Source organism: Microcoleus sp. ARI1-B5 (genome assembly GCF_036705795.1).
Taxonomy (GTDB): domain Bacteria; phylum Cyanobacteriota; class Cyanobacteriia; order Cyanobacteriales; family Microcoleaceae; genus Microcoleus.
The window spans coordinates 57672-115342 of record NZ_JAUBVK010000016.1; the positions used below are offsets into that span (position 1 = coordinate 57672).

At 46.6% G+C, this 57671-nt stretch carries 49 protein-coding genes (1 of these 49 only partly in view); 12 read left to right on the plus strand and 37 right to left on the minus strand.

Annotated elements, in window-relative coordinates; translation table 11 throughout:
- Positions 1 to 59 precede the first annotated feature (59 nt).
- From QUB63_RS21730 to QUB63_RS21750, 5 genes are all read right to left on the minus strand, one after another.
- On the minus strand, positions 60 to 518 hold the full coding sequence (locus tag QUB63_RS21730) for a DUF29 domain-containing protein (RefSeq protein WP_332947384.1): 459 nt from the start codon (positions 516 to 518) through the stop codon (positions 60 to 62).
- 210 nt (positions 519 to 728) lie between these two features.
- A complete protein-coding gene (locus tag QUB63_RS21735; RefSeq protein ID WP_332947385.1) occupies positions 729 to 1433 on the minus strand; it encodes a helix-hairpin-helix domain-containing protein in 705 nt (234 codons plus the stop codon).
- 322 nt (positions 1434 to 1755) lie between these two features.
- Positions 1756 to 2103 (minus strand): NINE protein, encoded by a 348-nt coding sequence (locus QUB63_RS21740; RefSeq protein WP_332947386.1) that lies wholly within the window; start codon positions 2101 to 2103, stop codon positions 1756 to 1758.
- 84 nt (positions 2104 to 2187) lie between these two features.
- On the minus strand, positions 2188 to 2400 hold the full coding sequence (locus QUB63_RS21745) for a hypothetical protein (RefSeq protein ID WP_332947387.1): 213 nt from the start codon (positions 2398 to 2400) through the stop codon (positions 2188 to 2190).
- 243 nt (positions 2401 to 2643) lie between these two features.
- Positions 2644 to 4236 (minus strand): CPBP family intramembrane glutamic endopeptidase, encoded by a 1593-nt coding sequence (locus QUB63_RS21750; RefSeq protein ID WP_332947388.1) that lies wholly within the window; start codon positions 4234 to 4236, stop codon positions 2644 to 2646.
- A gap of 523 nt (positions 4237 to 4759) precedes the next feature.
- Between QUB63_RS21750 and QUB63_RS21755 the strand changes: the two genes are divergently transcribed.
- Positions 4760 to 6121 carry a histidine phosphatase family protein gene (locus tag QUB63_RS21755; RefSeq protein ID WP_332947389.1) on the plus strand — a complete coding sequence of 454 codons (1362 nt, stop codon included), beginning with the start codon at positions 4760 to 4762 and terminating at the stop codon, positions 6119 to 6121.
- Positions 6122 to 6552: 431 nt separating this feature from the next.
- Positions 6553 to 7863 (plus strand): dihydroorotase, encoded by a 1311-nt coding sequence (locus QUB63_RS21760; RefSeq protein ID WP_332947390.1) that lies wholly within the window; start codon positions 6553 to 6555, stop codon positions 7861 to 7863.
- Positions 7864 to 7941: 78 nt separating this feature from the next.
- Here QUB63_RS21760 and QUB63_RS21765 read toward each other — a convergent pair whose 3' ends face one another.
- The 3 genes from QUB63_RS21765 to QUB63_RS21775 form a co-directional block, all read right to left on the minus strand.
- The gene (locus tag QUB63_RS21765) at positions 7942 to 9279 is read right to left on the minus strand and encodes an adenylate/guanylate cyclase domain-containing protein (RefSeq protein WP_332947391.1); all 1338 of its coding nucleotides are present in this window, start codon (positions 9277 to 9279) and stop codon (positions 7942 to 7944) included.
- Between the two features lie 5 nt (positions 9280 to 9284).
- The gene (locus tag QUB63_RS21770; RefSeq protein WP_332947392.1) at positions 9285 to 9668 is read right to left on the minus strand and encodes a response regulator; all 384 of its coding nucleotides are present in this window, start codon (positions 9666 to 9668) and stop codon (positions 9285 to 9287) included.
- A 129-nt stretch (positions 9669 to 9797) separates the two neighbouring features.
- Positions 9798 to 12575, minus strand: coding sequence for a HAMP domain-containing sensor histidine kinase (locus QUB63_RS21775; protein WP_332947393.1), 2778 nt, complete (start codon positions 12573 to 12575; stop codon positions 9798 to 9800).
- Positions 12576 to 13846: 1271 nt separating this feature from the next.
- On the opposite strand from QUB63_RS21775, the gene QUB63_RS21780 reads away from it, so the two are divergent.
- The gene (locus QUB63_RS21780) at positions 13847 to 14635 is read left to right on the plus strand and encodes a 4'-phosphopantetheinyl transferase family protein (RefSeq protein WP_332947394.1); all 789 of its coding nucleotides are present in this window, start codon (positions 13847 to 13849) and stop codon (positions 14633 to 14635) included.
- Positions 14636 to 15156: 521 nt separating this feature from the next.
- On the opposite strand, the gene QUB63_RS21785 is transcribed toward QUB63_RS21780, so the two are convergent.
- The 5 genes from QUB63_RS21785 to QUB63_RS21805 all read right to left on the minus strand — a co-directional run bounded on the left by QUB63_RS21785 (position 15157) and on the right by QUB63_RS21805 (position 23600).
- A complete protein-coding gene (locus QUB63_RS21785; protein WP_332947395.1) occupies positions 15157 to 16488 on the minus strand; it encodes an adenylate/guanylate cyclase domain-containing protein in 1332 nt (443 codons plus the stop codon).
- Positions 16485 to 16877 (minus strand): response regulator, encoded by a 393-nt coding sequence (locus QUB63_RS21790; RefSeq protein ID WP_332947396.1) that lies wholly within the window; start codon positions 16875 to 16877, stop codon positions 16485 to 16487. The genes QUB63_RS21785 and QUB63_RS21790 overlap by 4 nt, the downstream gene beginning before the upstream one ends.
- A 22-nt stretch (positions 16878 to 16899) precedes the next feature.
- A complete protein-coding gene (locus QUB63_RS21795; protein WP_332947397.1) occupies positions 16900 to 19653 on the minus strand; it encodes an ATP-binding protein in 2754 nt (917 codons plus the stop codon).
- A gap of 585 nt (positions 19654 to 20238) precedes the next feature.
- On the minus strand, positions 20239 to 22497 hold the full coding sequence (locus QUB63_RS21800; RefSeq protein ID WP_332947398.1) for a PhoX family protein: 2259 nt from the start codon (positions 22495 to 22497) through the stop codon (positions 20239 to 20241).
- A 362-nt stretch (positions 22498 to 22859) separates the two neighbouring features.
- A complete protein-coding gene (locus QUB63_RS21805; protein WP_332947399.1) occupies positions 22860 to 23600 on the minus strand; it encodes a response regulator transcription factor in 741 nt (246 codons plus the stop codon).
- Positions 23601 to 24238: 638 nt separating this feature from the next.
- Here QUB63_RS21805 and QUB63_RS21810 point away from each other — a divergent pair.
- Positions 24239 to 24985 carry a creatininase family protein gene (locus QUB63_RS21810; RefSeq protein WP_332947400.1) on the plus strand — a complete coding sequence of 249 codons (747 nt, stop codon included), beginning with the start codon at positions 24239 to 24241 and terminating at the stop codon, positions 24983 to 24985.
- A 237-nt stretch (positions 24986 to 25222) separates the two neighbouring features.
- On the opposite strand, the gene rpsF is transcribed toward QUB63_RS21810, so the two are convergent.
- On the minus strand, positions 25223 to 25558 hold the full coding sequence (rpsF, locus tag QUB63_RS21815; protein WP_293261825.1) for a 30S ribosomal protein S6: 336 nt from the start codon (positions 25556 to 25558) through the stop codon (positions 25223 to 25225).
- Between the two features lie 66 nt (positions 25559 to 25624).
- Here rpsF and QUB63_RS21820 point away from each other — a divergent pair, with 66 nt between their 5' ends.
- Together QUB63_RS21820 and QUB63_RS21825 are read left to right on the plus strand one after the other, a co-directional pair.
- Positions 25625 to 26491, plus strand: coding sequence for a carbohydrate ABC transporter permease (locus tag QUB63_RS21820; protein ID WP_332947403.1), 867 nt, complete (start codon positions 25625 to 25627; stop codon positions 26489 to 26491).
- 114 nt (positions 26492 to 26605) lie between these two features.
- On the plus strand, positions 26606 to 27082 hold the full coding sequence (locus QUB63_RS21825; RefSeq protein ID WP_332947405.1) for a nuclear transport factor 2 family protein: 477 nt from the start codon (positions 26606 to 26608) through the stop codon (positions 27080 to 27082).
- A 174-nt stretch (positions 27083 to 27256) separates the two neighbouring features.
- Here the strand turns inward: QUB63_RS21825 and QUB63_RS21830 are convergent, their stop codons facing one another.
- From QUB63_RS21830 to glyA, 7 genes are all read right to left on the minus strand, one after another.
- Positions 27257 to 29809 (minus strand): HD family phosphohydrolase, encoded by a 2553-nt coding sequence (locus tag QUB63_RS21830; protein WP_332947407.1) that lies wholly within the window; start codon positions 29807 to 29809, stop codon positions 27257 to 27259.
- A 507-nt stretch (positions 29810 to 30316) separates the two neighbouring features.
- On the minus strand, positions 30317 to 31462 hold the full coding sequence (locus QUB63_RS21835) for an ADP-ribosylglycohydrolase family protein (RefSeq protein WP_332947409.1): 1146 nt from the start codon (positions 31460 to 31462) through the stop codon (positions 30317 to 30319).
- Between the two features lie 296 nt (positions 31463 to 31758).
- Positions 31759 to 32199, minus strand: a complete 441-nt coding sequence (aroQ, locus tag QUB63_RS21840; protein WP_332947411.1) for a type II 3-dehydroquinate dehydratase — start codon at positions 32197 to 32199, stop codon at positions 31759 to 31761.
- A 105-nt stretch (positions 32200 to 32304) separates the two neighbouring features.
- Positions 32305 to 32442, minus strand: a complete 138-nt coding sequence (locus QUB63_RS21845) for a hypothetical protein (protein WP_293178014.1) — start codon at positions 32440 to 32442, stop codon at positions 32305 to 32307.
- Positions 32443 to 32752: 310 nt separating this feature from the next.
- The gene (locus tag QUB63_RS21850; protein WP_332947414.1) at positions 32753 to 34009 is read right to left on the minus strand and encodes a competence/damage-inducible protein A; all 1257 of its coding nucleotides are present in this window, start codon (positions 34007 to 34009) and stop codon (positions 32753 to 32755) included.
- 174 nt (positions 34010 to 34183) lie between these two features.
- On the minus strand, positions 34184 to 35239 hold the full coding sequence (locus tag QUB63_RS21855) for a glycosyltransferase family 4 protein (RefSeq protein WP_332947415.1): 1056 nt from the start codon (positions 35237 to 35239) through the stop codon (positions 34184 to 34186).
- Between the two features lie 600 nt (positions 35240 to 35839).
- Entirely contained in the window at positions 35840 to 37123 is a 1284-nt protein-coding gene (gene glyA / locus QUB63_RS21860) for a serine hydroxymethyltransferase (RefSeq protein WP_332947416.1), read from the minus strand.
- A gap of 168 nt (positions 37124 to 37291) precedes the next feature.
- Between glyA and QUB63_RS21865 the strand changes: the two genes are divergently transcribed.
- Together QUB63_RS21865 and QUB63_RS21870 are read left to right on the plus strand one after the other, a co-directional pair.
- On the plus strand, positions 37292 to 37489 hold the full coding sequence (locus QUB63_RS21865) for a hypothetical protein (protein WP_006631916.1): 198 nt from the start codon (positions 37292 to 37294) through the stop codon (positions 37487 to 37489).
- Between the two features lie 143 nt (positions 37490 to 37632).
- Positions 37633 to 38106: a Tic20 family protein gene (locus tag QUB63_RS21870; RefSeq protein WP_332947417.1), complete on the plus strand. Its 474-nt coding sequence runs from the start codon at positions 37633 to 37635 to the stop codon at positions 38104 to 38106.
- A gap of 113 nt (positions 38107 to 38219) precedes the next feature.
- Here the strand turns inward: QUB63_RS21870 and QUB63_RS21875 are convergent, their stop codons facing one another.
- From QUB63_RS21875 to QUB63_RS21885, 3 genes are all read right to left on the minus strand, one after another.
- Positions 38220 to 38993, minus strand: a complete 774-nt coding sequence (locus QUB63_RS21875) for a fumarylacetoacetate hydrolase family protein (protein ID WP_332947418.1) — start codon at positions 38991 to 38993, stop codon at positions 38220 to 38222.
- A gap of 92 nt (positions 38994 to 39085) precedes the next feature.
- A complete protein-coding gene (locus QUB63_RS21880; protein WP_332947419.1) occupies positions 39086 to 39685 on the minus strand; it encodes a 5-formyltetrahydrofolate cyclo-ligase in 600 nt (199 codons plus the stop codon).
- A gap of 308 nt (positions 39686 to 39993) precedes the next feature.
- A complete protein-coding gene (locus tag QUB63_RS21885; RefSeq protein ID WP_332947420.1) occupies positions 39994 to 41391 on the minus strand; it encodes an NB-ARC domain-containing protein in 1398 nt (465 codons plus the stop codon).
- 247 nt (positions 41392 to 41638) lie between these two features.
- Here QUB63_RS21885 and QUB63_RS21890 point away from each other — a divergent pair, with 247 nt between their 5' ends.
- Positions 41639 to 42124: a hypothetical protein gene (locus tag QUB63_RS21890; RefSeq protein WP_332947421.1), complete on the plus strand. Its 486-nt coding sequence runs from the start codon at positions 41639 to 41641 to the stop codon at positions 42122 to 42124.
- Positions 42125 to 42278: 154 nt separating this feature from the next.
- The gene (locus QUB63_RS21895) at positions 42279 to 42737 is read left to right on the plus strand and encodes a hypothetical protein (RefSeq protein WP_332947422.1); all 459 of its coding nucleotides are present in this window, start codon (positions 42279 to 42281) and stop codon (positions 42735 to 42737) included.
- A gap of 78 nt (positions 42738 to 42815) precedes the next feature.
- On the opposite strand, the gene QUB63_RS21900 is transcribed toward QUB63_RS21895, so the two are convergent.
- The gene (locus QUB63_RS21900) at positions 42816 to 42953 is read right to left on the minus strand and encodes a hypothetical protein (RefSeq protein ID WP_332947423.1); all 138 of its coding nucleotides are present in this window, start codon (positions 42951 to 42953) and stop codon (positions 42816 to 42818) included.
- 81 nt (positions 42954 to 43034) lie between these two features.
- Between QUB63_RS21900 and QUB63_RS21905 the strand changes: the two genes are divergently transcribed.
- Positions 43035 to 43373, plus strand: a complete 339-nt coding sequence (locus tag QUB63_RS21905; protein WP_332947424.1) for a XisI protein — start codon at positions 43035 to 43037, stop codon at positions 43371 to 43373.
- Positions 43374 to 43430: 57 nt separating this feature from the next.
- Here QUB63_RS21905 and QUB63_RS21910 read toward each other — a convergent pair whose 3' ends face one another.
- The 10 genes from QUB63_RS21910 to QUB63_RS21955 all read right to left on the minus strand — a co-directional run bounded on the left by QUB63_RS21910 (position 43431) and on the right by QUB63_RS21955 (position 51322).
- Complete coding sequence (locus tag QUB63_RS21910) at positions 43431 to 43688, minus strand: hypothetical protein (RefSeq protein WP_332947425.1); 258 nt, start codon at positions 43686 to 43688, stop codon at positions 43431 to 43433.
- The gene (locus tag QUB63_RS21915) at positions 43648 to 44010 is read right to left on the minus strand and encodes a DUF6972 family protein (RefSeq protein ID WP_332947427.1); all 363 of its coding nucleotides are present in this window, start codon (positions 44008 to 44010) and stop codon (positions 43648 to 43650) included. The genes QUB63_RS21910 and QUB63_RS21915 overlap by 41 nt, the downstream gene beginning before the upstream one ends.
- A 110-nt stretch (positions 44011 to 44120) precedes the next feature.
- Positions 44121 to 44945 carry a peptidoglycan-binding protein gene (locus tag QUB63_RS21920; RefSeq protein ID WP_332947428.1) on the minus strand — a complete coding sequence of 275 codons (825 nt, stop codon included), beginning with the start codon at positions 44943 to 44945 and terminating at the stop codon, positions 44121 to 44123.
- Positions 44946 to 45021: 76 nt separating this feature from the next.
- The gene (locus tag QUB63_RS21925) at positions 45022 to 45564 is read right to left on the minus strand and encodes a hypothetical protein (RefSeq protein WP_332947429.1); all 543 of its coding nucleotides are present in this window, start codon (positions 45562 to 45564) and stop codon (positions 45022 to 45024) included.
- Complete coding sequence (locus QUB63_RS21930) at positions 45561 to 46055, minus strand: DUF4365 domain-containing protein (protein WP_332947430.1); 495 nt, start codon at positions 46053 to 46055, stop codon at positions 45561 to 45563. The genes QUB63_RS21925 and QUB63_RS21930 overlap by 4 nt, the downstream gene beginning before the upstream one ends.
- Before the next feature lie 272 nt (positions 46056 to 46327).
- Entirely contained in the window at positions 46328 to 47272 is a 945-nt protein-coding gene (locus QUB63_RS21935; RefSeq protein ID WP_332947431.1) for a GDP-L-fucose synthase family protein, read from the minus strand.
- Positions 47273 to 47291: 19 nt separating this feature from the next.
- A complete protein-coding gene (locus tag QUB63_RS21940; protein WP_332947432.1) occupies positions 47292 to 47462 on the minus strand; it encodes a hypothetical protein in 171 nt (56 codons plus the stop codon).
- 449 nt (positions 47463 to 47911) lie between these two features.
- On the minus strand, positions 47912 to 48943 hold the full coding sequence (gmd, locus tag QUB63_RS21945; RefSeq protein ID WP_332947433.1) for a GDP-mannose 4,6-dehydratase: 1032 nt from the start codon (positions 48941 to 48943) through the stop codon (positions 47912 to 47914).
- A 227-nt stretch (positions 48944 to 49170) separates the two neighbouring features.
- Entirely contained in the window at positions 49171 to 49902 is a 732-nt protein-coding gene (locus QUB63_RS21950; protein WP_332947434.1) for a sugar transferase, read from the minus strand.
- Between the two features lie 253 nt (positions 49903 to 50155).
- A complete protein-coding gene (locus tag QUB63_RS21955) occupies positions 50156 to 51322 on the minus strand; it encodes a glycosyltransferase (RefSeq protein ID WP_332947491.1) in 1167 nt (388 codons plus the stop codon).
- A 426-nt stretch (positions 51323 to 51748) separates the two neighbouring features.
- Between QUB63_RS21955 and QUB63_RS21960 the strand changes: the two genes are divergently transcribed.
- Positions 51749 to 53818, plus strand: a complete 2070-nt coding sequence (locus QUB63_RS21960; RefSeq protein WP_332947435.1) for an iron uptake porin — start codon at positions 51749 to 51751, stop codon at positions 53816 to 53818.
- 753 nt (positions 53819 to 54571) lie between these two features.
- Here the strand turns inward: QUB63_RS21960 and QUB63_RS21965 are convergent.
- Together QUB63_RS21965 and QUB63_RS21970 are read right to left on the minus strand one after the other, a co-directional pair.
- Positions 54572 to 56485, minus strand: coding sequence for a response regulator (locus QUB63_RS21965; protein WP_332947436.1), 1914 nt, complete (start codon positions 56483 to 56485; stop codon positions 54572 to 54574).
- An 801-nt stretch (positions 56486 to 57286) separates the two neighbouring features.
- Positions 57287 to 57671, minus strand: partial view of an Rqc2 family fibronectin-binding protein gene (locus QUB63_RS21970; RefSeq protein WP_332947437.1) — the final stretch only. Its footprint extends 1403 nt past the window's final position; 385 of the gene's 1788 nt are visible here — the last part of the coding sequence; its start codon lies off the right edge, out of view — the gene reads right to left on this strand; the stop codon is at positions 57287 to 57289.

The following is a 57671-nucleotide window of genomic DNA, read 5'->3' on the forward strand; positions in this document are numbered from 1 at the left end:
CTAGGTGCGTCGCTATTAGATTGTCGGTTTTTCTTAAAGATGGTGGATAGCGACACACCCTACGACTCTGGCCAAAAGTCAGAATCTAGAACCTCGACAGCAGAGTAGATACATGATTGCGGAAACGTTTCTACAGACAACCCAGTTTCAGCACTTGCTTGTTCTACGGCATCCACATAACATTCAGCCAAAATTTCTTCCAGATATGGTTTGAGACTGGGGCAATCTTTTAGGGTTTTGCGAATGCGTCTGCGATGTTCAACAATGCTGCCTTTCCAACTACCGCTTCTTCGAGCCGGTTGAAATTGCCACTTCAGCAAGTGCAGGATAATTACCACAAGATTACTTTCTAAACTCCTGCGTTCACTTCGCCCCATGTCTTCTATTTCTGCAATCAAGTTTTCCCAATCGATATTTGAGTAGTCGCGAGCCCGCAACTTTTCCACAGTGGTTTCAATCCATCTGAGGTAATCAGTATCATACAATTTTTGTCGGTCAACTTCTAATTTTGTTGTCATAAGCTGTTCCTAATTCAACAATTCGGACAGTTTTAGCACTTACGCACAGGGGCGAGAAACCCGGTTTCTACGAGTTTTGCTCTCCCGTCACGAGAAATCTAGTCAGAAACCGGGTTTCTGAGGTCTGCACGGGTCAAACTATTGTGGGGTGGGCGCGCGATCCCGCCCTCAAAATAAAAATTAAATCCACAACAGCTTAACAACTACCAATTAACAAATATGGCGGTATGAATCAAAAGGTAATCCCGTCCGCCGCTTGACATCAACAACTGATTTGTATGCGCCTTTTATCTGCCTTTCTCTAACTATTGTTTCAGCAACCACCCGATCTAAACCGCTTTGGATCAACTCTTCCGGCGAAAGAATATTTAACCTTTTCCAAGTAAACTGGGATTCTTTTTGATAATTGTAGCTGAAGCAAATCATCGGGGCGATGCGTCTGACGTGACTTTCGGGAACTCCGGCGATTTCCGATAACTCTTCGGCGTGGGTAAAAATGTAGCCTTCGTTTTGCAAAGATTCAATATCGTTAGCGTAGACGATCGGCAAACCCAAGATTCTCACCATATCATCTTTGGTGCACTCGTTAATATCTATTTTGCCGCGCACCTTGGCTAATTCTTGGGCATTTGTCGCAGTTGCAGGAACCAGCAAGCCTCTGGGTGCGGTTTTGATGAGATAGCGCTTTTTCAAAGCAAAAGCAGTGACAATTTGAGCGAGCCAAACAAGCGTCCCCAAATTAGCTGAAGAAGATAGCGCTAGTGCTGCTAAAGTAATGCCAACACCCCATCCCATCCAACTGCGAATATTTGTTTTTTGGCCTGCATAGGCGATCGCCAATCCGCCGAAATACGGAATAAAAGAATACCACACCCAGTTGGGAGTTTGACGCAGCCAGTATAAATCTTGAGACACTTTAGTTACATCCTCGCTCGACTTTAGATTTCAATACGGTTCACTTAAAAATGTTTATTCCCCGGAGATCCCTTGCAGCATACCCCCTACTCCCCCGAATCGTTGCGGGGACGAAAGAGAATATCTTGTCCCCCCCTTACAAAGGGGGGTTAGGGGGGATCTCCGGGCTTAACTGAAGCGTATTGGTTTATATTTGACTCTTATTTAAATCCCACCCTTTTCATAGTGGCTTCCTTTATTCCCTTTTCCTTCCACCCCTTAAATCCGTTAAATCCGTTAAATCCGTTACATCCGTTACAGAATCCGTTGCCGAACTTCTTAATTACAATTCTCGCAGCAGTTTTTGGCGTTTTTCTTCATATTCTTCGGCGGTAATGGCGCCCATATCGTAAAGTCCTTTCAATTCGGCGATCGCCCCAGTGACATCTTTTGCCCCTCTGAGCACGTACCCAGACTGCAACATTCCGGGATTGTACTGCGCATTAAAAGTTTGTTCCGACATCAGCAGCAGGCCGAGAAAATCGAAAAATGCGATCAGTGACGGAATTAATGTCCACGAAAAGATCAAATACAATACTCCTGCTACATTGTTCCCCAAATAAAATTTGTGACCTCCGAAACCTCCGATAAAGAAAGCTAACACAACTGCTACGGTTCTATCTTTTACCATTTTTCCCTTTCCCCAGTTTTTTTACTTTAACGAACGCGATCGACAACGAATGCGATCGAGGCAAGCAATATTACTAATTTTTACTCATTTATTTTGGTTTTTGCGAAACTTAGACATCGCAAAATAGAGCAGAACTATACCGGCTTGAGCCTGTAGAATGACCGAGTAGCCTCTCAAGAAATAATTGAGTTCGCTACCGGAATTGAGAGAAAATATTAAAATGCCTAAGGCTGCGTAGGGTGCGAAACGCATCCAACTCGGCGTTCCCTCTAACTTGCGGCTGTTGAAATTGCTCATGGGGTTGAAACCTCATCCTCACTTAAAATTAACATAAAAATTAGCCGGATTGTCAAGTTCGGTTGGGTGCGAGCTCCCGGGCCACTCTTGCATTCATCAGCGGACAAGATATTACTTCCATGTTAAAGCAAGTTTTTCCGTTAAAGTAAGCGGCCGGGATCTCGCCCAATTCAACCTCAGCAGGCAGTGCCGGTAGATGTCACAAAAACCCGGTTAATTCACAATTATTAACAACAGCCCGCATTAACTGGCGCCGCCGCCCAAAAGAAACAGACTCAAGAGAGTTCCGCTATTCCAAAGACTGTGCAGAAGCATGGGGGCGAGGAGATTGCGCGATCGCGTGTACACAAACCCCAACACCGCCCCCAAAGTCGCCAAAGGCAGAATCTCAGAGACACTCAAGTGAGCCACCGCAAACAAAAAAGCCGAAGCTGCGATCGCCCCCCAAACAGGCAAATAGCGAGTCAGAGAAGGCAACAGAAAGCCCCGAAACACGATTTCCTCAAAAACCGGAGCGGCGATCGCAGCAGTGCCGAAAAACACCGCCAGAGCCACGTTATCCCTACCTTCAAGGACGATCGGCAAAATCGGATTGCTGCCGCCTTGTCCCTGCCAAAATTGCTGATTGATCAGCGAAACCACAACCACCAAAGGCAAAGCCACAAAATAGCCGCCAAACCCCCACAAAAACCAATTCCCCCGCCAATTAATCCGAAACCAACCATCAGGCAAAGGCAAAAAAGACTTGACCGAAAAGTACAGTACCGAAAGCCCGCCAGCCGACAGCAACAAATAAGTAGCAAAGATATAAAAAGCCTTGTCGCGCGGGTCAAAAGTAGCAGGATTCAGTTTTAGAACAGCCAGAGAAACAGGCAGCAACAAATAGGGAATCAAGATTTGCCCGACAAAGAAAAACCCAACCACAAGCACCTGCCAAACAATCTCGCCATCCCAAGGCACATCCCAAGTCAAGCTAGAATTTCGCGCCAACACCGGCCCAGAACCTGCTTTATCTAACTGCTGCCGCTGCAACAGCCACTGCACAGTCAAACCAACCAGCAAAACCGTACCGATACAAAGTGCGATCGCCGGAACACCAACAACAACAGCCAACTTTTCTACAGCTTGCTCGGCCGTTACTTGCTCTGCAGCTTGCAGCGCCACCAGCTCCTTAGAACGTTCTTGCAGCTTGTAAAGTTGAGCGAGAGCGCGATAGCGAAACCAGCCGTCCAAAGACTTTTGAATGCGCGGCTCCGCATCCGGCAAAAGTTGAGGCGGATTGCTCCAAATTCCCGTTAAAACTTGAGCAGTTGTCGCCAAAGGGTCGTAATCAATTTCAGTTTTGTACCGCTCAACTAAATTTTTCCAAGTTGGGATCGCCTCCTCAGTTTTGCCGCTGGTAGCCTGCAAAATTCCCAATCGCAAGTCAAGTTCGTTTAGCAGCGCTGACTGTTGGCTTGTCAACTCTTGCACAGCCTTTTCTTGTGCAGATTTGAGAGCAGGATTTTCCGACTTTGAGACGAGAGTCGGCGGAATTTGTTTGAATTTTGCTTGAGTTGTTTCGAGAGTTTTTCGAGTCGAATCTCGCGCGTCTTGATACTGCGTCAAAGCCGTATTTAAAGGATCGGAACCGATAATATTGTTGCGCGCCGAAGTTAAATTAGCACTCTGATTACTTTCTCCTTGCCACTCCGAGGCGTGAAGCAGCAAATTTGTCTGGTAGAGTTCCAGCCGGCTTTGAATTTGCGGCTCATTCCAACTAGCAAGTAAAGATAAACCGACCAGGGCGATCGCGATCGCCGTTAAAATACCTAAAATTATCCGCTTCAGTGTCATTCCTGGTTTTCCGTCCCGCGCGAATCCGTGGCTAAGTCTTTCCCATTTTTAATCATAGGTGGTTGCAGTCGCGAGTATCCGACAACTGGTAAAATTTCACTGGCTCATCTTTTTGACTCGCCTCGCACCCTTCGACTGGGTAAGGTACGCACCGGACTGGTCTACAGTTTGACGACTGGGCCTCGATCCCCCCTTAGCTTGCCCCCTACTCCCCCTTCAGAAGGGGGGGACAAGAGTCTGCTCAAAGTCCCCCTTCAGAAGGGGGATTTAGGGGGATCGAGGCTACGCTAGAAGCGACATTTTTCAATGAGGGAAGGTGCGCCACAAGCGCCCAAAGACTCGGTATCCGCTTGACAGTTGACAGTTGACAGTTGACCTGTGACGAAAGGAGGGCGACCTCTACCTGGAAGTCCGAGGATTCGAGTAATGAATAGTCTTGTTTTAATTTCTCCCTAGAAGGGAGAGGCTTTAAACCAATTCTTTCTGGTAAATCTAAAATCTAAAATCTAAAATCTAAAATCGAATGACCCGCATTATCTTAGTCCGTCACGGCAAAAGCACATACAATCAAGAACGCCGCATCCAAGGCCGCCTCGACAAATCAATTTTGACAGAAGCAGGCCGCGCTGGCGCCCTTCAAGTAGGCGACATCCTGAGCAGTATCACCTTTGATGCCGCCTATACAAGTCCCCTGCAACGAGCCAAAGAAACAGCCGAAATCATCCTGTCGCGCTTGACAAATCCGCCAAAACTCCAACCAACCGATAAATTGATGGAAATCGATTTGCCATTGTGGGAAGGAATGCTGCGCCAAGATGCGATCGACCAATTCCCCGAAGCATATCAGCAATGGCAACAACATCCAGACAAATTTTCCATGAAAATCCCTTCCCCCGAAGGAGAAATCGAACACTTTCCGGTACTAGCAGTTTTTGCTAGCGCCCGCAAATTTTGGGAAGAACTATTATCGCGCCACAGTTCGGGCACAATTCTAGTAGTAGGTCACAACGGAATCAACCGCGCCCTCATCGCTACAGCCTCAGAAATTGCCCCGAGTTACTACCAATCTATTCAACAGTCTAATTGCGGAATTAGCGTCATTAATTTTGGAACTTCTTCTGCTGCTAACGACAAGCAAACAGAGCCAAAACCAAAAATTGCAGTTCAATTAGAATCGGTGAATTTAACAGCCCATACCGGAGAAATATTCCCCAAACCGAGGGACGGACACAGCGGGCCGCGGTTATTGCTAGTACGTCACGGCGAAACAGACTGGAACAGAGCAGGTAAATTTCAAGGACAAATAGACGTACCTCTCAACGATAACGGCCGCGAACAAGCTCGGCAAGCCGCAGAATTTCTTAAAGATGTAAAATTAGATTTTGCCATCAGCAGTTCTATGCTGCGCCCGAAAGAAACTGCGGAAATTATTCTCAAACATCACGGCGACTTGCAACTAGAACTCCGCGACGAATTGCGCGAAATTAGCCACGGACTTTGGGAAGGAAAATTTGAATCAGAAATAGAAGCATCCTATCCGGGTTTGCTCGAAGAATGGAAAACATCTCCTGAAAACGTGCAAATGCCCGAAGGAGAAAATTTGGAGCAAGTTTGGACAAGGGCGATCGCAGCGTGGCGAGAAATTGTAAAATCAGTTTCGGGTACAGGAATTGTCGTTGCCCACGATGCCGTCAACAAAGCCCTTCTGTGCCACCTGTTCGGTTTAGAACCCGAACATTTCTGGAAATTCAAACAAGGAAACGGCGCCGTTAGCGTAATCGATTATCCCCACGGCCCCGATGGTTTGCCAGTATTGCAGGCGATGAATATCACAACTCATTTAAGCGGCGGCGTTTTCGACCAAACAGCAGCCGGAGCACTCTAATTTTTCCGGTGTCAACTTAAGTCTAAAACCATTGAGAAATCTCGCTGATAGCGTAGTCTAGAGCCCCCTAAATCCCCCTTAAGAAGGGGGACTTTGAGAATACTCCTAACCTTTCTTAAGAAGATGGGGACTTTGACTGCTTCCGGTTCCCCCCTTCTTAAGGGGGGCTAGGGGGGATCGAAGGCCTAATTATCAAACAGTAGATTGATAGCACGTTTAAAGCTTAAGTTAACACGAATACCAATAGCCTCCCCAACGCTTCACCGGACAAATCTCAGAACTTTAATAGCAACCACCAAACATCCTTAATTCCAGAAACCCTTGCTTTCATTCCCACCTCCCTCTTCCCTCTTCCTTCGCGTACTTCGCGTCTTCGCGGTTCCATCATCCGTTAAATCCGTTACAAAATCCGTTGCCGAACTTCCTTCTATATGACTCGCGAACTGCTACAAAACATAAGAGTAATCGATCCAGTTTCAAAGATCGATCGCACCGCTGATATTCTAATTAAAGAAAATCAGATCGAAGCAATCGAAGAAAACATTACCGAAATTCCCGCCGACACAGAAGTCCGGGATTGCCGAGGCCTAATTTTAGGGCCAGGATTAGCCGATATCTACAGTCATAGCGGAGAACCGGGTTTTGAGGAACGAGAAACCCTCGAATCCTTAATGCACGCAGCGGCGGCTGGCGGTTTTACGCGCGTAGCAATTTTACCCGATACCTCGCCGCCCGTGGACAATTTGGCCGGTTTAGCTTTGTTGCAGCAACACATCCGCAATTTGTCGCCCTCCCTACCCCGCTTGTATTTTTGGGGCGCGCTGACAGCGGGCGTTAAAGGGCAGCAGATGGCCGAGTTGGGGGAGCTGGCCTCCTCTCCAGTAGTGGGGTTTGCGGACGGTTTGCCGCTGTCTAATCCGGCTCTGGTGAGGCGTTTGCTTGAGTATATCCAGCCTTTGAATAAGTCCGTGGCTTTGTGGCCGTGCGATCGCACTTTAGCCGGAAATGGCGCAGCGCGGGAGGGTGCAGTCTCCGTGCGCTTGGGTTTGCCGGGAATTCCCGCGAGTGCGGAAACATCGGCTTTGGCGGCAATCCTGGAGTTGGTGGCATCTGCGGGCACTCCCGTTCACATCATGCGCGTTTCCACCGCCCGCAGCGTGGAATTGATTCGAGATGCTAAGGCGCGGAATTTGCCGGTGACTGCGAGTGTCACTTGGATGCACTTGCTGTTGAATGTCGGCGCAATTTCTGGAAACTCTCAAGATTCCGGCGGGAAAAACGCTCTAACTGCTTCCTTTGCCTACGATCCGAATTTACACCTCGAACCGCCTTTGGGCAATCGCAGCGACCAGTTAGCCTTAATTCAAGCTGTGAAAGATGGGGTGATTGATGCGATCGCGATCGACCACAATCCGCGTACTTACGAAGAGAAAACCGTGGCTTTTGCTGATAGTCCCCCAGGGGCGATCGGCTTGGAATTAGCTTTGCCTTTGCTGTGGCACGGACTCGTGGAAACAGGCGAATTTTCGGCTTTAGAACTGTGGCGAGTTTTGAGCTCCGGCCCCGCCGTTTGTCTCGGACAAACCCCCGCTACGGTGGCGCCGGGTGTCTCTGCTGAGCTGATTTTGTTCGACCCGGACATGAGTTGGACTGTTGAGGGGCACAGTCTGAAGTCGCGATCGGCAAATACGCCTTGGTTGGGACAGCAATTAGCAGGAAAAGTTCTACAAACTTGGGTTTAAGGACAGCAGGAGGAAGAGGGGGAGAGGGGGAGAGGGGGAGAGTGGGAAAATTAGCAATTAGCAATTAGCAATTAGCAATCAAAAAAAATCCGACTTACCTTCAGGTAATCTCAACAGCATTTCCTGAGAGCGTTTTAGGTAATTTTGCGCTACGCAATCTAGCGGATTTTTACGCGCGCACTCAGCAAACAGTTGTGCCGCTTCTTTATGTTTGCTCGCAGTGTAGTTCCACAAAGCTTCCAAAAATATGTTAAAAGTCGCTAACTTCCCCTCCTTCACGAACGGCGGATCGGCATCAAATACTTCATGAATCGTCACCAACTCTGATTTACCTTTAACTCGAACCCTACCAATATTTCGGCTCGCATATTTCGGGTATTCACTTACATTTAACTGTAAAAAAGTATTGTGAGTAATTAACATCGACACCCCGTAACTTTTCGTCATAGTTTCCACGCGGGAGGCTAAATTCACCGCATCGCTAATCACCGTACTGTCCATCCTCGTTGTTCCCCCAACAGTTCCCAGCATCAGGTTCCCCGTATTGATACCGATCCCAATTTTAATCGGTGTAAAGCCTTCGCTAACGCGGTGTTTATTGTAGTCGTCGAGACGGTGCAGCATAGGAATTCCAGCATTCACGGCATCGCTGGCACTGTGACCGAACAAAGCCATAATTGCATCGCCAATGTATTTATCAATAAAACCGTTATTTTCAATAATCGTTGGCTCCATGCGGCTCAAATAAGAATTAATAAACTTGAAATTTTCCTGAGGAGTCATCCCCTTAGAAAGAGTCGTAAAATCCCGAATATCGGAAAATAAAACAGACATTTCCTTTTCCACGCTGTCGCCGAGTTTGATATCGACTAAGCTGTCACGGCCCAGCAGCGAGACAAATTCATTCGGCACAAACCGTCTCGCAGCCTTAGTTAATTGTGATTGCAGTTCCAAGGCTAATTCTAACCTCTCATTCACTTTTTGCAGTTCGGCATTTTGTGCTGCTAGTTTTTTATCCTGACTGTAGCTGTGGACGGCTTCTGTCACGGTCAATTTCAAGTCTTCAGTTTGCCAAGGTTTGCCGATATAGCGGTAGAGTTTGGCGTGCTTAATCGCACTTCCCACAGCTTCAATTGTCGCCTGACCTGTTAGCATCACCTTGAGAGTTTTGGGAGAAATTTCGTGAACCCGCCTTAACAATTCATCTCCTTTCATATCAGGCATCACGTAGTCGGAGATAATTAAGGGAATCTCTTCTCCATCTTTCATTAGTTCCGCAACTAACTCTAGAGCATCCTCGCCTCCTTCGGCAATTTCAATCCGGTAAGTATTGCCTAAAGCATCTTTTAATTCAGCTTTGAGGCTTTTCAGTACCGTGGTTTCGTCATCGACGCAAATAATCACTTGTTTGCTCATAGCGATCAAGCAGTTTTAATGGTTTCGATTAACTCTTCTTCCGACCAAGGTTTGTGCAAACAGCGGTGAAGGTCGGCTTCGTCAAATGCTCTTTGAACAGCCTTTTCATCTGCTTGACCTGTCAGCATCACTTTCACTATCTTCGGAAACTTTTTATGGACGCGAATTAGAAATTCATCTCCTTTCATTCCCGGCATCAACCAATCAGAAACAATCAAGATAATCGCTGTATCATCGTCATTAAATTCATCTATCAATTCTAAGGCATCGGCGGGATTTTCCGCTACTTCATAAACGTAGGTATTGCCAAAGGCTGATTTGAGTTGAGTTTTGAGGCTTTTCAAAACTACTTTTTCGTCGTCAACGCACAGAATTACCGGTTTAGACATATTTTTTGCTCAGAGCGATCGTTCGTTGTTGACTCTTGAATGTATCCCTGATTTGTAGGGATCGCTGCCTGTAAAAAAGCGCATAACGCAAGTTGCCGAAGCGATACGGGCAATGCTTGGCTACTTAGATTATCCGGGATTGACGGGCAGGGAAACGGTAAAAGTGGTTTTGCCAGGAACCGATGCAACTTCGATTGTCCCGCGATGTTTTTCAATTATTTTTCTGACAATATCGAGTCCTAAACCTGTGCCTTCACCCAGTGGCTTAGTTGTGAAGAAAGGCTCGAAAATTTTGGCAATGACTTCTTCAGGAATTCCCTTGCCGCTATCCGTGACTGCGACTTTGACACGATTGCTTTCTTGAAAAACATCGAGGGTTAATGTGCCTTTATTGTCCATCGCTTGCAGGGCATTGTGGATGAGATTTGTCCACACCTGATTTAGTTGATCGGGATAGCAGAGTACAGGTTCTATTTTTTGAAAGTTGCGAAATACTTCTACACCGTGTTTGAGGTTATTTTGATACAGGGTGAGTACGGTTTCTATGCCTTCAACTAAATCCGATTGAATCATCACTTCTGAGGAGTCATGTCGGGCATAATTTTTCAGAGCAAAGACGACTTTTGAGGCTCGATCCGTTGCGGTATTAATTGTTTGAGTACCTCGCTGGATTTCTGTGAGTTTGTAAGCCATGTCTAAGATCAGATCGCGATCGGGTTTTTGCAGCAGAGACAAAAAGTCATCGGCTTCATAAATCCCCATGTCTACTAAGGTGTCGGCGATATCATCGGCTTCGTCAATGTTTTCGTCTTCGAGTTGACCGACTAAAGTTCGCTTTAATTTCCTTTCTTCTTTGGCTGTCAAAGTTATATCTTTTTGCAGCGATTGATTTAGTAACATGAAGAAATTATCTGCTTCTTCGGGAGAAAACGATTGAAAAAGTGCAGGCAAGTTGGAGAGGGTTTGTCCCAAGAATTTGCTCATATTTCCGGCACTGGATCTGATCGCACCCAGCGGAGTATTTAGTTCGTGGGCAACTCCCGCTACTAATTGTCCTAAAGCAGCCATTTTTTCTGAATGAACTAACTCTTGTTGGGTAGTTTGTAGGTGGTCTAATGCTGTTCTGAGTTCTTGCGTCCTTTCACTAACTTGAACTTCGAGAGTGCGGTGGTATTCGGCTACTAATTTTTCGGATTCTTTGCGTTGGGTAATGTCTGCAAAAGCTGCGATCGCATAATTCACATTCCCCTTTTCATCATAAATTGGCGTCCCCCAAACTTCGATCGGAATAGTCCTGTTAGGCTGATGAATTTCTATATCGTCAGCGTTGACACTTGCCCCTCGAAAAGCACAAAGTATCGGGTCTTTTTCTTGAGGGTATATTTCCCCGCTATCGGCGAGATAAATTTGATATACCTCTCGAATTTCTGCGGATTTGATATCGTCAACTATGCCTTTCCCAAGCAAGGATTGAGCCCGAGAATTAACGTAGTAGGGTTGACCGCTAGGTTCTGCTACAAATATCCCGACCGGCACGGCTTCTAAAATTTGGTTCAGCCGGCTTTTACTCTCGGATAATTCGGCGTTTAAACTCTGCATTTCCTCAAAAGACAATTGCAGTTGTTCGGCCATACTTTTAAATGAGTTAGCAAGTTCGCCTACTTCATCATTGCGGTTGATTTCTACAGTTTTACCCCACTGACCTTTAGTAATATTTTTTGCTGCTTCATTCAAATATAAAATTGGCTTTGTTACCCATCGGGCTGTGAGTACGCCGACAATCATAGCTGCCGCTAAGGCTGCAATACACAGCAAAACAGTAGTTTTATTGTTGGCATTAATTTGTTCCAAGAAATCAGATTCGGGAATAATTACTACAATCAGCCAGTCCAAACCTTTATCATCTTTAAGGGGAGTAACTTGCATAAATTGTAGCTCGTCTTTAATCTTCAAGCTAAGCTGTTGGGTTTGCTGAATGTTGTTGAGGTTGCCAAAGTGTTCTTGCAGGTATTTAGTAGTGAGGCTGATGGCGGCGTTTTGGCTAGCCGTTGCCTGAATTCTTTCTGTATCTTCACCCTTGATTAGATATACCGGATCTTGAGTTGATGTCGTAATTAATTCGCCCGATCGCTCTATAATAAATGTCTGCCCAGATTTGCCAATTTTTAACTTCTGGAGGAACTCGTTAACTCGGGAAAACAGCAAATCCGTGCCGAAAATTGCCTGCAACTGTCCCGATTCGTCGTATAACGGTTGCGCCGCTGTAATTCCCAGTCCTTTGCTGGTAAAGTCGGCGTAAATTTTGCTCCAAGTTGCCTTTTTTGCTTCGCTTGCTGCTGTGTACCAGGGACGAATTCGCGGGTCAAATTTAGGTTTTACTTTAACTAAGTTAGTGGGTTCGCCCCGGTTGTTTGCAGCATAATAATTCATGCTGCCGTCTGTAAGTTCGCTGCGTTCTTGCAATAAAAAATTACCCTCATTCGTGCGCCGCGCGGCAATAAAATCTCCGCCTGGAGTGGCAATATAGGTAACGCTTACTGTGTCAAAAGTTTGCAGTTGCTTCCAGAAGTGGCGCTGTATTCTTGGAGTATCTTGCAAGTTGAGATCTCCCAGTTCAAAAGCGTTGGCTTTGAATTGATTTAATTGGTGGGGAAATGTCATGTATGCTTGGACTCGTTCGGAGATGCGATCGCTAATTTCTTGCTGCAATTTGGTAGCAACTTCGTTAACCGCTTGCTGTCCGTTGCGAAATGACAAATACCCCACAACGCCCACTGCTGCGAAGATTTGCAAGACGAAGGGAACTATCAGAACTGTTCGCAAAGGGAGGGAACTAACTGCTTTTGCGACTAATCTCCGAGCAGATTTGGTGGGTTTTAAAACTTTGATGTTTGAGGGAGTAGTCATGCTTGGAAAAACTTGTTGCTTAGGAAATATTTTCTCGATTTAATTAGTTGCACCCAACAAGTTATGATTTGTTATTCCAGCACCCTGATTTTGAATTTGGCATTGCTATAATACAGACCACGACTTGGCGCTGCATTATAGCAAATCGTCTGCAAACAGCGATCGCGCCATCTAATACTTCTTTATTGAACCCGCCCAAAAACGGATACAAGTTTCCGACACTCGTCGTGAGAACCCCAAAATTTTCGACTATTATTCAAGCTCCCAGATTCTCTGCGCTGCAAGTAAATCTAAAATCTCAAACCTAAAATCTACAATCGACTGACTGTGTTACAACTCTAGTTTAGGTGGCAGACATCCACCTAGAAAATTGGATGCCTACTCGCAAGCATCGCCATACAGTATTTCCCTTTTCCTCAGTGCTGTCAAAAAAATGATGCTGTAAATCCGCAGGCAGTTCTCCTGGCGATCGCACATACAAAAAATTTCACAAATCCTTGATATTTGCTATCACGATCGCAGTTTATTTGACACAATGAATCAAAGAAAAACAACTGTAATTAATTCTACCACAAAATAGAGTGAATATCCGGATTCTTTGGGAATTTGTTGCAGTTCCAGTCCAGGACGCAGAACTTCTAGATGTAGGGTGTGGCGTGCATCACCTTACTTGCCGCTATGAGTAGCGTGTAAAACCACTTTTTGGCGTTAGTCCTAAGTTGTTAACTCGTAGATTATAGCTCAGCGCCAGCTTTCTTTGCCCCCGATCGCTCCCAGGAAAAATAAATATACCCTTGCCCCTTACCTCTACCGTTTTTTGCGATAAACACGGGAAAAACGCGATTGTTTTCAAGGGAAATTGGGAGCGGATATCCGGATTTTGAGCGAAGGACAAACGCTAAATATTCCGGATTTTTGACCTGAGATATGAAATAAACATATTCGGTATTCGCGATCGCATACATTAGCAATTTGTCTTAATTGTTTAAGCCAATTGGCTTCATTTTGGCTTTTTCAGGTCGCTGACAGCAAAAAGGGTGCGATCGCCCGATCTCCGGTGAAATCTAGCTAATACAAAACAATATCGAGACTCGCGCTCTTCCGAGTGCAAGTGCGATCGCCAGACTCAAGCAAAAAATTAGTCTCTCTCATGGTAAAATCCCTTGTAATTGGCGCTTTCACGTCGAAGAACACGCCTGCCCAGGAAACAACTCCCACCGCCTTTTCGCCCCCATACTTCGATCGATGGGGTCGTCGCCAGAGACGATGTTTTGACCCACAAGCCCAAAAAACAGGGTAAATACATGATTGCTGTTGTTCCTTCGTGGAATTCCCCACCGCAAAACCTCACATTAGACATCAACGAAATTCATGTTTGGCGGGTCTCTCTGGCTCAAACGGCGTCTTGCTTGCAGAGTTTACAACAGACTCTCTCTACCGACGAACAGACAAAAGCAGAGCGTTTTCACTTTCCAAAAGGTCGATCGCAATTTATCGTGAGTCGCGGCGCGCTGAGAGCAATTCTGAGTCGCTATCTGCACCTAAATCCCAGCCTTCTACGCTTTGACTACAACCCCTACGGCAAACCCTCACTCATCGTCGCCCAAGCTGGAGATACCCTGCGTTTCAATTTATCTCACTCTCACGAACTTGGGCTAATTGCAATTACCAAAAATCGAGAGATTGGCGTCGATATTGAACGCATCAATCCCAACTTTCCTTGTCAGGAGATTGCTGAAAACTTTTTTTCCCCCTTAGAAAACACTGTGTTGCGTTCCCTCCCCAAACATCTCCAAGCCAAAGCTTTTTTCACCTGCTGGACGCGCAAAGAAGCCTACATTAAAGCAGTCGGGAAAGGACTTTCTCTTCCCCTGAATCAGTTTGATGTCAGCCTCGCACCTGGAGAACCAGCAGCGCTGTTAAATGTTGAAGAAAACCCCGAAGAAGCATCGAGATGGTCTTTAATTGAATTAATTCCAGGTTCAGATATGGTGGGGGCTGTTGCAGTTGCAGGAGATTGCTCGAAACTTCATTGTTGGGAGTGGACAGGCAAGTTTTGAGTTATGGTTAGTAGTAAAGAATCCAAGTCATTCTTCAGGTTCGCAGTCAGGAATACAAGTCCTTAGTTGAACTCATTTGCCAAGACACCCTCGGCTTCGACTCAACTGAAAGGGAGCATCTCAGTTTTGCATTTACAGTGCGAGCTTAAGAGCTCGCACTGTAAAAAAAATGTTTTTTGCAAAAAGGAGATGCTCCCAACTGAAACGAGTTAAAAAAAATAATGCAACTGTAGGCCCATGCTCCAAACCCTTATGCAATAAGTCATTTCTTATCTAAAATCTAAAATCTAAAATCTAAAATGTATCAGACTGTTCTCTTCTTTAGGACACCGGACACCCGACGCTCATCAACCCGGTTTATGAGTGTATTTATCGTTACTAAACCCATAATTTTTCCGAGCAAGCGCGTTTCTCACCCAGAGACTAAAAAAACCTGGTCTTTGAGTTAATATTGTGGACTAAAACGCATAAATTTAGTTCATATTCCCTGTTGATTCATAGCTTTTGCATCCCGGAATGTATTAAATAAAGTCCGATCGACTTTGGGGAAATATTACGTGCATTTCCTGACAGCGTTGCAGATAATTTTGGGCCACCTTATCCAGCGGATTCTTTCGCACGCAATCAGCAAACAGTTCGGCCGCTTCTTGATGTTTAGCAGCAGCGTAATTATACAGTGCTTCGACAAATACGGGTAAAGTTGCTAACTTGCCCTCTTTCAATTGTGGTGTATCGGCATCAAACACTTCGTAAATCGTCACCAAATCCGATTTACCTTTTACTCGAACACGACCGATATTTCGGATTGCGTAACTTGCCGCATCGCTCAACTGTAAAAAAGTATTTTGAGTAATCAACATCGACACCCCGTAACTTTTCGTCAAGCTTTCCACCCGCGAGGCTAAATTCACCGCGTCGCCAATCACCGTACTGTCCATCCTGTTAGTTGACCCCACTGTTCCTAACATCAATGAACCCGTATTGATGCCAATCCCAATTTTAATAGGTGCGTAGCTGCAACTCATGCGATGTTGATTGTATTCGTCGAGACTGTGCAGCATAGAAATTCCAGCGTTCACGGCATCGCCTGCACTGTGACCGAACAAAGCCATAATTGCATCGCCAATATATTTATCAATAAAGCCGTGATTTTTAATAATGCTTGGCTCCATTCGACTCAAATAGGAATTAATAAAATTGAAATTTTCTTGAGGAGTCAGCCTCTCAGAAAGAGCCGTAAAATCCCGAATATCTGAAAACAATATTGACATTTCCTTTTCCACGCTGTCGCCGAGTCGAACGTCGCTCAAGCTATCGTGGCTTAGCAGCGAGACAAATTCATTCGGCACAAAGCGTTTAGCAGCTTCTGTTAATTTTAATTGCTGTGACAGGGCAAATTCTAACTCTTGATTGATTTTCCGAAGTTCGGCGTTTTGTTCTGCTAGTTTTTTATCCTGACTGTAGCTGTGGACGGCTTCTGTTACAGTCAGTTGCAAGTCTTGAGTTTGCCAAGGTTTGCCGATGTAGCGGTATAGTTTCGCCTGTTTGATGGCATTTCCTACCGCCTCAATAGTCGCCTGACCCGTCAGCATCACCTTGAGAGTTTTGGGAGAAATTTCGTGAACTAGCCGCAACAATTCATCTCCTTTCATGTCAGGCATTACGTAATCCGAGATAATTAAAGGGATTTCATACCCATCTTCGAGCAATTCAGCAATTAACTCTAGGGCATCTTGACCTCCTTCGGCAATTTCAATCTGATAAGAATTGCCTAAAGCCTCTTTTAATTCTGTTTTAAGACTTTTCAGAATAGTTTTTTCATCGTCAACGCAAATAATGACTTGTTTTGTCATAGCGATAAGGCCGTTTTAATGGTTTCGATCAGCTCTGATTCCGACCAAGGTTTCTGCAAACACCGATGGAGGTTGGCTTCGTCAAAGGCCCTGTTCACCGCCTCTTCATCGGCTTGACCTGTCAGCATAATTTTTACTATGTTCGGGAATTTTTGATGAACTATAACCAGAAATTCATCTCCTTTCATTCCTGGCATTAACCAATCCGATACAATCAAGATAATTGAAACGTCCTCGTCATTTAATTCATCAATCAACTCTAAAGCCTCGGCTGGATTTTCCGCTAGCTCATACAAGTAAGCATTCCCAAATGCTGATTTAAGTTGGGTTTTGAGGCTGTGTAAAACTACTTTTTCGTCGTCAACACACAGGATGATTGGTTTAGACATTTTTGCTGGCTCAACTAATTGTTTACGGGAGATTGACAGGCAGAATAACCGTAAAGGTAGTTTTGCCGGGGACAGATTCAACTTCTATTTTACCGCGATGTTTGTCAACTATTTTTCTGACTATATCGAGACCCAAGCCGCTGCCTTCTCCGGGGGGTTTAGTTGTGAAGAAGGGAGCGAATATTTTGGGCATGACTTCTGGAGGAATTCCTTTGCCACTATCCCTAACTCTGACTTTGATAGAGTTGCCTTCTTGAAGGATATCTAGAGTTAATGTGCCTTTATTTTCCATCGCTTGCAGGGCGTTGTGAATCAGATTTGTCCATACCTGATTCAGTTGGTCTACATAGCACAGCACGGGGGGTATTTTTTGGAAGTTGCGGATCACTTCTACGCCGTGTTTGAGGTTATTTTGATACAGGGTGAGTACGGTTTCTATGCCTTCAGTTATATTAGATTGAACCATTGCTTCTGATGAGTCGTAACGGGCATAAGTTTTCAGGGCAAAGACGACTTTAGAAGCGCGATCTGCTGCGGTATTAATTGTTTGGGTTCCTCGCTGGATTTCTGAGAGTTTGTAAGCCATTTCTAAGATACGATCGCGATCGACGTTTTGCAGCAGAGATAGAAAGTTGTCGGCCTCGTAAATCCCCATATCCACCAAGGTGTCGGCCATATCATCCGCTTCGTCAATGTCTTCATCTTCGAGTTGACTAATCAAAGCCCGCTTTAACTTCCTTTCTTCTTTCGCTGTTAAAGTCATATCTTTTTGTAGCGAGCGATACAGTAATTCGCAGAAATTTTCAGATTCGGCGGGGGAAAGCGACTGAAACAGTGAGGGTAAGTTGGTGAGAGTTTGACCCAAAAATTTAGTCATATTTCCAGCACTCGATCGAATTGCACCCAGTGGAGTATTCAATTCGTGAGCAACTCCGGCGACTAATTGACCTAAAGCTGCCATTTTTTCCGATTGAATCAACTCTTCCTGAGTGGTTTGCAGGTTGTCTAATGCTGTTTTGAGTTCTTGGGTTCTTTCGGCGACTTGGACTTCGAGAGTGCGGTTGTATTCCGCTACCAATTTTTCGGCTTGTTTGCGTTGGGTGATATCGGCAAAAGCTGCGATCGCATAACTCACCTTTCCTTTGTCATCATAGATGGGCGTTCCCCAAACCTCGATCGGAATAATCCTGTCAGGCTGGCGAATTTCCATATCGTCAACGTTAACGCTGATTCCTTTAAAAGCATTAGCAATTGGCTCTTTTTCTGCCGGATAAAGTTCGTTTGTACCTGCCAGATAAGCTTGATAAATCTCTCGAAGTTCCTCCGAAGTATTAGCGACTATACCTTTACCTAATAAATTCTGAGCGCGAGAATTAACATAATAAGGTTTGCCGCTAGAATCAGCTACAAATATCCCCACCGGAACCGCCTCTAAAATTTGATTGAGCCGGCTTTCGCTCTCAGACAATTCAGCATTCAAAGCTTGCATTTCTGTGAAGGATACTTGCAGTTGCGCCGCCATGCTATTAAATGAGTTTGCAAGTTCCCCGACTTCATCGTCGCGGTTGAGCTTTACACTTTTTCCCCATTCACCTTTAGCAATATTTTTGGCAGCCTCGTTCAAAGATAAAATCGGTTTTGTCACCCATCTCGCCGTAACAACTCCGACAATTATCGCCACAATCGAAGCAGCAGCGCACAACAAAATAGTTGCCGTAGTGTTGGCATTAATTTGTGCCATGAAATCCGCTTCTGGAACAACCACTACAATCAACCAATCCAATCCTTTGTCATCTTGCCAAGGCAGAACTCGTAAAAATTGTTTTTTACCCTCAACATCAAATTCTAGTGACTGCGAAGTTTTCAGAGATTGGAATTCGTTAAAATTGGTTGCTAAATATTGAGCCGTGGTTTTGGTGAAAGTATTTTTACTGTCAATTGCTTTAACTCGTTCGGCTCCGTAGTCTTTTTGGACGGCGTGAAACGGTGTTTCTCCTGTGGAAGTTGCGACTAACATTCCCGATCGCTCGACAATAAAAACCTGTCCGGTTTCCCCGATTTTCAAGCTTTGCAAAAACTTGCCAATGGTGGACAAATTAATATTAGTTAGCAGCACGCCTTGCAATTTGCCTTGTTTGTCGTAGAAAGGCAGAGATGCGCCGAGATAAGCAGTAATGCCGGCCGTATTGGGATAAATCTCGCTCCAGGTGGGTTTGCCAGCAGCTACCGCAGCTTTGTACCACGGGCGAGTGCGCGGGTCGAAATTAGTTTTGTTGTTTAATAATTGGCCGATTTCGCCGGATTTAGTGGTAGCATAGGTGCGAAAATCATAGTTACTTGCTGCTGTCGATACTCTCAAAGTCAGCGAGCCGTTGTCGAGCCTTTCGGCGCCCAAGTTGTCTCTTTTTTCTAACCCTAAACCCGTAAAAGTGAGCGTGTCAAATATCTGAAGCTGCCGCCAAAAATGACGCTGTAAAACAGGTACATCTTGCAGGTTCAGGGTACCGATATCGATCGCCGCAGCATTGATCTGGTTGACCTGATGGGGTACAGTCAGGTAAGTAGCCAGATTTTGTTCGACGCGGCTGCCTACTTCTGCCATCAGTCGATCGGCAATTTCGTTGACTGCCTTTTGCCCGTTTTTAAATGAGAGATATCCTACCAGTCCCACCGCCGCGAAAATTTGCAAGACGAAGGGAACTATCAAAACTGTTCGCAGGGTTCGGGAGCGAGCAGTTTTTGCTGCTAATCTGCCAGTAGATTTGGTGTGGTTCACAACGTTGGTGCTTGTTTTTCGTAGAAACCGATTTACGCTCGTAAGTTTTATCCCTGTTATTCACTGTTGTCAAAGTCTGCTGATGAAAGTAGATGCTACCTGTGAACTGCTAGCGCACCGCAGAACTCTACAACATTTTTTTTATGCTCGAATTAATAAAATAAAAACGCCTGCTTTTGATTGTACAGCAAAGTAGACTTACTCTCCCGATAATTGGGGCATTTGTTGCAGTTTTTAACTCAGACAGAGCGCCTCCACCGCCACAAGCCTCGCTAAGCAAGCGATAATTCGCTAGGCAAAAATTTATCTGGTGTTTGACATGAGACAGATCGGCCATATATCTTAAATTGTCTGAACCCATTGGCCCATTTGTGAATGGCGGATGTCGCTCTCGCTGCTGGGCGATCGCCCTATTGTCTGTTATGTTCCAGAGCCAGAGCGGGAGAGAGCCAGAGGGTTCGAGGATTCTTGCTAGTTTTGATACGGAGAAATATACAAATTAAATGCAGTACAGTCTGTAGGGTGCGCCATAAGCACCTTACCCCCACGGACACCGTGAAAATTGATCGATTGCGTAAGTCCTAACTAAGTCAGCCGCTGAGAATTCAACCGCCGAATTGCCACCACCGCAGGTTGAGGCGGACTGTTAACTTTTTTACCCGGCCAATTAGAGCCTACAGGCACTTTTCTAGTCTGCACAAATTCCTTACCATCAATAGTTTTCATGGCAAACTTGCGGTTGTCCGCTGCCATATCCTTCCGCATCCCGTTGACTTCTCCCGGATGCTGAACCGACAAAAACAAAGTCTTTTCATCCTCAGTAAAAAACGGCCCAGTAGTTTCGCACTCCATCGGCCCAATTCCAAACAAGAAAGCCTCCCCAGCACTCGGGCCAGAAGCCGGCAAAAACCAAATCCCATTGTTACCGTACAAACCGCGCAAATTAGATTGGCTAATCGGTTTTCCATCCTTATCAACTCGGCCTGCAGAAACAGCCCCATTGAGTTTGTCAGAAGACATATCATTAACCATCCAAACATTGCCGCCCTTGTCAATTACCAAATTATCTGGATTAGCAAAACCCAACCCGCCCGAAGCCGGTTCGCCGCCCGTCGCAAACATTTTCCACTGGAAACTCATTGCAGACGGCTCGTTACCATCTTCAATCAAGCGCATAATCCAGCCGTATTCGTAAGGTTTGCCGTCCTTTCCTTGAAAAATTCGCAAATCCGGCCCGCCGTCGCTGTCGCTTGCAGAACCGGAAGTAAAGGTAATGTAGAGAGAACCGTCAGGAGCAATTTCAGTGTCTTCGGGACGAGCAGTGCAAGTAGCTCCTGCCGCACTTGCGGCATAATGAGCGTCTATTAAAATTGCACCTTGTTTTTCCTTAGCCGTGCCTTCGTAGAGGTTGTCTAAAGTCTTAAACTTCTGTTTGAAAGCAACGGCTTCTGCATCTTTTTCGACTTTGAAAAAACCGCCTTCAGGCCGCAGCGGCAAATTAATTATTCCGCCTGCATGAACGCTAGGCAAATCTGGATTGACAGGCGTGTCAGCTTTTAATGCAATCCACCTACCGGTGCCGTCAGCATTAAACTTAGCAGCATAAAGCATTCCGTCTGTCAACAGCTTAGAATTAGCTCGATCTTTGGGGTCTTTAACTGCGTTTTTGCTAACGAACTTGTAAATATGTCCGCTGCGCCGATCGCACCCCGAGTAAAATGCTAAAGGTTTTCCGGCTACTACGCGAATGCCGACGGCTTCGTGGCGGTAGCGTCCCAGCCAAGTGTGTTTGGTGCCGTAGTCGATCGGGTTCGCCGGATCTACTTCTACCATCCAGCCGTATTTATTCCCCGCCAAGCCGAACGGATTACCCAAACCGCCAATTTCTTCAGCATCGATGTAGAAATTTTTCTGGCTTGGATCGAAAGATGTACCGTCTGCAAATACAGGTTCCGGCACGAAATTTTGGATGTTTTCTTCAGCACTAAAAACCGTTCCCCAAGGCGTAGTTCCGCCCGCACAGTTATTAAAAGTGCCGATAATTTTCGGGCCCAATTTGTCCGAGTAGCCTTTACCTTTTTTGTTGAACACGGCTACCGCCGGCCCGGTGGATTTCAGGTAGCGCCCGTCTTCTAGACCGGAAATGCCCGTAATTCGGCGCTCGGCTGGAGAATGCGTTCTTACCCATTTTCCCTCATCATTTATTTTAACAGAAATTACCCCAATTCCCACATCAATCAAAGCTGCTTTCGATACTTCCACAACCATTTTTTTCGTCGGGTCTTTGTCCGCAGCAGCAAACGCATTAATTCCCGCTTTTCCGGCCGGTGTAGCTGCCGCTTCTAACTTAGCAAAAGGCAGAGATTTGCCAATAACTTTTTGATAAGTTTGAATCCAAGGCTTGGCACTGATGTACTCGAAATTAACTGTCAAAAATCCCTGATTTTTGCCTGTTTCTACAAAAGAGAGATAGTCATTGTTGTAGCCGAAGTGAGAATCGCCCACTTTGTCTCCCCAAGCAGCTATGATATCGTAGGTAAAGCCTTCGGGAAGCAGGAGATCGTCTGCTACTTCGCAAGCGCTGTAAGCTTGCATTTGCTCCTGGGCGGACAGGCTGCTAATGGGGATGAATTGTCCGCTTTCTGTTAAGGTGCTGCCCTTTAGCAAAGGCATCGGCCCTTTGACTGGTTGAAAGTTTATGCCTCCTGGAACATTCGCAGTATCCTTCGCAGAATTAACAGCATCTGGGAAGGGCATGGCAAATTTTTGTTCGCAAGAATTGAGTGCAACACTACCGGCCGTTGCACTTAAGAAAAGTAGGAATTCTCGACGCTTGATAGTCATAGGTAAACAAATGGTTAAGGACTGAGCATCAGCTAAATCAAAACTAAATTGATTGTCAGTTTTTTGGGATATTGGGGCGAGAAATCTCTGTTTTCTTTCGCTTCGATGCAAACCGCGCGATCGCTTGCAGAACCCCAATCTCTCACTTTTTGTAACACAAGCCCCGCGACTCAAGCAAAGCGGTAGGGTGCGCCAGCAAAGGTAATTCTTGATAATTACGGCCAATCTCTAAACTGACGCACCATTTATCCCGGGCGTGCCCCTAGGATAATTGCCCTACACATACAAATAAGGACACAAAATTGTTGTGTCCATACAGAATATTCGACTGCAACTTGCAACCGTACAACTGATTGAAAAAATCAACCAAATCGATAGCCAAACCCCCGTACCGTAATGATATATTCCGGTTGGCCCGGATCGATTTCCAACTTTTCGCGCAGCCAGCGGATGTGAACGTCAACTGTTTTGCTATCTCCGATAAAATCTTGACCCCAAATTTTTTCCAGCAACTGATCGCGAGACCAAACTCGCCGGGGATTACTCATAAATAGTTCTAGTAAGCGAAACTGTTTAGGAGAAAATTTTACTTCCAGGCCGTGAACCAACACGCGGCACTCTTCAGGATACAAAGTGATGCTCTTATATTGCAGCATCACCGGTTGCGGTAACTGACCGAGGCGCTGGCGCCGCATCAGCGCCCGACAGCGAGCGATAAACTCACGCATTCCAAAAGGCTTGGTGAGATAATCATCCGATCCGGCTTCTAGATAAAAAGCGCAATTGTTGGCACTTCCTCTAGCACCGACAATCAAAATAGGTACGGGATTTCCTTGATGCCGTAACATTCGACACAGATCCAAACCGTTAATTGAATCCATAATTAACAGGTTGAAGGCAAATTCACCGTGGTATGACGAGGAAGCCTGCACAGAAGGCAAAGCGTTGCGCCCGTCGCTAGTAACCACCACCTCATAGCCCTGTTCTTTCAGAGCTAAAGCTAGCATTTCCCGCAACAGGTCTTCACCTTCGAGTAACAAAATGCGGCCGGCTTGTCCAACAGCCAGCCTTGAAGGACTTTCGCTTAATTCAGCAGAAGACATAAATATCAGTGGGAGTTATGTTTGTATGTGGCTAGCGGGAGGTGCCTTCTTCAGTAGCTGAGGCACTCTCGCGCTGCGATCGCTGTGTACGATCGACTGTTCAATCGCTTATAATCCTTCGCCAGTCCATCCGACAGACATACGCTCGACTATTTCTACTTGCTCGTGCAAGAAATATAGCCGTTGAGCAGTTGCGATAGCTGCGCTGTCTGCCTCCGTCCAGGCGTTAGAAGCCCGGTCATTGTTAGGGGTCGGTATTACTTTGTAAAACATTGCCCGCTTGTAATTGACCAGGTAACACCCAATCTATAGGGAGATGGCTTTATCGTACAGGTAAAAGGTTATCCAAAGGTAAAGTTTTAGTAAATAAATGGTTAATTTATTAAAGCTGAGTAATGTTGCTCTTAAATTTTCACCGGGTCCTACAGCTTTGTTTGAAGATACAATCTCGATCGGATTTACGCTCCGAAACCCGGTAACTCGGAAAATATTGGGCAAAATTAACGAGAAATCTAGGCATCAATCCGGCTTTTGAGGAATAGTGCGTCTTAAACTGACTAAGTTTATGGGATGTGCAGTCGCATTTCTGGCCCGCTACGATCGACAATACTAAGTAAAAATTCTGTAGATTGCCTATAATGTTGCTGCATTTGAGTACCTGGCCCGAGGTAGAAGCTTATCTAGAGAGCTCCCGAGGCATAATTATCCCGATCGGCTCCACCGAACAGCACGGGCCCACCGGCTTAATCGGGACTGACGCCATTGCTGCTGATGCGATCGCCCTGAGTGTCGGCGAAGCAGCCAATGCCTTAGTCGGCCCGACCATTAATGTAGGCATGGCCATGCACCACACCAGCTTTCCCGGCAGCATCAGCCTCCGACCGCAGACGCTGATTCTCGTAATCAGGGATTATATCACATCTTTAGCAAAAGCGGGATTTGAGAAATATTTCTTCATCAACGGTCACGGTGGCAACATTGCCACGATGAAAGCAGCATTTTCCGAGACTTACGCGCATTTGTCGGACTTAAATGTACCAAATGCCGATCGAATCCAGTGTCAAATCGGCAACTGGTTCATGTGCGGCTCAGTCTACAAACTCGCCAAAGAATTGTACGGAAACCAAGAAGGTTCCCACGCCACCCCCAGCGAAATCGCCTTAACCCAGTACCTTTATCCAGAAGCAATAAAGCAAGCTCCGCTTTCGGAAGAAGTTGCATCCGGGCACAAAATTTACGGTGCTGCTGACTTCCGCCGCCGATTTCCCGACGGGAGAATGGGTTCAAATCCAGCCTTAGCAACTCCCGAACACGGCCAGCAATTTCACGAGTTAGCAGTCAAAGAATTGACTAATAATTATTTGGAGTTTTTGAGCTCAGATTAACATTTTTGCCTGAAAATCTTGATAAATCTCGTTTTGCTCCGAGGCCTGATCCCCCTAAATCCCCCTTAAAAAGGGGAGTAGGGGTCGACTTTGAGAACACTTCGTGTCCCCCCCTTAAAAAGGGAGACTTTGACAACTCTCTTGTCCCCCCCTTATTAAGGGGGGCTAGGGGGGATCTGGCCTGAATCGTCAAACAGTAGATCCGTACTACATTTGACGTGTTTGTTAACACGATTTCTAAGCCGCTGCTTCCTCTTCGGCTTCAGCTTCAGGTGCATCTGGGACATCTTGCTTGATCGTCAAATAGCGAATCACTTCTTCGCTCAGACGCATCGCGCGTTCCATGGTAAAAATTGCAGCGCCCGGAGCAGTATAGTTCATTTGAACGTATACTCCGTCGCGGTGCTTGCCGATTTCGTAAGCCAAGCGGCGCTTGCCGCGGTGCTGAGTTTCGATATTTTCAGCACCTTGATCGCGCAAAATTGTTTGATATTTCGCGATCGCCTGGTCAGTCATTTCTTCACCCAAATCAGGGCGGAGAATGTACATTGTTTCGTAAATAAACGGTTTCATGGCAATAATCCCCTTATGGACAACAAGGCTTCTCATGAAGCAAGGACTTATCATCATATCCCAACTATGAACAATCTCAAAGCTAAAAAATCAAATTCCCCAAACCGCAGTCGATCGCGCTGGAGCACCCTGTGGACGTACAGTATCATGGGGGCGATCGCACTTTTAATGCTCTTCCCCCTGCTGTGGCTGCTCAGTACCTCCCTCAAATCCCCCAGCGAAAACATCTTTCAATATCCCCCGCAACTGTGGCCGCAACAGCCAACCCTCGAAAACTTCATCAAAGTCTGGGAAACCAACCCCTTCGGGCGCTACCTGTTCAACAGCACCTTGATTGCAGGCCTGACAGTCAGCATCAACGTTTTGTTTTGCGCCCTCGCCGCATACCCCTTAGCCAGACTCAACTTTCGCGGCCGCGAAGCCATCTTAATTACGATTATTTCCACAATCATGATTCCCTTCCAAATAGTCATGATTCCGCTGTACATTTTGACAGTACAACTCGGATTAAAAAATAGCTATTTAGGCGTCATCTTTCCCGGACTAGCCTCAGCCTTCGGCATATTTTTATTGCGGCAAGCATTCCTAGCAGTTCCCAAAGAATTAGAAGAAGCCGCCCGCATCGACGGCTGCACAGAATTAGGCATTTGGTGGCACGTGATGATTCCGGCAATTAAGCCAGCTTTAGTTACTTTAGGAATTTTTGTATTTATCGGTTCTTGGAGCGACTTTTTGTGGCCGCTGCTCGTTTTAGACAGGCCTGAATATTATACGTTACCTTTAGGCGTAGCGAATTTAGCCGGGACATTTTCCTTAGATTGGCGTTTGGTGGCGGCGGGTTCGATTATTTCGATCGTTCCTGTTTTAGGACTGTTTTTGCTGTTGCAAAAATACATTGTGCCGACAGAAGCGGCCGCCGGAGTCAAAGGATAGAATTAGGGAATTGGGCATTGGGAATTGGGCGGAGCGAAGCGGAGGGATTGGGCATTGGAAATCGAAAATTAGTATTTATTCCTTCTGCGATACAACTCACAAAATTTATTTGTTATGTACGAACTACCTGAAATCCGTTGGATTCTTGAGCGCGCTGCTGTCATAGATGCGATCGTAGCATTCGCAAATGCGATCGATGCTAAAGACTGGGACAAATTGCGATCGCACCTAGCCGACGAAATAGATATCGACTATTCGGAATTCAGGAGTGAAACTCCCAGACGAGTAACCGCCGAAGCATACATAAAACAGCGAGTAGAGGGACTTGCAGGTTTGCGAACGCTGCACGTCAGCACGAATCACGAACTAACTATTCACCACAATACAGCCAAATGCCAGTCAGCATACCAAATTTATCGACTTGACCCCACTCGCGAAGCTGGACAGAATCGGCTGGATACAGCAGGAAACTATTTTCACTCTTTGATTCAAACAACAGGCGGACATTGGCTGATCGACGGAATCAAGCAAACTGTATTGATTGTCAGCGGCAATCCTCAAGTTCACGGTGCCCTGCGCGCTACATCTTAAACCATTTTTAATTTTAGATTTTAGATTTAGGGATTGGGGATAATTTAACCTAAAATAGGATCGAGCGTGAGGACTTCAGTCCGCATAAAATCCAAGGACTCAAGTCCTCACTACCAACCTAATAACGGTATTTTTACCATAAAATATCTCTCCTCAAATCTAACTTTCAAGTCTCTACCTCGGAGTAAAAACTGCACTAGGATAAGCAATCCGCTTGTGATTGAACTGTTCCCAAACCCGCACAAAAATCTCCGCAATTAAAGACATATCCTCCCGAGTCAAACCCGAATCCAGCAACTGATTATCCTGCCAGCGAGCTCTCAAAATCCGATTAACCATATTCAAAGCTTCCTCATGAGTGGCATCCTTGAGCGATCGCAAAGCAGCCTCACAAGAATCCGCCAACATCAAAATCGCTGTTTCCCGCGACTGCGGAGTCGGCCCGTCGTAGCGAAAATCCTTTTCCCTCACTTCCCGACTTTTGATTGCTAACTTTGAATTATCCACATCTGCCAAAGCAATCTTTAAATCTTCTGCTTCCTTCGCAGCAATTTGCTGCGCTTGGTGGTAAAAATAAGCAATTAACATTGTACCTTGGTGCTCGGGAATAAACGCCTGAATTGCCTTCGGCAATCGATGCTTCCGCGCCATCACCAACCCCTCGGTAACGTGCTTTTTAATAATCTCGGCGCTCGCCCAAGGGTCATTAATTTCATCGTGTTTGTTGCCCCCGCCCATTTGATTTTCGCAAAATCCGAGCGGATCGTGCATTTTTCCAATATCGTGGTATAATGTTCCAGTCCTGACCAGCTCAACATTGCAGCCGAGTTCCCGAGCCGCAGCCTCCGCCAAACTAGCCACAAACAGCGTGTGCTGAAAAGTCCCCGGAGCCTCGGCAGCCAACCTCTTTAACAGCGGGCGGTTGGGATTGGCAAGTTCCGCCAGCCGGATCGGGGTAATCAAGTCAAAAACGTGTTCTAAATAAGGGCTGATGCCGATCGCCACAACACTCCAAGCCAAACCTGCCAAACTTTGCGCGCCCACCGTACCGAGCACGGCGTACCAAATCGCACCGGCAGCGGCGCTAGCAATCAAAGTCCCCACCAGATAGACGCTGCCCTGAGTCAAGCCGACAGCCACGCCCAACAGAGCCAACTCCTCGCGCGATCGCAGCCGCCCGGCCATAAAAGCGCCCAGCAATCCCCCCGCCGCGCTAGCCACCAAATGAATCAACTCTACATCCAAGCCAATGGGTAGCAGCGCCGACAGCAGCCCCACCACAGTCACTCCCACCGCCGAACCGTAGAAGCCGCCTGCTAAAATCCCGATCGCGGGCAAAGTCGTCCAAGGCAGCCCCAAACTCACCAGCACCGGCGCGCTCAAAGTCAGCAGCAGCAACAGCAAATGATCTCTCCGGCGCAAGCGGTAGTGCCTTTCTACCAGCAGTACGATCGCAATTGCCCCCGCGACTAAGCACACAAACCCCGCCAGCCCCAGCCAATTCACCCCGCGCCGGCTCAAACCAAAATAGTCCAGCAACACGAAATCTTGCTGCGAGATTTCTTTTCCTTCTGCAACAATTATATTTCCCTCCTCTACTTCGATCGTCACCGGTTTCACGTTTTGCGCCGCCAATTCAGCTAGCTGTTTGGTTTCTTCGGGATCTCTCACCAAATTCGGCTGCAAAATCGCACTTAAACCCTCAACCGCCAAAGCTTGGGACTCTAACGGCACTTGATCTGCTACTTGCAGCTTCACAGCTTCTTTCAAAACCTCTTTCGGCAGCCCCGGCGGGATACCTTGAGCCAGCATCCTTTTTGCCGCCCGACTCATGCCCGTTTGGGTTTTCTGCCAAGCTGCATCGGACACATCAAATAGCGTAGTATCATAAATCTGTCGGAGTCCGGAAACCGAGGGTTTTTCAAGCGCCTCCACAGCATTGACATAGCGCCTGCGAGCCTCGGAAATACTATCTGTCAGGCTTTTGAACTCTGCTATAGAGACCGATCGGCTGTAAGCTTGCAGTTGAGCAACCGCATCTTGCTGAGACTGGTTCTGTGTCGGCGCAGCAGTTGCCGAGGAATCCAAACTCAACCGCTCGGAAGTTGCACTGTTGTCCCCCGCTTGCGCCAAAATCGATCGCCACTCCCACTCCGGACACCCCCTCAAGTAAACCTGAGCCGCATTTGAGAGCGCCGAGGGCGTCGCAAACGGAAACGGGCCTACCGCCCGCCGCAGTTCGCTTCCCTGTTCCAAAAATTGTTGCAATTCTCGATCGATTTGTCGATCGACCGCGCGATCGAGCATTAATATCGCTACAGCCCCGATCCGCGCTGATGAACGCTTTTCTTCAGTAGTTTTGCGATCGGGGATGCTAACACTAGCAGGAGCCTTAATCGTCTGAGGAGCTTTCGTCCCCACATCCAGTTTCGGCTGGTTGTAGAAGCGGTGGCCCAGAGTGCTGCTGAGAGAAACTACCGCTACCAGGGCCAACATCGGGGAACGAGCTTGATTTTTGAGGCGGGATTTTGAGGTTTTACTTCTCAATCTAATAAAAGTCTCGGGCAGATCCCATTTCTGGCGCGAAAAACGGCTCAGGAGAAGCCAGCCAGGGCGATCGGGATCTGAAGAGCTGTCGCCATTTTGCACTTTAGCAATATGTTGGCGCCGTGAGCGCGCAGCCCCTAGCTGCTCAATCTGCCGCATCAATGAGGAGAGCGTATTCATTTGTGTCGAAGATAGATCACTGTTATCCAGCAGATGAGTCAGAATTTCTGACAAAGCATCTTTGATTGAGTTTATCCGAACTGCCGTACCTGAATATTCAAAACAAGCAGGCTAATTTACCTGAATCTCGCCAGCAGTTTAGTTCCCTGACTTCCGTTGTTGATCTTTAACAGAACTCGCCCGCTGCGACTAAAAACCCGGTTTCTCCGTAGATTCCTGGTTTTCCCACCCACTATTATCGTATAAACCCGGTTTTTTTGGGCAAGGGAGTCAGATTAAATTTTTTAATTTTTAATCTTTAATTGTCGCTTTCCTTGCGCTTTCGCTTTTGATTTGTTCATTGCTAATTGTTCATTAGACTTAAATTGCCTAAATCTTTGATGCAATTCGAGGAAACCGCTTCTTGACGCGGATGGACGCAGATCGTGTGAAGAAGAGCGATCGAATGAATGCACTTTAAGTCTCTTGCTAATTTCTGGTTTCCACTCCTGTTAAAAGTTCAAAACTTTATATTTTACGAGGTCTAATCACATAAGGTGCAGCCACCGAGATCGCTAGCGCTGCCGCATCCAGACCTGCCGAAGGGCTGTAAACTCCCGCCCAAACAGCAAACAGGTTACTTGCTAACTCCACAATTTTTGCATCGCTACCCGTTCCCCAGAGCGAGGGTTCTGGGCCCTCGGCTAGCTGCCGCGATTCAACCGCTGAAAATACCTGTCGCCATTCTACAGGAATCCCTGCCGCCCCGTTGTAGGCTCCTGACAAAGCTCCCGTCAAAGCGCAGGTGAGTTGTCCGGCTATCCCGCAGCGGGCAGCCCGCACCACTGACAAGCGCCAGTCTTCTGGGGTGTTCAAGAAGCAGTAGAAAGCTAGGGCAATGGGCAGCAGATTTCCCGGGTTGACAATTGACTCCGTTTGTGATTTTTTCTCGCCCTCTTCTGGTTTTTGTCGCAAAGCTGTGGCGCTTTTGCACAAGTGAGTTGCGGCTGTTTCTAAATCGGCTCCCTGTTTTAGTAATATTTGTACTTGCAGCAGCAGCTCTGTTAAAGCATTATCTGTTTTTAGGTAGGCAATGGTTTGTTCGATCGCTGTCGCGGGGTCAAGTCTTTGTTTGAGCGATCGGGCGATCGCGTATCCGATAGCTAACACTGATGTCTGCCATTCTGACCGATTTTCGTTGAGCCAAACATCTGTCGCCAGCATGATTTTTTCTCGCAGCTTTGCCTTATTTTCGTGAAAAAACATCGCGCACGGCAGCGCAGCAACGGCAGCTTCACAAGGATTAAGCAGGCTTTGAAACTCAGTGCTTCGCTCCGGGTTGATTTGCGGCTTGGCAAATCCTTCCCAAGTATCGCCCCAATCTTTTAAATCTAAACCGTTACACCGAATTAAACTTTGAGCGCAAGCCACCGCCAGTCTCCCGCATTCGGATGATTGTTTGCCCGCGAGGATTTTGCTGTTGGGAGAATTCAACGCCAATGTTGCCCCGCTCAGGGTCAATTGTTGGTGTTTAGTGAGTTGTAAAATCGGCTGCAAGTCTTCTGTTTGGGGGGGAATACCCACGAGTTGCCTCTGGTATTGCAGGCCTGTAGAGTCTCCTAAAACTGCCCCCAATATCGTTCCTTGAAACTTGCTCAACAGAGAATGCCGCATTTGAATTCAACTCAAGTTGCTAGTAATTGGTCATTGGTAATTGGGTAATTGGTAATTGGTAATTGGTAATTGGTCATTGGTCATTGGTCATTAGTCATTGGTCATTAGTCATTGGTCATTTTTTGGTTCCCCATTACCAATTCCCCATTACCGATTCCCCATTACCGATTCCCCATTACCAATTCCCCATTACCAATTCCCCATTTTTGTGATTAATTTGAATTGAACCCAAATATATAAGGGCTGGTTTTCCATCTAAAACCGGCCCTCATCCGATCGCAAAAATCGGTGAATTTTTAATTTTTAATCAGATAACTAACTAGAGCTTGCAGCCCCAGCCGGTAACTTTCTGAGCCAAAACCGCTGATTTGCCCGATCGCCACCGCTGCGATATACGAGTGGTGCCTAAAAGCTTCCCGCCGGTAAATATTGCTCAAATGAACTTCCACCGCAGGAATATTCACAGCGGCGATCGCGTCTCGAATTGCCACACTCGTATGAGTATAAGCTCCAGCATTAATCAACAAGCCTTGGTGCTGCCCTAACATCGAGTGAATTGCCTCCACCAACACCCCTTCATGATTCGACTGCTGAATTGAGACTTGCACCTGGAGGGCTTGCGCTTCTCGTTCTAGCAACTTGTTGATATCATTTAAAGTCGCAGAACCATAAACTCCAGGTTCTCGCTGACCCAATAGATTCAGATTAGGGCCGTGAAGTACCAGGATATTTAACAATTTTTAAAATTCCAGCGCCACAAAATAATTGAGAGTTTTGACTTGGGATTTACAACCAGTCTCCAACCTCAAACCTCAAACCTCAAACCTCAAATCTAGTCCCGACTACCGGCGATGCCTGGGTTGGTTGACTGGAATAGGAATCGGTTCGAGTTCCGGTTGAGCTTCTGGACTCAGCAGTCCTTCTATCAGCTTGCGAACCCATTCTTTAATTTGTTCCAGCACCTTTTCAATGTCTTCCATTGAACGGATAGCTCCTTTTTTTATAGTCTAGATTGCTAAACCGACGGCTAAATCCCTGAACATAAGCAAGCACGACTTTGAAACCAAAGGTCAAACTTGCTTTCTCGCTTGCTGGTTGTTTGGAGCAACGGTTTTGAGCAAAGGAGAGAGTCAGTATATTTGCCAATCAGTCCTATCTTATTATCATAACGAATCTTTACAGATAATCAATAGGCAATCGGAAAATTACGGAACTATCTCATCACAGAATGTTAAATAAAGCTTAAGCTTACGGCTGACTATTGACAATTGACAAGACGCTAGATGTTTTCTAGGCTTTTGCCAATAATATTTTACGCCGGAGCCGATCGAGCGCCGTACAGCTACTCAGATGCCGAATCCAATCGCGGCCTCGGCCATCACCAAAGCGGTATTCAAAACTTTCAGCCTCGCCGTCGGGGCCCGCTAAACCGATATAAACCAGTCCGACAGGTTTAGCATCGGTGCCGCCACCGGGCCCGGCGACACCTGTAATGCTCAATCCCCAAGTGGTGTTGAGACTCGCGCGCACGGATGCAGCCATTTGTTTGGCCACCAGAGTGCTGACTGCGCCAAATTCGGCTAAATCTTGGGGATTAACACCTAATAATTCTTCCTTAACCCGATTGTCGTAAGAAATAATCCCGCCTAAAAAGTAGCTCGAACTGCCGGGAACACCAGTCAGCATCGCCCCCAATCCGCCTCCCGTGCAGGATTCAGCCACACTGAGAGTTTCCCCAGCCAACAGCAGCAATTTGCCAACTGTCGAAGCGAGGGTATCGGTATCGGCACCGTAACAGTCTAGGCCAGCAATCTGCAGCAATTGTTGCTCGATCGGCTCAATTAACTTTTTCGCCGCAACTTCCGACTCAGCGCGGGCCGAAATCCGCAATTTAACTTCGCCGTGATTCGCGTAGGGAGCCACAGTAGGATTAGTTAAATTCAGAAAACAGTCTACTTTTTCCGCGAGTGCCGACTCAGCAATTCCCCAAAATTTCAACGTGCGACTGTAAATAGTTTCGCTGCACCAGCCGCCATTTTTCAGATAAGGAACGGCGGTTTCTCGCCACATCAAGTGCATTTCCGCCGGTACGCCGGGAAAAGTCATCAGTGTGACATTGGGAACCGGCTGCCAAATAATCCCCGGTGCAGAACCGCTGCGGTTGGGCAAAATGTCCGCAGTTTCGGGAATTAAAGCTTGTTTGCGGTTGCTGGGACTCATGGTGCGTCCCCGCTGGGCAAATTTTTGTTCGATATCGGCGATAATTTCCGGCTTTTCGATTAGGGGAACGCCAAAAAAATCGGCGATGGTTTCGACTGTGAGGTCGTCTGGTGTGGGCCCGAGGCCTCCTGTGAAGAGCAAAAGCTGCGATCGACCCACAGCGATTTCTAACACTTGTTTGATGCGTTCTGGATTGTCACCCACCACTGTTTGATAGTAGTGAGGGATTCCCAAACTCGCTAATTCTTTCGCTAAAAACTGAGCATTGCTGTTAAGAATATCTCCTAACAGCAATTCAGTGCCAACACAAATAATTTCAGCAACCATTAGTTATTGGTAATCAGTAATCGGTAATTGGTAATTGGTAATTGCTAGTTGCTAGTTGCTAAGTGGTAATCAATAACAACTGTCAACTGTCAACTGTCAAGTGTCAACTGTCAACTGTCAACTGTCAACTGTCAAGTGTCAACTGTCAACTGTCAACTGTCAACTGTCAACTGACTATCGGGCGTGTCTCCAAACTTTCCAGCTAGCGTATCCCAGCAAACTTGTCGCACCCATCGCGTAAACTACGCCGCTGGGAACCGAAAAAGCTAGGGCTAAACTTCCCACCCACAGTGTCAGCGAGTAAATAAATAAAACCGCAAATCGATGGGAGAGTCCGGCTTCTAGAAGTCGGTGGTGGAGGTGGCGTTTGTCAGCAATAAACGGTGACTTGCCGTTGCGGAGCCGATCGAGAATCACCGCCGACATATCTAAAATCGGTACAGCTAAAATTAAATATGGCAGCAACACAGAAGTAACAGCCGTAGTTTTAACTAACCCAATTACTCCCACTCCAGCGAGAGTAAACCCGATAAAATAAGCCCCGCCATCTCCCATAAAGATTTGAGCCGGATTGAAGTTGTAGCGCAGGAATCCCAAGGCCCCGCCAGCTAAAGCCGCTGCAATTAGGGCCGCAGCCGGTTGGTGCATCGACAGACTGACAATCAGCATTACAACTGCTGCAATCCCTGAAACTCCGGCTGCTAAACCGTCCAAACCGTCAATCCAATTGATGGCGTTGGCCATACCGACGAGCCAAATCACTGTAACGGGCAAGCTCAGCCAGCCAATATCTGTCATTCCCAGGGAGGGAACTGTGAGAAACTCAATTTGTACGCCCGCGTACCAAGCGATGCTGGATACGCCAATTTGCATCAGCAAGCGTTTTAGGGCCGAGAGCGAAAATAAATCGTCTGCTAAACCGATGAGGAAGAATCCGAGGCCGCCGAGGGTGACTCCCCAAATTTCGTATTCCTCTTTGCGATTGAGAACTTGTCCGCTAGCATCGAGGAAGCCTCCTGAGAGCCAGACAAATAACAGGGCAATCAGAGTGCCGAGAAAGATAGAGACTCCTCCCAAGCGCACCATCGGGCGCTGGTGGACTTTTCGCTCGCCTGGCCGATCGACTCGCCCGCTTTTGAGACCAATTTTTTTAACTATTGGCGTACTCCAGAGGACGACGATCGCAGAAACCAGAAAAGCTAGTACGTGGTACAGATACTGGTGCGGCATCTGAAATCAATTTTAAATAGTGCGGGGCAATTAGGGTGTCAGGCAGAGTCTACTACATTTCAGATGGCTTGTAACAAGGAAACATCTTGAAGAGCGACTGGGGGTTTGGGAGCCGGAGATTTGCCGGAGCGGAAGTTGCTGGGACGCGAATTGTCAGGTTTTTAAATGATTCCTATCGAATTAATCGTCTTTCAATCGCAATGTCGAGCGACTTTTTCGATATCGATACTTGCCAAGCGAGCCGAGTTGAGCGGTATCTTTCGCGCTCGACAAATACCATTACTCAAACCAGCCCCGCCCGACAAATATCTTTAGTAAAAAACGCCTTTCGCAAGCGATATTTTTGGTAAAAACCGCCGATCGAGATCGCTACCCGCCACTTTCAATCTTTTGTGGCTCTTTTACCTTTTTACCAGAAAGAATTGGTTGAAAGCCCGCCCGCCTTTGAGGGAGAAATTAAAATCAGACTATTCATTACTCCAATCTTCTTCCTTCTAGGTAGAGGTCGCTCTCAAGCTGTCCCAGGTCAACTGTCAACTGTCAACTGTCAACTGAACCGTACACTTCCAACTACCAATTCCCCATTGCCGATCAGGAAAATTAAGCTAATGCCGGCACTTTCAAGAACAAGTGCGGATATAACGGGAAGCGATCGCACAGTGCCGCAACTCGTCGCAGACATTCGGCTGCGACGCTTTCATCATCTGGATTTAGCAGTCGATCGGCAATAATATTGCCAATCTCGGTAAATTCTGATGTTCCCATGCCCCGGGTGGTCATCGCTGGCGAACCGAGTCTCAAACCGCTGGTGACAAAGGGCGATGCCGGATCGAAAGGCACGGTATTTTTATTAGCAGTAATATTCACACCGCTAACTAATTGGTCGGCTCGTTTACCTGTCATGTTTGCCGATCGCAAATCAACTAGCATTAAGTGATTGTCCGTGCCGCCAGAAACGAGTTTTAAACCCCGCTGCTGCAACTGCGCAGCTAAAGCGCGCGCATTTTCAATTACTTGACCGGAATAAGTTTTAAATTCCGGTTTTAATGCTTCGCCGAAAGCTACAGCTTTGCCCGCAATCACGTGTTCCAAGGGGCCGCCCTGAGTGCCGGGAAACACTGATTTGTCGAACTTTTTGCCGAGTTCCGGGTCGTTGGTCAAAATCAAGCCGCCGCGGGGGCCGCGCAGGGTTTTGTGAGTGGTGGTGGTGACTGCGTGACAGTGGGCGAGGGGGCTGGGGTGGTGGCCTGTGGCGACTAACCCGGCGATGTGGGCGATGTCGGCGAGCAGGTAAGCTCCAATTTCGTCGGCGATCGCTCTAAACTTTTCAAAGTCGATAATTCGCGAATATGCTGAATAGCCGCAAATTAGCAATTTCGGTCGGTTTTCTTTAGCCAGTGCCAAAATTTCGTCGTAGTCGAGCTGTTCTGTTTCTTGGTTGACGCCGTAGTGAAAAGCTTTAAACCATTTACCGGATACGTTGACCGGCGAACCGTGGGTCAAGTGTCCGCCGTGGGACAAATCCATGCCCATAATTCCGTCCCCAGGCTCTAGCAAGCTCAAAAATACTGCAAAGTTGGCTTGAGCGCCGGAGTGGGGCTGGACGTTGGCGTGGGCTGCTCCAAATAGCTGTTTGGCGCGATCGATGGCGATTTGCTCGATGCCGTCAATAAATTCGCAGCCGCCGTAGTAGCGTTTTGCTGGCAGTCCTTCGGCGTACTTATTGGTCAGCACCGAGCCTTGAGCTGCCATTACCGCAGCGGAGGTAAAGTTTTCGCTGGCGATCAGTTCTAGGTGATCTCGCTGCCGCTGGAGCTCTTGCCCGATTAAATCGGCAATTAGCGGATCGGTTTTGGAAAGGAAGTCTAAGTTAGTGTCCGTCACAATAATCAACCTCTTGACAGTTTTGGGATTGGGAATTGGGGATCTTTTAGCCTACTACGGATTTCGCACCATTGACATAAATATTACGTTGTGTTCAGGTTAAGCCGTTTGTCCCAAATTCCTGACATACAATGAAATTACTGGTGTGAAACCTGCCGGAGGTATCAAATGTTAGTCATTCTAATGGAAAATCAGATGCTTGCCCCTCAGTGTGTTTGCCAAAGTTGTTTGCTGGCCGATCGTACTGGTCAACCGCGCTGGAGCGGTGGAGAGCTTCGCTGCGGTCATCCAGTTGCTAAACCTACGGAGAATTTGCCCGATCGGTACGAGTGTCAAATGGGCTTCGTCATTGCCAATATTAAATAAGAAAGCCTGCATTTGGTAGTTGAGGCTGCTCCCGGCTGAGTGAAAAGCAAGTTCCGGCAGAGTCGAAACACAAACCCTGCTGCTGCGTTATCCTGAGTTTAACGGGAATTGATAGTTTATCGATCGACTCAGGAGAGTTCATTATGACTTGGCGCGGATCTACAACTGTTCCAGACCGGATTTTTGCTTGTTTGCCTTATTTGCTGCCGCTGATTGACGGGCTTGCCTTTGGCAAGTATCTGTTTTCACAGTTTCCTGTCCTGCAACTGTTGTTTATACCGCTAGCTCCATTGATGCAAATTTATAGTTTGCCCTTTGCTAGCTTGGTTATTTTCTTTGCCCTGTATTTAGGAGTAGTTAGAAACGAAAACATCAGTCACTTCATTCGTTTTAATGCGATGCAGGCGATTCTTTTAGACATTGTTTTGATGCTGTGCGGTCTGGTTTTGCCGATTTTTTCTAAAGGCTTGCAAGTCGCATTTATTGCGGAAACTCTGTATAACATGGTGTTTTTGGGCGTTTTGGCTGCATTTTTCTATGCAGTCGTTCAGTCGGCGTTGGGACGCTATGCAGAGATTCCTCCGCTTTCGGATGCTGTTTATATGCAGGTTCGTTAGTTAGTTGACAGTTGACAGTTGACAGTTGACAGTTGACAGTTGGTTATTATTTGTTGGTTCTAATGCCCAATGCTTTTCGGCCCAATTACCAATTACCAATTACCAATTACCAATTACCAACTAACTACTGTATTCTCCAGACTGCCAATGCCTTCTATTTCAATGCGGACTCGATCGCCTATTTGCAGCGGCCCTACCCCTTGCGGCGTTCCAGTCAGTATCACATCGCCGGGAATTAGGGTCATTACTTGACTGATGTAGGAGACGATAAAGTCTGGGGAAAATACCATGCGATCGATCTGAGATGATTGTACCGGTCGATCGCTCCCATTGACAAAAGTCTGCAACTGTGCTGCGGGACTGAGTTCGCGGACAATCCAAGGCCCCAAGGGACAAAACGTATCAAACCCTTTGGCCCTCGCCCACTGGTTGTCCCGCTTTTGCAAATCTCTGGCTGTCACGTCGTTGGCGATCGTATAGCCCCAAATTTTGCCGTGTGCTTGTTCGGGAGTGCAGTTGGTACAGTGTTCGCCAATTACCAGGGCCAATTCTCCTTCGTAGTCTACCCTTTCCGACTGCTGCGGATAGCGAATCGCTCCACCTGCGGGGATGACAGCACTGGGAGGCTTGAAAAACAGCAAGGGCTCAGCGGGTACAGGGGTGCCCATCTCGGCGGCGTGATCGACATAATTTTTGCCGACGGCTACGATTTTTGAGGGAGAGCACGGGGCGAGAATTTGGTAACTGTCTGGTGAAAGTTCCAAATCAGTTGGTTGTCCTTTTAACCAGGGAGGTGCATCAAATACTTGAACGCTGCGGCTCAGTTGCAGTAAACCGTAATGGATGTGTCCTTGTGTTGTTTTAACTCGAACGTAGCGTTGGGCCATACTATTTTAGATTTTGGATTTTAGATTTTAGATTAAATAGGACTTTCAGTAGGATACATATAAATACGGATCTAAGCATAATTAGTGAAAATTTACTGCTCGATCGACCTTTGTGATTTTTGATGTATCATTTTTAACCCGCTTTCCGTACAAATTCCGTGCAGCGGTTTGTCCCAGGAGTCAACGGGTAGCTGGGCTAGCAACGCAAATTCAAAGATTGTGCCGATCGCAATTTTTGATTCCCACTCAGCTAAACTGAGCATTCGATCGTAATAGCCGCCGCCGTAGCCCAACCGATAGCCGCGAACATCGCAGCCTACAGCGGGTACGAGGATTAAATCTACTTCTGAGCGGTCGATTTGAGGAGCATCCGGCAGGGGTTCGAGGATGCCATAAGGTCCAGTATGTAAAGCATCTCCGGGCTGCCAGATGTGCCAGGACAAGTGTTTGCCGACACAGCGGGGAAATCCCCAAGTGCGGGGAGTTACAAATAGGGGACTTAAATCTGGTTCTTGGCGAAAGCTAAAGTAGGCGAGGATTGTTCTTGCTTGGGCGAATGGGGGCGAGTTTTGGAGGTGGTTGCAGAGGATCTCGCTCTTTTGTCTCCATGCTTGTGCTGATAGGGATTTGCGGGTATTCAGGAGCGATTTTCTTAATTCGGTTTTAGTTAATGAAGGTTCAGGAGTATTCATATTTGCGATCGAATCTCTCGTTTGATTTCCAGTCCGACAGGGGTTGAAAACCCCTGTCTCATAGCGAAAGTCCTCTAAAAGAGGACTGCGATTAATTGCATTGTTTATCAGACTTTTTAGTCGGTTTCAACCGACTCGCAGCTCTGAGGCAAGGGTTTAAACCCCTGCCTGTCTCATAGCGAAAGTCCTCTAAAAGAAAACTAAAATCCATCAGATTTTTCATCACACTCTGCAGTCGGTTGAAACCGACTTCTGCTATGAGGCAGGGGTTTCAACCCCTGCCGGACTGCCGGACTGCACCGAAAGCGTCAACAAACCGGATTTGATATCACATATTGTCTCACCACAGGACAAAGATTGAATAGCGTTTCATTCTCCTGTTCCTCTATTTCAACCAACGATCGCCTCCCCAAAGATTGCAGCCCGTTGAATAACTCCGAGGGCGATAAATCGGCATTTTGTAGCAATTGCTGTATTGAAACTGAATTTGCTTCGCGGCTGAGGCGGGAGATGAGCTTTTTCTCTAATTCTGACAGGCGATCGATCTGCGGGTGCAAGTTTGCTGCCAATTCTTCCCCCACGAATAGCATATCATATTTCAAAAATTCTGCAACCCTGCCGCGAAATAATTCTTGAATGGTGGTGGCGACTATTTTTAACCACAATGGATTGCCTCGGTAGGCGTTAATTAGGTATTCCCATTTTTCGGGGTTGAGTAAATTTTTATTTCGGAAAATTTCGGCGGCATCTGTACCTATGCCTTTTAGTTGTAAAGTACGAACTAATGAATTTTCGCCTGTTAATGCGGTAATTTCTCTGGGGGTTTCCCAAGTGTGGAGGATGAAACAACTGTTGTGGGTTGTTTCTCCGATTTGTCTGAAGAGGATGCTGTAATTTTCGCAGTCGGGGCGGTAATTTCCTGCGAGTTGTCCGCTGCCGAGGAGAGTTTGCACGTCGTCGAGGATGATGAGACAGCGGTTTTTTCGCAGATATTCCATTAACAGGGAAAGCCGATCGCCAATGCTGACTGGTAATTCGGTTTCCGGTTGATTGGCGATAAATTGAATCAGGTTTTTCAGGGTAGTTCCGAGGGGTGGGGAGGTGCCCAGACTTCGCCAAATTACGCAGTCAAAGTGATGCTGAATTTGTGGGATGAGATGGAGGGAAAGTGCGGTTTTGCCGATGCCGCTGAGTCCTGATATGGCTGTGAGGTTGCACTTTTCTTGGACGATCCATTTTTCGAGGGTGGCGAGTTCGGATGTGCGATCTGAGAGTAATGAAATATGAGGTGCATCGGCTAAGTCTAGTCGGGTTTGGGGTTTTGAGGTGTCTGGGGTGGGGGTTGAGGGCGATCGGGCTTTTGGAACTTCGGGAGATTGGGTATCTGTAGAAACATTAACATTACAAATTCCTACAAAATCTTTGGCAATTTTTGATGAAACGATCGAGACTTGCCACCTCTCCATAGCAGTTTTTAAATTTGATTTATTAATCTCTTCATCAAATACCTCTGAAAGGATTTGCCATAACTCAGAGGCGACATTTCTGACATGACCTTCAGTCCGATGGGATTCTTCTGCGATTGTAGAGTGTTTTTGACCTTTCCATACACCCAGCAGGATAGCTTTTTGCAGATCGTCCAAGTGTTCTCCTGTTTTGGTGAAAACCATTTCGTCGGCAAATCTCAAGACTTCTTGAACGTCCATTGGTCGGCTTGTGGGAATTTTAGTTATTGTATCATACTTTTTCTGACATTTTATAGCAGAAATGATTAAATCTGACATTTAATGGGATAAGGGTTTGTAAAACTCATTACATTTCCTGACTTTTTATGACTAGACATAACTTGAATATTGACACGAAAATATTCTATATTTACAAGCACAACTGTACTTTTAATAGTCAATTGTATAGCTATAACAAATAAAAAAACTTCCTGTAGGAGGGAGCATTATGAGTAGCAGTAATAATACTATTGCTATCGTTAGTCTTGGGCTTGGTATTGTTGTCATCATGGGCATCGGTGGCATTGTTGCTTACTCGAATGTGAATAATCAGCTAGTTAGCACTCAAACTCAGTTACAACAAGCTCAAAAGGAGCGAGACGAGTTTAAAAAACAGAGCGAGGAAAAAGATAAAGAGATTAAGGAGAAAGATAACGAGATGAAAAATCTTCGTGACACTTCTGGCGCTCGCGCAGATGAAATTGGTCGCAAACAAGACGAACTTAAGCAAGCTAAAGCAGACACTCAGACAGTAAGTGGCTGCCTAAAAGGTGTATTGGAGGCAATCTCACATCAAGATGACCAAAGTAAGGCTATCTTTGCTCTAGGAGCAGTAAAGGATAAGTGCGAATCAGCCGGAAGGATCGTACAACGAATAGAAAACACACAGGATGAACAACAATCTCCTCGTACAAGCAATATCCAATCGAATTAATAAATCAGGGTGCCATTACATTTGTTCAAAACTCAGCGAACTTCCTGCTTAGCGTCGCTGCGGGTAATCGCTCTTTCTTTTTCTGAAGTGCGATCGCCCTTATGTTATTACAAGCTTAAATTATTTCTGCACACATCATTTGGTTACTAAAGCAATGAACAAAAAATTAGGAATGTTAGCGATCGCAGCTCTTTTTACTCTCAGTGGGGCTATCCTTAAAGGTACTCAAATGGCTAATGCTAACCTAGTGCAAACCACTACAGTCACTCATCAAAACTTTACAGATAATAACTTAACAATTTTAGCCCAGGGTTATGGGGGACAACAGAGTAGCCCTTGGGGACAGGTAGCAGTACCACAAATATACACCAACCCCGATACTGGGCAGGCTTTTTGTTTCTATACATCAGCACTTTGGGCACCTTGTCCAAATCATGGCACATCAGTTATCAGAGCCCGAAATGCCAAATGCAGGGGTTCCAATACTACCCAAGCATTAGTCGATCGATGTCCACGCGCTTTGTGTGGATTAGCAGAGCTTCAATCCTTGTCGAACGCACTTAGCAGTAACGGAGGCTCAACTCCTCCTTTACCTTGTAATGGTCTCCCCTAGCAAACAGATCTGGATTTATCTAATAAGTAAGTTTGATTTTTAGGGTGCTTTGTTAGCGCTCTTTCTTTTGCCTCATCCTTAAGAGCGATCGCCCTTCTTTAACTGAGGTGCGATCGCTTCTATAATAATAGCTAGATGCTGTGAAAAAACGATGGCTGCCAAAGACCTATTCCATGATGCTGTAAAACAAGCACTCCTGAATGAGTAGTGGGTCATTACGGCATATCCACTGAGCCTCAAGATAGATAAGGTAGTGAAGTTAATCGTCTACGATCCGGTTCAGGAGGTAATCATTGAATGGAAAGAATAGAGCTTTATCGCCAATTTATCCGCCAACTATTAACCTCTCATGCCAATTTATATAATAACTCAGAGTTGGATGTTGAGTGCCAACTTGTGTTCGATACAGAACACGACCATTACCAAATTTTAGATGTGGGCTGGGAGGGATACAAACGCATTTATAACTGTTTCATTCACTTAGATATCAAGAACGGTAAAATCTGGATTCAACGCAATATGACAGAAGCAGACCTCGGACAAGAATTAGTCGAGATGGGAGTAGCCAAAGAGGACATTGTTTTAGGGCTGCATCCCCCTTACAAGCGTCCGTATACGGGCTATGGGGTTGCTTAGGAAAATGCCCGATCGCCCTTTTTGGCCTAAAGCGCGATCGCCCTAATTATTCTTCACTCAAACTATTTCTGAGGCTAAAAGCCTCCCATCAACTCGCTCATATTCATCTTCCAACAGCCACGAGTGAGCCTCATCGTAACTTGAACCTAAAAACAGCAGTTTATAATTCGCCGATGGCTCGTAAATACCACAATTACTATTTTTGCCACTCACTAACATCAGAATCCGAGGCGGGAAAACAATCGGATCTACCCACAACTCGATAAATTCCCAATCATTGACTTGTTCGACGAGGTTTTGTGCGGGGGATAACATGGTAATTATCGGTTCCTTTGATGATTTTAATTTCTGCGTAATACAGCGGAATGCGACTGCCGTCGGCTCTGATTTGATGACCTATAGGATAATCAAAGTATAGCCCGTAGCGCTCGTAGTCATCGGTTTCATCCTCAATCCCTGTAAGCTCTCCTCTATCTATAATAGCTTGTATCACTAAATCCATTGTGGCTCTGTCATTAAACACATGAGCTTTTTCTTCTTTTCTCAGCAGTCTTTGTACCTGTGGCGTTTCGGGAAGATGTTTGTCAAATAAACTGGTTCTTGGGTCTGGTGTTAGTTCGCGGTTAATGCCACTCATTAACTAATTATATAGGATACTTGCAATTTATCCTACCATAACCTTATATCAAAAGCGCCCTGACTTGAATTGAGGAGCGAGCGCTTTTATAATAACAGAAGACAGGATATTTAAGCACTTGCCTCGATTAAATCTGCTTCCGCATCCCGCCGTCTCCCTATACCTTTTTCAATGCTCGTTCCCACCCAAATCCGTTTCATTTCCCGGATTTGTTCAGCAATTCCCTTGATATCTTTTTTCGGCACTAAATCCCGGATTGCGCGCATTTCGCGACGGCGGTTTCCCTCCATACTCGGGCCGCGATTGAACACCAAACTTATCAATCCTCCTTGAACATCTGCCGGCAATTCTTCCAAACCTGGAAATGCCGCTTTTGTCTGATTGTAAAATTTCGGCACTGTGACAACATTAAAAACTTCCCATGCTAATTCCCAAGCAACAATAATGTCTCGAACGCTAGCTAAACGCTTTTTCGCGACTTCTCCTGTCAACTCGCAGCATTCACTCAAACGTTTTTGGTCAGCATCCCCTAATTTATTCCAATCTTGGTTAAAAACTTCTACGCTATTGTAACCTAAGTCGTAACCGATGCCGATCGTAATTCCCGATGCTCCTTCCGGCCAAGTTGGGCGCTGCAACAGCTTTTCGTAGTATTCCCGCCCGCCGCCGACCTCGAATTCTAAGATTAGCTCGATCGCCCTGTATGATAAAAGTGACGACCCCAAAAGTTCTCCGGGGAACAAAGCAGCTAGCGTTTTCGGGCCCGCAACTCCATCGACCAAAAACCCTTTATTACTCTGAAATTGCTTCACCGCTGCTTCAGTTTTCGGCCCAAACTTACCGTCTGCACCGCCTGAATTCAAACCTAACTCCAGCAAGCGTTTTTGAAGTTTAACAACATCGGAACCCGATGCACCTAATTTTAGAGTTTGCACAACCTGTTTTCCTGTAATGCGATCGGCACAATAATTTTTACTTCAGATTGTACCACAACAAGGATTTCCCAAACTATTAGATTAACTCTGCTTCAGTCAGCAGAGCAAAATCGCGCGGATTGTTTAACACGAAACCGTCATTTTCTTTAATTAAATCGCCAAAACACGTTACGGGCGATCGCGCTTCATAAGCCTTGAGGGCCAACTGATAATCTGCATCCCTCAATTCCAGATTAATTTTTCTCAGCTTCCCCACCCCAAATCCCATTAATGTAATTTTGGAGGTTGCCGATTCTTCCCCCTGTACTTTATTAATCCATCCCGAGATTGCAACATTAGGTAAAACCGTGATTAAATCGCTGATAATATCTAGCTGAGAACGCTTTTCTATCACTTCTAGCGCCTTAATGGCTTCATAAATAAGCTGAGGGGCATCAAATTCTTGTCTCAAAGGCTGCTTGATTTCAAAAAGCTCACCAGCATCATTCTTTTTGCGCCAAATCCAAGTATTTTCATATACCAAAGCAACTTTTTGCCAACCTTTTGCTTCTAAGTGTGCCGCCAACACATTTGGATCTATAGTTTGGAAAATTTCCTTGTCTTTTACAATTACTTTCACGGTAAACCTCCTGGGCTAAGACGCTGCATAATAGACTTAAGAGCCTCTACTGTGAACTGATTGGATCGGGGTAACTCAACTGTTACATTTGCTGTATTGATTCTTTCTGGCTGTCCCCGCAGCGACACCCAGTAGGCACAATACCTCATGCACATTTCGTCTTCAGACTGCTGCAACCAGTTTTCTAGATTTTCCGGCACGAAAACTACCACTAACAGGCGCGGAACCTGGGAATTGATTATCAAATCGCTGTAGTTTTTTATCCTCAGCGGATATCTGATGAACGGCCCGTCGAGTAGATCCCTTGAGGTACATTTTAACTGTAAGTTAAGCTCGGGGGAAGAAACTACTCCCCCACCGCCTCTTGCCACAATCTTTAAATCCACGTTGTCGTCGTCTACCTCTGGCTGACTGACAGAAAAACCCCCTACTGCTGCAACGGCGCGGATATAAGCTTTGCTAAAAAGTTCTTTCTGCTGGTTCAGTTCCATTCTCAAATAAACATCTTGCGAAAATAATATATTTTACAATCAAGGTGTTCCACAAGTAATTATTGTAGGAGAGTTCTACCCGAGAGGCGATCGATTGGTATAATTTCTTTTTCTTAGTCCGCGGAGGCGGACATCGTTTGTGTAGTAGCGGTTTCAACCGCCGACTCGATCGAGATTCATTTGTATAGACGCGGTTTCAACCGCCGACTCTTATCAATGAGGTTTATAACAAAAAAACCCCGGTTTATTCAATAAACCGGGGTTTTTCACACTCAAACTGCGTGTTTTCGATACCAATCAATCGTACTTTTCAACCCTTCCTTAAACTCCACCTCAGCAACAAAACCAAACTTTTCCTTAGCCCTTTGCGTATCCAAACAGCGGCGCGGCTGACCGTTCGGTTTATCTGTTTCCCAAACAATTTCTCCCTCAAATCCCATCAATTCGCAAATCGTTTCCACTAACTCGCGAATTTTAACTTCGCTATTCGTTCCCAAATTAACCGGGTCAGATTCACTGTAAGATTGAGCCGCCATCACAATGCCGCGCGCCGCATCTGTGGAATACAAAAACTCGCGGCTGGGGCTGCCGTCGCCCCAAACTGGCAGTGTTTTGTCTCCCCTTTCTTGCGCTTCGTAGACTTTGCGAATTAATGCGGGGATGACGTGGGAACTTTTCGGGTCAAAGTTATCTTCTGGGCCGTACAAATTGACTGGTAGCAAGTAGATACCGTTGAATCCGTACTGCTGGCGGTAGGATTGCAGTTGCACTAATAAGGCTTTCTTGGCGATTCCGTAAGGTGCGTTCGTTACCTCTGGATAGCCGTTCCAGAGGTCGTCTTCTTTGAAGGGAACTGGGGTTAAGTTCGGATAAGCGCAAATTGTGCCGACGCAGACAAATTTTTCGACTCCTGCTTCGTAGGCTGCGTGGATTAGTTGCGCGCCCATCATCAAATTGTCGTAAAATAGCTCGGCGGGTTTAATTAGGTTTAAACCGATGCCGCCGACATGGGCTGCGAGGTGTATGATGATATCTTGTTTGTCGGCGGCGCGCTTGCAGTTTTCCATGACGCGGAGGTCGCAGTCGATCGATCGAGTCACCGAAATTTTATCAGCATCGGCCCCTGCTTTCACTAACTGGTCGATTACCTGACGGCCGAGGAAACCGGCGCCGCCCGTGACTAGAATGCGTTTGCTGCTTAAATCCAAGCTGGTCATAATTTTATCCTCGGGATTTTCAATAAGGGTCGATCGACAATTTCCATTCTAAAATTGTTACTTTAGCAAAAAAGCTTTCAGCTACAGCAGGCGCTGCCAACAAATCTGTTTTACCTGCTGCTAATAGGGACAATGTACTCAGTGCGCGCCCGAAAACTAGATTTATGGGCTGCGAGTCCTCAGCGCTCATTTGAATGTTTTTGTTAGCCCGCACAGCCGCAAATTTTGCGAGCAGTTAAGCTGGTTGTTTGAATGCGCGTGCAAATAGCTGCAACCATCGTCTCATCAGTTGTGAACTGCGTGTAGGGGCAATCCCCCGGCGCGCAAATGGGGGCAGACACGGGGCACTACCCCTACAAATTGTTAGCAGTGACCCCGCCCAAAAACTGATACCGTGCCACGTACTCATACCATTTTCGCATTGAAGCATTGAAGATTTTCGATTGGGAATGACTGATGACATAAAGCTTTGGATAGCGGGCCGACAGTTGCATTCTTTTTGGTAACTGGTATTAGGTCGTGGAGGGTCAAAAATTTTACACTCAAGTTCGGGCTCCGGTGATTCACTGCGCAGCAAGTAAATCTTCAATGCTTCAATGCTTCAATGCGAAAATCGACGCTCCGGCTTAGTTTGGCGGCTCAATCAAATCCGTTACCCGAACCTCGCTCCTGCTTTTCGAGAGCTTTCATGTCAGCATCTACCATTAAATGTACTAACTGCTCAAAAGTTACAGAAGGTTCCCAATTTAATTGCTGGCGCGCCTTAGTCGAATCGCCAATCAACAGTTCGACTTCTGCAGGACGCAAGTAGCGTTCGTCAAACTCCACATATTTTTGCCAATCTAAATTGACGTAAGTAAAGGCCAAATCGAGAAATTCTTTAATGGAATGGGTTTCGTTGGTAGCAATGACGTAATCGTCAGGCTTATCTTGTTGCAGCATCAGCCACATTGCCCGCACGTAGTCTTTAGCATAGCCCCAGTCCCGCTTGGAATCGAGGTTGCCCAAATAAAGTTTTTTCTGCTGGCCGGCAACAATTCTGGCAACAGCGCGAGTAATTTTGCGAGTTACAAAAGTTTCGCCGCGGCGCGGAGACTCGTGGTTGAACAAGATGCCGTTGCAAGCAAAAAGTCCGTAGGATTCGCGATAATTTATTGTTTGCCAGTGACCGTAAACTTTGGCACAAGCGTAGGGACTTCTGGGATAAAAAGGAGTTGTTTCCTTCTGCGGAACTTCCTGCACCAAACCAAACATTTCTGAAGAACCTGCTTGATAAAACCGCACTTCTATGCCTGTGCGATTCTGGTAGTCCCGAATTGCTTCTAGTAGTCGCAATACCCCCATCCCTACGGCATCAACCGTATATTCCGGCGAGTCAAAACTAACTCGAACGTGAGATTGAGCGCCTAAGTTATAAACTTCTACAGGCTGAACTTGTTCCAATATTCGGCGCAGAGTAGTACCGTCGGTTAAGTCGCCGTAGTGCAGAAATAACTGTGCCCCTTCGCTGTGAGGATCGACATAGATGTGGTCAATGCGATCGGTATTGAAACTAGAACTGCGCCGGATAATGCCGTGAACTTCGTATCCTTTCTCTAACAGTAATTCGCTCAAGTACGAGCCGTCTTGACCTGTAATACCTGTTATTAGCGCTCGCTTGCGTTGCGTCATCTGATTTTCCTTTGACAGGCTGTGTTAATTCACTTCGGACTTTCAGGGTAGAGGCTGTTGTTGCCTGCCCGTCGTATGCTCAAGCTCTACCTTAACTCACAATTCTTCGATCGGCATCAAGGAACTGTAAATGTTTTGACAAAAAGTTTGCCGCTTGCTGTCAGTAGTCAGCATCAGTGGTCAGTAACAAACAAAACTAACTACCGATGGCTGACTGCGGACAATAATTAATATGCGCCGTTATTTTTGGGGAAAATCACCACTCCAATTGTTTTGAAAACAATCCACATATCCATCCAAAGGTTTTTGTCATTGGCGTAATAGAGGTCGATTTGGACTCGCCGGGGATACGGAATGTCGTTGCGACCGGACACTTGCCACAAGCCTGTAATTCCAGGTCTGATGGTGAGAATTTTGTTGATGTGACGGCCGTATCTCGGCAGTTCTTCTTCAACTAAAGGTCTCGGTCCGACGACGCTCATATCTCCTTTTAATACATTCCAAAACTGGGGGAACTCGTCTAAACTGGTCATTCGTAAAAATCTTCCAATCCAGGTAATTCGAGGGTCTTGTTTCAGTTTGAAATTGTCCTCAAACTCTTGACGCAAATGCGGAGATTTTTCCATAATTTCCAGCAATATGTCGTCCGCATTTTCCACCATCGTTCTGAATTTAAGGCAATAAAACATTTTACGGTTTTTGCCTACTCGTTCCTGTACGTAAAAGATAGGCCCGGACGAGCTTAAGGCGATTGAGAGAGCCAAAAGCAGGTAAACCGGAGCAAACAGGATCAGAACCGATAAGGAAAAGAGGATGTCAAATAACCGCTTGAAAAATTCTCCGTCGAGTCTCTGTAGAGAACGACTTATGCGTCTATCTCCTTGCAGGACAGGCCCAAAACCGCGTCTTGCGATCGCTCGAATTACCTTGCCGGAGATTAGTTGGCTGTCGGCAGTCATCTTACTCCTTCACTTCACACCACACACAGTCATGATCATAAAGCCTCAAGACGCTTTGTTCTCTGAATTATGTTTCAAATACTCAATTTTCTGCATTCAGAAGAAGTCCGATGGAAGTCGTCAAGCGTGAAGTCGGAAGAAGGAGGAATGGACAAGGCACTTATGCAGAGAGGTTTTCAGGGCTTCTGAAGCAATTGCAGAATATTTTCCTCGTCTGGGAGTCTCCCAGTGTCCCACTCTCCCTCTCCCGCTCTCAAGTCCCAGACGAGGAAAAATCGCCGGATTTAAATTCCTGATAGCACTGTTCCACAAAAGCTAGATAGCGCTGCTCAAAAACTTCCGGGGCAAACTCGGAGGCGCGCAACCGTGCCGTGGACGGCCCAAATTTGCCTTGCAACTGCTCAAATTCTTCGACAGCTTCGACTATGGCTGCTGCGGTTTGGGAGGGGAAAAATAAACCTGTCCCAGTTTCTGGGTGTTGGCGAATGTCCAGCACTGTCTCCAAAGCGCCGCCTGCTGCACAGGCAATTACCGGTGTCCCGCAAGCTTGAGCTTCTACTAAAGCGATGCCAAAATCTTCGCAAGCTGCATACACAAAGGCTTTCGCCTCTGCCATGTACTTTTCGACTACCTCCGCAGGCTGCCAGCCGAGCACTTGCACGTTGGGTTTGGCGAGAAGCCGAATCATTTCTAATTCGGGCCCGGTGCCGATGACAATCAGAGTATGCCCGAGTTGATTGAATGCTTGGACGATCGCACTTACGTTTTTGTAACTTACCAACCGGCACACTGTCACATAAAAGTCTTGTTTTTGCCGCATCAACGAAAATCGCTCGATATTTACCGGCGGATAAATCACCTCGGCGCGCCGCCGGTAGCACCGCCAAATTCGGCGCGCCGTGTGTTGCGAGTTGGCGATGAAATAATCGACGCGGTTGGCGGAAATGACATCCCACTGCCGCAGCCGGTGCAGCAAATATCGCGTCAGCAGGCCCGGGATGCCCCGTCCGGCTTTGCTGCTGCGCAAATAGTCAAAAGTTAAGTCCCAAGCGTAGCGCATGGGCGTGTGGCAGTAGCAGACGTGCAGTTGCTGGGGACTGCTGAGGATGCCTTTGGCGACGGCGTGGGAGGATGAGAGGATGATGTCGTATTCTCGCAGATCTAGTTGTTCGATCGCGATCGGCAGAAATGGCAAATATTTTTGCACGCCGCTGCGGGCTGCGGGAAAGTGCTGCAAAAATGTGGTGCCAATCTGTCGCCCGAAAAGATAGCTTTCGGGATTGGCCGATTCAAAGTCGATGAGGGCATAAACATCTGCCTCGTCTACGTGTTTGAGGATTTCCTGCACTACCAGTTCCGAACCGCCCGTAGCTAAGGGCGTCAACCATTCGTGAACTAGGGCGTATTTGAGTTTTTTCACTTGTATGTAGTCGATCGAACGATTTTTTAGCGCCAGTTCTGTCAATATTAGTCTTACTGAGGGATCGCTGACGCAATATCGAACCATCTACAGGGTTTTTACGTAGGCGACTCGATTTTAGATTTGAGATTTTAGATTTTAGATTTACTCCACGGATTAATCTGGGCTCTTGAACAGCAGTCTAAAATTTTGGACTCGACCCTCACGAGCATCGGGTGTTTGTACCCATTTTTTGGCGTGGTTCAAAGCAAAGATTTTTAGCATAAACGGGGTTTTTGTGAAATCAGGGACAGCAAAACCGCTGAGTTCGGCAACGATTCCCCCAATTGTTGACAAAGAATACTATTAGGCGGAATACTGTAGGGGATTTGCGATCGGCTCAGTTTTCGGAAAGGGCGATCGAACTAACGTGGTGTGAGGAAAAAAATGTCCAAATTTTTGTGGAAAGGACTCTTAGTCAGTCCCGCTGTACTAGCAGCAAGTTTAGTAGTATCTTCGACAGCCCTAGCAGCAGAGCAACCTGTAGAAATGGTGGCAGCTCAAGCCAATCAATTGGAATTAGCAGGTGCTGCAACGGAGGCAGCACAGCCTGAAACAGCAGCAGTGACCGCCGAACCAACGTCACTAGCTAGCAACTTGACTGTTGACACTATTGATAAAGAAAGTGTTGAAGCGAAAGTAGCCCCAGTTGCCGAACCAGCCGCATCAGCGGAAAACAACGCAGTTGCAGCAGCAGACTTAACCGAAACCGCACCGGCAGTAACGGCCGCCAACTTAAGTACCGAACCACCTGTCGCGGAGCAAATACCCGCAGTCGCGCCCGCAAACTCAAGCGAAACGCAACCCGCCGCCACACCGACTAATTTGGGCGCCGAAAAAGCGGCCGCACAACCCCAGCAGATTTCCCAATCAACTCCTCCAATTGCCCAACCTCAAGCGCCGTCAAATGTTTTAGAACAAATCAACCAATACAGCGCAGAAGGCGGCAGCGAAGATGCAGCCGGCCAAGTAACCTCAGTTTCGCAACTTTCCGACGTTCGGCCCACAGATTGGGCATTCCAAGCTTTGCAATCCCTAGTAGAGCGCTACGGGTGCATCGCCGGTTATCCAGACGGCACTTTCCGCGGCAACCGGGCGATGACTCGCTACGAATTTGCAGCGGGTTTAAATGCGTGTTTGGATAAAGTTACCGAGCTGATTAGAGCCGGTACGACAAATCTGGCAACAAAAGAAGATTTGGCTTCTGTGCAAAGGTTGCAAGAAGAATTTGCGGCGGAATTGGCAACTTTGCGCGGCCGCGTGGATGCTTTGGAAGCGCGCACGTCTGAATTAGAAGCAAATCAGTTTTCGACTACAACTAAACTCAACGGCGAAGTAATCTTTGCTTTGACAGGTATCGCCCGGGGAGAAGATGCTAACGGCCGCGACGCTGATACAACCACGGCTTTTGGCAGCAGGGTTCGTCTCAATTTTGACACGAGTTTTTCAGGCCAAGATTTGCTCAGAACTCGACTGCAAGTTTTAAATTTGGGTTCGTTTTCTACTAACAATACCAAAACCGCTGAAGGGGAATTGCGGTTTAATGCCGGGCCTTTTGCCGAGGCTAGCAATACTGTAGGTTTAGATGCGCTGCTTTACCAATTCCCCCTAGGCAAAAGCACTACTGTAATCCTAGAAGCCAACGCCGGCGCTGCTGACGATTTCACCAACACTGTCAACCCTTACTTTGACGGAGATGGCGGCAGCGGTGCTCTTTCTAACTTCGGTACTCGCAACCCGATTTACTATTTGACTGCCGGTACTGGTATCGCTCTGCGGCATCAGTTTGGGGAAAAACTCGAGCTGAGTTTGGGATATTTGGCCGGCAACGCTGCGAGCCCGACGCAGGGTAACGGTTTGTTCAACGGTTCTTACGGCGCTTTGGCTCAGTTGACTTTCAAACCGACAAGCACTATGGCTTTAGGTTTAACTTACGTCAATTCCTACAACTTCGTCACCGGTACGGGCAGCAATGCTTCTAATTTCCCGGTGCGTCTCGGTTCCTTCGGACTCGATACCGAAGACAACCTCAAGACTTCTAGCAATTCCTACGGCTTGCAGGCTTCGTGGAGAGTGCGGCCTGGCTTGGCAATTGGCGGTTGGGCGGGTTACACTAACCAGCGCATTTTATCCAACTTGGCTACTCCTACGGGTTCTGTGCAGCGGGGAGACCAAAAAATTTGGAACTGGGCCGTTACTTTGGCTTTTCCCGATTTGTTGAAAGAAGGAAATGTGGCGGGCTTTATTGTAGGTATGGAGCCGCGAGTGACGAGTTCTACTAATCGGACTTTGCCGGAAGATAAGGATACTTCGCTGCACATTGAAGGGTTCTATCAGTTTAAGCTGAGCGACAATATTGCGATTACTCCTGGTCTGATTTGGCTGACTGCTCCCGACCACAATAAGGATAATTCGGATTTGGTTATTGGGGTGGTGAGAACTACGTTTACTTTCTAGGCTCAGTCATGTGGGATTTGAGATTTGAGATTTGGGATTTGAGATGGGCGGTTTTAATCTAAAATCTCAAATCGCGACTCTCAAATCGGTTGAAAAACTATATTTTTTTGCCCGCGTGCTTTATTTAGACTTGCTATAGATGGCAATGAACAATATTTGTTAAGATTGTAAACAGGCATTTCTTGCCAACAGTCGCGACAAAACCAGTACACCCTGGCGAACGTGACGGAGCATTTGATTCGAGCAGCAGGGGGAGTTTGTATTCTGGCTAACTTGACCGATGATTTGATTTTATCTGTCGCTGTCGTCTGTCATAAAAACCTCTTTTTTAACTCAGATTTCTTTCACTCTTGTTGCAAAGTGCCCCCATCTGGCTTGAAGCACCAACTACATCACTCTAAAAGTGAAAAGTAAAGATTTTGTAAAAAAGACGAGGTTGTTAAGGAATTGATTGAAATTTAAATATTTCGCAACAATAGTCAGATTAGTTTCCCCAAAAAAATGTAAATTGTAGATTTTTATGCAAGGGAATTTTAATTGCACGGTTCTAGCCAGAGAGAGAGGATCGGGGCGAGATCCGTCGAGCCAATAGCAACTGCGTAGCCTAATACGATTTTCGCATTGAAGATTGGCAATGACTGATGGCATAAGGGTTTGTTACAAAAGTGAGATGCTTAAATTTTCTCTCTCTCGACTCTTGTCACAACCACTTTACTATGTTATTGGGAAACCTGGTTTGTTTTGGGCGATCGGCTACGGTGCGGTGCGCGATCGATGGCGCTCGATCCGGCTGAGCACGCGCGTCACCAATTCTGGCCCCAACACGGGTTTAGTGATGAAATCATCGGCTCCGGCGGCAAAGGCTTGGGTTAGGGAGTCTGCATCGGTGCGAGCAGTTACAACTAAGACAGGCAAATCTGCCCACTGGGTGTCCTGTCGCACCACCTGGCACAACTCCAGCCCGCTGACCTGCGGCATCTCGACATTGAGTATTACTAAATTGGGGGAAGTTGTCAGCAGCATTTCCCAAAATCCTTGGGGTTCGGTTAAAGTTATTACTTCCAAACCCCAAGGTGTTAGCAGTGCCGATAAGTGTGCTAACACCGCAGGATCGTCGTCAACAATTAAGACTTTGCTTTGCAGGGCTTGAGTTTTGGTGAAGATGCGGGATATGGCTCTAAAAATTTGGTCGGTGGTGGCAGGTTTGTGCAAAAATTGTTTAGCACCTAAGCGAGATGCTGCTAGGCGATCGCCAAGACTGTCGCGTCCAGTAAATACAATTACAGGCAGGTTGGGCGATCGCTCGTTGAGTTCTCGCAGCAGCGTCAATCCATCTTCTTCTGTCTCTGGAAAGCTTAAATCTATTAAAATCAGATCTGGCATTGACATCGCAAGGCGCGATCGGGCGGCAGCGACATTCGGGGCAATTTTCATCCGAAATCCCCGAGCTTCGGATTCTGCTTTTAAGCACTCCGTCAAAGCAGCATCACCGTCAACTACTAGCACTCGATGAGATACCGCGGTAGGCACTGGTGAAGTCGTTAAGGTAACTGCTGGTTTGGCTAATTCCTGCTCTAATCCTGTCACCACTTCCGAAAATCGGGTGATTTCTTCAGCAGTGAAAGGGCGAAGAACACCACAGGGGTTAACTGGGCTAACGGATATTAGTAAATGCTCTGCAGAGCGCGCCAATTTCGATCCTTCAGGATAACCAAAAGATGCCATAGAGCCTGCCAATTTATGCGCTTCATGCTTGGCTGCTCGGTATAATTCTACCTCTAAATTTCCGGTCATCAGAGCGGTTTTTGCTTCCGACAAGACGGCAATTTGTTGCTGAAATACTCCCCGAAACCGCTCTAGCACTTTGTCGATCGCAGACGGCTCTCCGGCGCGAGATTTCTGTTTTTGGCGGAGATCGGTGTCAGAATTGTTTGCCAGGAGCGGGGCAGCTTGGGGACGCGGCTTGAGCCGATAGCCCATACCATAAACTGTTTCGATAATTTCTGCGGTTAAGCCGCCTGCTTTGAGTTTTTTTCGGAGATCCTTAATATGAGTGTTAATGGCGCGATCGGTTGGTGCACCGTCAAATCCCCACAGGCGATCGAGAATGGCGCTGCGGCTGAAGATGCGATCGGGATTTCGCATAAATAATTCCAGCACATTATATTCTGTGACTGTCAGTGAAATGACTTGTTCGCCAAAGGTTACTCGACCTGAATCCATGTCTAAACAAAGATTTCCCCAAGTCAATGCAGCGGATGAGCCTTTGGCAAAACTGCCTGGGGAAACTGCTTTAGAGCGCCGCAATAATGTGCGGATTCTTGCCAGCAATACTTCCGTACCGCAAGGCTTGTTGATGTAATCATCGGCTCCTGCGTCGAAAAGAGCTACCACATCGGCATCTGAATCGTTTGCTGTCAGTAACAGGATCGGCTTGCGGTAGTTTTGCGATCGCAGTTGCCGGCACAGACTAATCCCATCTAGTTTCGGAACCTGCACGTCGAGCAAAATCAGGTCGTACTCAATCAATGTTGCCAAGTCTAAGCCCGCTTGTCCGTCGATCGCGCGATCGATCGTGTAGTCATTTGTTTCCAACACCTTTGCCAGTGTCGCACTCAGTAATGTATCATCTTCTACTAGCAGAATTCTGATCGGAGACTTCTTCATTGTGGTTGTGGGGGTGCAATTCCGATGCCCTCAAAGCTGGTGATGTACGACCTAGGCCTTTCTTCTCATTGAATCATAGGTTATTCACGGTAACGGAGAATTAGTCATGGGCTGAGATTAATTTTAATTGATTGTATTAAAAAAAATATCCTTTTTTTTAGGGTTCAAAGCTTGACTCTGAGAATTCAATGAAGTATAATTTAATAATGGGAATAGTGGCTGAATAAAGCTTTAATTCGCCACTTCCATTATCTAAAATATACCTCAAAAGTCGAGCCAAGTCAAGAGATAATTCTTCTTTTTTAGGGCGAATTTTTTAACAACAAGCGATCGGTCGTGCCAACGTACTTTAGCTACCATCGGCGGCAAGAAATGCAGCAGCGATTAACTCGGAAAAATGACGGCAAATAATTATCGAAAATTTGTACGCTGCGACCTTGAGTTGAATTTTAAAACAGAAACGACCAGCTTTAGCAAGCTGGTCTGCAAAAATAGTTAAATCCGTTGTGTTTGTTCTCACAGTGTTTTTCTCACAGTGAGGAAACCCAAGTTGCACGTTTCTTTGCAGCGGGTTCTCAGAGACATATCATCCCTCTTAAGCGGTATTTTAACAAGAAAATTTAATTTTTGCAATAAAACGTTACATTGGAGACTGATTTTTGGGTTCGATCGTTCCGAATGCAAGTCCTCTGATTTTATGTTGACACAAGTCCGATGCGGAGAACCTGTTCGATCGTTCGGAATGCAAGTCCTCTCTTCTTGGATGAGGACACAAGTCCGATGCGGAGAACCTGCTCGCTCTCATGCCGGCGCTTGTTGCGGCCGGCCCCAGACAATTCGCTCTTGTTTGTATACGACCATACCAGGCTTCGCACCCTTTGGCTTGTACACATATTTCGGTTCGGTATAAACCACCGGAACTTGTTCGCTGTGGCGGGCGCGGCTGTAGTATGCAGTCATGTCGGCGGCAAATTGCAAATCGGTTTCTTCAGCAACTGTACCGGGTGTGAGGCGCAATAAAGCGTGACTTCCGGGAATCTCTAGGGTGTGGAACCATAAATCGTAGTCGTTGGCGGTGCGAAAGGTGAGTTGGTCGTTTTGGCGGTTGTTGCGCCCGATCAATAGTTCAAAGCCGCTGGGGGTTTGGTAGCGGTGAAATTCGATCGCAGCATTTTTGTCGGTACTG

Bases quoted from the DNA above. Each gene is read 5' to 3' on its own strand.
- QUB63_RS21730 (WP_332947384.1), bottom strand. From the start codon at position 518: ATGACAACAAAATTAGAAGTTGACCGACAAAAATTGTATGATACTGAT.
- QUB63_RS21740 (WP_332947386.1), bottom strand. From the start codon at position 2,103: ATGGTAAAAGATAGAACCGTAGCAGTTGTGTTAGCTTTCTTTATCGGA.
- QUB63_RS21745 (WP_332947387.1), bottom strand. From the start codon at position 2,400: ATGAGCAATTTCAACAGCCGCAAGTTAGAGGGAACGCCGAGTTGGATG.
- QUB63_RS21750 (WP_332947388.1), bottom strand. From the start codon at position 4,236: ATGACACTGAAGCGGATAATTTTAGGTATTTTAACGGCGATCGCGATC.
- QUB63_RS21755 (WP_332947389.1), top strand. From the start codon at position 4,760: ATGACCCGCATTATCTTAGTCCGTCACGGCAAAAGCACATACAATCAA.
- QUB63_RS21760 (WP_332947390.1), top strand. From the start codon at position 6,553: ATGACTCGCGAACTGCTACAAAACATAAGAGTAATCGATCCAGTTTCA.
- QUB63_RS21765 (WP_332947391.1), bottom strand. From the start codon at position 9,279: ATGAGCAAACAAGTGATTATTTGCGTCGATGACGAAACCACGGTACTG.
- QUB63_RS21770 (WP_332947392.1), bottom strand. From the start codon at position 9,668: ATGTCTAAACCGGTAATTCTGTGCGTTGACGACGAAAAAGTAGTTTTG.
- QUB63_RS21775 (WP_332947393.1), bottom strand. From the start codon at position 12,575: ATGACTACTCCCTCAAACATCAAAGTTTTAAAACCCACCAAATCTGCT.
- QUB63_RS21785 (WP_332947395.1), bottom strand. From the start codon at position 16,488: ATGACAAAACAAGTCATTATTTGCGTTGACGATGAAAAAACTATTCTG.
- QUB63_RS21790 (WP_332947396.1), bottom strand. From the start codon at position 16,877: ATGTCTAAACCAATCATCCTGTGTGTTGACGACGAAAAAGTAGTTTTA.
- QUB63_RS21800 (WP_332947398.1), bottom strand. From the start codon at position 22,497: ATGACTATCAAGCGTCGAGAATTCCTACTTTTCTTAAGTGCAACGGCC.
- QUB63_RS21805 (WP_332947399.1), bottom strand. From the start codon at position 23,600: ATGTCTTCTGCTGAATTAAGCGAAAGTCCTTCAAGGCTGGCTGTTGGA.
- QUB63_RS21810 (WP_332947400.1), top strand. From the start codon at position 24,239: ATGTTGCTGCATTTGAGTACCTGGCCCGAGGTAGAAGCTTATCTAGAG.
- rpsF (WP_293261825.1), bottom strand. From the start codon at position 25,558: ATGAAACCGTTTATTTACGAAACAATGTACATTCTCCGCCCTGATTTG.
- QUB63_RS21820 (WP_332947403.1), top strand. From the start codon at position 25,625: ATGAACAATCTCAAAGCTAAAAAATCAAATTCCCCAAACCGCAGTCGA.
- QUB63_RS21825 (WP_332947405.1), top strand. From the start codon at position 26,606: ATGTACGAACTACCTGAAATCCGTTGGATTCTTGAGCGCGCTGCTGTC.
- QUB63_RS21830 (WP_332947407.1), bottom strand. From the start codon at position 29,809: ATGAATACGCTCTCCTCATTGATGCGGCAGATTGAGCAGCTAGGGGCT.
- QUB63_RS21835 (WP_332947409.1), bottom strand. From the start codon at position 31,462: ATGCGGCATTCTCTGTTGAGCAAGTTTCAAGGAACGATATTGGGGGCA.
- QUB63_RS21845 (WP_293178014.1), bottom strand. From the start codon at position 32,442: ATGGAAGACATTGAAAAGGTGCTGGAACAAATTAAAGAATGGGTTCGC.
- QUB63_RS21850 (WP_332947414.1), bottom strand. From the start codon at position 34,009: ATGGTTGCTGAAATTATTTGTGTTGGCACTGAATTGCTGTTAGGAGAT.
- QUB63_RS21855 (WP_332947415.1), bottom strand. From the start codon at position 35,239: ATGCCGCACCAGTATCTGTACCACGTACTAGCTTTTCTGGTTTCTGCG.
- QUB63_RS21865 (WP_006631916.1), top strand. From the start codon at position 37,292: ATGTTAGTCATTCTAATGGAAAATCAGATGCTTGCCCCTCAGTGTGTT.
- QUB63_RS21870 (WP_332947417.1), top strand. From the start codon at position 37,633: ATGACTTGGCGCGGATCTACAACTGTTCCAGACCGGATTTTTGCTTGT.
- QUB63_RS21875 (WP_332947418.1), bottom strand. From the start codon at position 38,993: ATGGCCCAACGCTACGTTCGAGTTAAAACAACACAAGGACACATCCAT.
- QUB63_RS21880 (WP_332947419.1), bottom strand. From the start codon at position 39,685: ATGAATACTCCTGAACCTTCATTAACTAAAACCGAATTAAGAAAATCG.
- QUB63_RS21885 (WP_332947420.1), bottom strand. From the start codon at position 41,391: ATGGACGTTCAAGAAGTCTTGAGATTTGCCGACGAAATGGTTTTCACC.
- QUB63_RS21890 (WP_332947421.1), top strand. From the start codon at position 41,639: ATGAGTAGCAGTAATAATACTATTGCTATCGTTAGTCTTGGGCTTGGT.
- QUB63_RS21895 (WP_332947422.1), top strand. From the start codon at position 42,279: ATGAACAAAAAATTAGGAATGTTAGCGATCGCAGCTCTTTTTACTCTC.
- QUB63_RS21900 (WP_332947423.1), bottom strand. From the start codon at position 42,953: ATGACCCACTACTCATTCAGGAGTGCTTGTTTTACAGCATCATGGAAT.
- QUB63_RS21905 (WP_332947424.1), top strand. From the start codon at position 43,035: ATGGAAAGAATAGAGCTTTATCGCCAATTTATCCGCCAACTATTAACC.
- QUB63_RS21910 (WP_332947425.1), bottom strand. From the start codon at position 43,688: ATGTTATCCCCCGCACAAAACCTCGTCGAACAAGTCAATGATTGGGAA.
- QUB63_RS21915 (WP_332947427.1), bottom strand. From the start codon at position 44,010: ATGAGTGGCATTAACCGCGAACTAACACCAGACCCAAGAACCAGTTTA.
- QUB63_RS21930 (WP_332947430.1), bottom strand. From the start codon at position 46,055: ATGGAACTGAACCAGCAGAAAGAACTTTTTAGCAAAGCTTATATCCGC.
- QUB63_RS21935 (WP_332947431.1), bottom strand. From the start codon at position 47,272: ATGACCAGCTTGGATTTAAGCAGCAAACGCATTCTAGTCACGGGCGGC.
- QUB63_RS21940 (WP_332947432.1), bottom strand. From the start codon at position 47,462: ATGAGCGCTGAGGACTCGCAGCCCATAAATCTAGTTTTCGGGCGCGCA.
- gmd (WP_332947433.1), bottom strand. From the start codon at position 48,943: ATGACGCAACGCAAGCGAGCGCTAATAACAGGTATTACAGGTCAAGAC.
- QUB63_RS21950 (WP_332947434.1), bottom strand. From the start codon at position 49,902: ATGACTGCCGACAGCCAACTAATCTCCGGCAAGGTAATTCGAGCGATC.
- QUB63_RS21960 (WP_332947435.1), top strand. From the start codon at position 51,749: ATGTCCAAATTTTTGTGGAAAGGACTCTTAGTCAGTCCCGCTGTACTA.
- QUB63_RS21965 (WP_332947436.1), bottom strand. From the start codon at position 56,485: ATGAAGAAGTCTCCGATCAGAATTCTGCTAGTAGAAGATGATACATTA.